At 68.8% G+C, this 56,445-nt stretch carries 49 protein-coding genes and 6 pseudogenes (1 of these 55 only partly in view); 22 read left to right on the forward strand and 33 right to left on the reverse strand.

What is annotated here, in order from left to right; translation table 11 throughout:
* Positions 1–736 precede the first annotated feature (736 nt).
* Both ACGFZW_RS33610 and ACGFZW_RS33615 read right to left on the reverse strand, forming a co-directional pair.
* Positions 737–2,125, reverse strand: a complete 1,389-nt coding sequence (locus ACGFZW_RS33610; RefSeq protein WP_393897094.1) for a CoA transferase — start codon at positions 2,123–2,125, stop codon at positions 737–739.
* A 148-nt stretch (positions 2,126–2,273) separates the two neighbouring features.
* Complete coding sequence (locus ACGFZW_RS33615; RefSeq protein ID WP_393897095.1) at positions 2,274–2,414, reverse strand: hypothetical protein; 141 nt, start codon at positions 2,412–2,414, stop codon at positions 2,274–2,276.
* 106 nt (positions 2,415–2,520) lie between these two features.
* Here ACGFZW_RS33615 and ACGFZW_RS33620 point away from each other — a divergent pair.
* The 3 pseudogenes from ACGFZW_RS33620 to ACGFZW_RS33630 form a co-directional block, all read left to right on the forward strand.
* Positions 2,521–3,129, forward strand: a pseudogene (locus ACGFZW_RS33620) (alpha/beta fold hydrolase); the annotation flags it as partial.
* A 32-nt stretch (positions 3,130–3,161) separates the two neighbouring features.
* Positions 3,162–3,867, forward strand: a pseudogene (locus ACGFZW_RS33625) (helix-turn-helix domain-containing protein).
* Positions 3,868–3,985: 118 nt separating this feature from the next.
* A pseudogene (locus ACGFZW_RS33630) lies at positions 3,986–4,748 on the forward strand (transposase).
* A gap of 270 nt (positions 4,749–5,018) precedes the next feature.
* On the opposite strand, the gene ACGFZW_RS33635 reads toward ACGFZW_RS33630, so the two are convergent.
* The gene (locus ACGFZW_RS33635) at positions 5,019–5,282 is read right to left on the reverse strand and encodes a hypothetical protein (RefSeq protein WP_393897096.1); all 264 of its coding nucleotides are present in this window, start codon (positions 5,280–5,282) and stop codon (positions 5,019–5,021) included.
* A 416-nt stretch (positions 5,283–5,698) separates the two neighbouring features.
* Between ACGFZW_RS33635 and ACGFZW_RS33640 the strand changes: the two genes are divergently transcribed.
* Positions 5,699–6,931 carry a PP2C family protein-serine/threonine phosphatase gene (locus ACGFZW_RS33640; protein WP_393897097.1) on the forward strand — a complete coding sequence of 411 codons (1,233 nt, stop codon included), beginning with the start codon at positions 5,699–5,701 and terminating at the stop codon, positions 6,929–6,931.
* Positions 6,932–7,273: 342 nt separating this feature from the next.
* On the opposite strand, the pseudogene ACGFZW_RS33645 reads toward ACGFZW_RS33640, so the two are convergent.
* Positions 7,274–8,372: pseudogene (locus ACGFZW_RS33645) on the reverse strand (IS701 family transposase); the annotation flags it as partial.
* Between the two features lie 230 nt (positions 8,373–8,602).
* On the opposite strand from ACGFZW_RS33645, the gene ACGFZW_RS33650 reads away from it, so the two are divergent.
* A complete protein-coding gene (locus tag ACGFZW_RS33650) occupies positions 8,603–9,208 on the forward strand; it encodes a dihydrofolate reductase family protein (RefSeq protein WP_393897098.1) in 606 nt (201 codons plus the stop codon).
* 912 nt (positions 9,209–10,120) lie between these two features.
* Positions 10,121–10,606, forward strand: coding sequence for a MarR family winged helix-turn-helix transcriptional regulator (locus ACGFZW_RS33655; RefSeq protein ID WP_393897099.1), 486 nt, complete (start codon positions 10,121–10,123; stop codon positions 10,604–10,606).
* 282 nt (positions 10,607–10,888) lie between these two features.
* Here ACGFZW_RS33655 and ACGFZW_RS33660 read toward each other — a convergent pair whose 3' ends face one another.
* The gene (locus ACGFZW_RS33660) at positions 10,889–11,818 is read right to left on the reverse strand and encodes a LysR family transcriptional regulator (RefSeq protein WP_393897100.1); all 930 of its coding nucleotides are present in this window, start codon (positions 11,816–11,818) and stop codon (positions 10,889–10,891) included.
* A gap of 114 nt (positions 11,819–11,932) precedes the next feature.
* Between ACGFZW_RS33660 and ACGFZW_RS33665 the strand changes: the two genes are divergently transcribed.
* The 3 genes and pseudogenes from ACGFZW_RS33665 (at position 11,933) to ACGFZW_RS33675 (ending at position 13,594) form a co-directional block, all read left to right on the forward strand.
* Positions 11,933–12,460 (forward strand): DapH/DapD/GlmU-related protein, encoded by a 528-nt coding sequence (locus ACGFZW_RS33665; RefSeq protein ID WP_393897169.1) that lies wholly within the window; start codon positions 11,933–11,935, stop codon positions 12,458–12,460.
* A 71-nt stretch (positions 12,461–12,531) separates the two neighbouring features.
* A pseudogene (locus ACGFZW_RS33670) lies at positions 12,532–13,055 on the forward strand (transposase).
* 92 nt (positions 13,056–13,147) lie between these two features.
* Positions 13,148–13,594, forward strand: a complete 447-nt coding sequence (locus ACGFZW_RS33675) for a GNAT family N-acetyltransferase (protein WP_393897101.1) — start codon at positions 13,148–13,150, stop codon at positions 13,592–13,594.
* Positions 13,595–13,690: 96 nt separating this feature from the next.
* Here the strand turns inward: ACGFZW_RS33675 and ACGFZW_RS33680 are convergent, their stop codons facing one another.
* From ACGFZW_RS33680 to ACGFZW_RS33695, 4 genes are all read right to left on the reverse strand, one after another.
* Entirely contained in the window at positions 13,691–14,104 is a 414-nt protein-coding gene (locus ACGFZW_RS33680; RefSeq protein WP_393897102.1) for a hypothetical protein, read from the reverse strand.
* Positions 14,002–14,646, reverse strand: a complete 645-nt coding sequence (locus ACGFZW_RS33685) for a phosphotransferase (RefSeq protein ID WP_393897170.1) — start codon at positions 14,644–14,646, stop codon at positions 14,002–14,004. Before ACGFZW_RS33685 ends, ACGFZW_RS33680 begins: the two co-directional genes overlap by 103 nt.
* Positions 14,647–14,661: 15 nt before the next feature.
* On the reverse strand, positions 14,662–14,841 hold the full coding sequence (locus ACGFZW_RS33690; RefSeq protein ID WP_393897103.1) for a hypothetical protein: 180 nt from the start codon (positions 14,839–14,841) through the stop codon (positions 14,662–14,664).
* 194 nt (positions 14,842–15,035) lie between these two features.
* Complete coding sequence (locus ACGFZW_RS33695) at positions 15,036–15,461, reverse strand: winged helix-turn-helix transcriptional regulator (RefSeq protein WP_393897104.1); 426 nt, start codon at positions 15,459–15,461, stop codon at positions 15,036–15,038.
* A 105-nt stretch (positions 15,462–15,566) separates the two neighbouring features.
* Between ACGFZW_RS33695 and ACGFZW_RS33700 the strand changes: the two genes are divergently transcribed.
* Positions 15,567–16,439 carry an alpha/beta fold hydrolase gene (locus tag ACGFZW_RS33700; protein WP_393897105.1) on the forward strand — a complete coding sequence of 291 codons (873 nt, stop codon included), beginning with the start codon at positions 15,567–15,569 and terminating at the stop codon, positions 16,437–16,439.
* Positions 16,440–16,920: 481 nt separating this feature from the next.
* On the opposite strand, the gene ACGFZW_RS33705 is transcribed toward ACGFZW_RS33700, so the two are convergent.
* The 7 genes from ACGFZW_RS33705 to ACGFZW_RS33735 form a co-directional block, all read right to left on the reverse strand.
* Positions 16,921–17,532, reverse strand: coding sequence for a hypothetical protein (locus tag ACGFZW_RS33705; RefSeq protein ID WP_393897106.1), 612 nt, complete (start codon positions 17,530–17,532; stop codon positions 16,921–16,923).
* A 570-nt stretch (positions 17,533–18,102) separates the two neighbouring features.
* A complete protein-coding gene (locus ACGFZW_RS33710) occupies positions 18,103–18,945 on the reverse strand; it encodes a sugar phosphate isomerase/epimerase family protein (protein ID WP_393897107.1) in 843 nt (280 codons plus the stop codon).
* A gap of 1 nt (position 18,946) precedes the next feature.
* Entirely contained in the window at positions 18,947–20,596 is a 1,650-nt protein-coding gene (locus ACGFZW_RS33715) for an FAD-dependent monooxygenase (RefSeq protein ID WP_393897108.1), read from the reverse strand.
* Between the two features lie 29 nt (positions 20,597–20,625).
* Complete coding sequence (locus tag ACGFZW_RS33720) at positions 20,626–21,855, reverse strand: MFS transporter (RefSeq protein WP_393897109.1); 1,230 nt, start codon at positions 21,853–21,855, stop codon at positions 20,626–20,628.
* Between the two features lie 97 nt (positions 21,856–21,952).
* Positions 21,953–22,756: an SDR family NAD(P)-dependent oxidoreductase gene (locus ACGFZW_RS33725; protein WP_393897110.1), complete on the reverse strand. Its 804-nt coding sequence runs from the start codon at positions 22,754–22,756 to the stop codon at positions 21,953–21,955.
* Entirely contained in the window at positions 22,753–23,952 is a 1,200-nt protein-coding gene (locus ACGFZW_RS33730) for a 2-deoxy-scyllo-inosose synthase (RefSeq protein ID WP_393897111.1), read from the reverse strand. Before ACGFZW_RS33730 ends, ACGFZW_RS33725 begins: the two co-directional genes overlap by 4 nt.
* Positions 23,953–24,172: 220 nt before the next feature.
* Positions 24,173–25,012 (reverse strand): TIM barrel protein, encoded by an 840-nt coding sequence (locus ACGFZW_RS33735; protein WP_393897112.1) that lies wholly within the window; start codon positions 25,010–25,012, stop codon positions 24,173–24,175.
* Positions 25,013–25,672: 660 nt separating this feature from the next.
* Here ACGFZW_RS33735 and pdhA point away from each other — a divergent pair.
* The 4 genes from pdhA to ACGFZW_RS33755 are packed head-to-tail and all read left to right on the forward strand — an operon-like array spanning position 25,673 to position 30,158.
* The gene (pdhA, locus tag ACGFZW_RS33740) at positions 25,673–26,797 is read left to right on the forward strand and encodes a pyruvate dehydrogenase (acetyl-transferring) E1 component subunit alpha (protein WP_393897113.1); all 1,125 of its coding nucleotides are present in this window, start codon (positions 25,673–25,675) and stop codon (positions 26,795–26,797) included.
* Between the two features lie 8 nt (positions 26,798–26,805).
* Complete coding sequence (locus ACGFZW_RS33745) at positions 26,806–27,771, forward strand: alpha-ketoacid dehydrogenase subunit beta (protein WP_393897171.1); 966 nt, start codon at positions 26,806–26,808, stop codon at positions 27,769–27,771.
* A 50-nt stretch (positions 27,772–27,821) separates the two neighbouring features.
* Complete coding sequence (locus tag ACGFZW_RS33750; RefSeq protein WP_393897172.1) at positions 27,822–29,087, forward strand: dihydrolipoamide acetyltransferase family protein; 1,266 nt, start codon at positions 27,822–27,824, stop codon at positions 29,085–29,087.
* A gap of 48 nt (positions 29,088–29,135) precedes the next feature.
* Complete coding sequence (locus ACGFZW_RS33755) at positions 29,136–30,158, forward strand: ketoacyl-ACP synthase III family protein (RefSeq protein WP_393897114.1); 1,023 nt, start codon at positions 29,136–29,138, stop codon at positions 30,156–30,158.
* Between the two features lie 354 nt (positions 30,159–30,512).
* Here ACGFZW_RS33755 and ACGFZW_RS33760 read toward each other — a convergent pair whose 3' ends face one another.
* From ACGFZW_RS33760 to iolC, 10 genes are read right to left on the reverse strand one after another with little or no spacing between them, the layout of a single operon-like run.
* Positions 30,513–31,520 (reverse strand): sugar phosphate isomerase/epimerase family protein, encoded by a 1,008-nt coding sequence (locus ACGFZW_RS33760; RefSeq protein WP_393897115.1) that lies wholly within the window; start codon positions 31,518–31,520, stop codon positions 30,513–30,515.
* Entirely contained in the window at positions 31,517–32,383 is an 867-nt protein-coding gene (locus ACGFZW_RS33765; RefSeq protein ID WP_393897116.1) for a sugar phosphate isomerase/epimerase family protein, read from the reverse strand. Before ACGFZW_RS33765 ends, ACGFZW_RS33760 begins: the two co-directional genes overlap by 4 nt.
* The gene (locus ACGFZW_RS33770) at positions 32,380–33,402 is read right to left on the reverse strand and encodes a Gfo/Idh/MocA family oxidoreductase (protein WP_393897117.1); all 1,023 of its coding nucleotides are present in this window, start codon (positions 33,400–33,402) and stop codon (positions 32,380–32,382) included. Before ACGFZW_RS33770 ends, ACGFZW_RS33765 begins: the two co-directional genes overlap by 4 nt.
* A gap of 47 nt (positions 33,403–33,449) precedes the next feature.
* Complete coding sequence (locus ACGFZW_RS33775; RefSeq protein WP_393897118.1) at positions 33,450–34,880, reverse strand: sugar porter family MFS transporter; 1,431 nt, start codon at positions 34,878–34,880, stop codon at positions 33,450–33,452.
* A gap of 9 nt (positions 34,881–34,889) precedes the next feature.
* A complete protein-coding gene (locus ACGFZW_RS33780) occupies positions 34,890–35,837 on the reverse strand; it encodes a TIM barrel protein (RefSeq protein WP_393897119.1) in 948 nt (315 codons plus the stop codon).
* A 35-nt stretch (positions 35,838–35,872) separates the two neighbouring features.
* Positions 35,873–37,369: a CoA-acylating methylmalonate-semialdehyde dehydrogenase gene (locus ACGFZW_RS33785; RefSeq protein WP_393897120.1), complete on the reverse strand. Its 1,497-nt coding sequence runs from the start codon at positions 37,367–37,369 to the stop codon at positions 35,873–35,875.
* A 33-nt stretch (positions 37,370–37,402) separates the two neighbouring features.
* Positions 37,403–39,283: a 3D-(3,5/4)-trihydroxycyclohexane-1,2-dione acylhydrolase (decyclizing) gene (gene iolD / locus ACGFZW_RS33790; protein ID WP_393897121.1), complete on the reverse strand. Its 1,881-nt coding sequence runs from the start codon at positions 39,281–39,283 to the stop codon at positions 37,403–37,405.
* A complete protein-coding gene (iolB, locus tag ACGFZW_RS33795) occupies positions 39,280–40,155 on the reverse strand; it encodes a 5-deoxy-glucuronate isomerase (protein ID WP_393897122.1) in 876 nt (291 codons plus the stop codon). Before iolB ends, iolD begins: the two co-directional genes overlap by 4 nt.
* On the reverse strand, positions 40,152–41,024 hold the full coding sequence (locus ACGFZW_RS33800; protein ID WP_393897123.1) for an aldolase: 873 nt from the start codon (positions 41,022–41,024) through the stop codon (positions 40,152–40,154). The genes iolB and ACGFZW_RS33800 overlap by 4 nt, the downstream gene beginning before the upstream one ends.
* Positions 41,014–41,967 (reverse strand): 5-dehydro-2-deoxygluconokinase, encoded by a 954-nt coding sequence (gene iolC / locus ACGFZW_RS33805; protein ID WP_393897124.1) that lies wholly within the window; start codon positions 41,965–41,967, stop codon positions 41,014–41,016. Before iolC ends, ACGFZW_RS33800 begins: the two co-directional genes overlap by 11 nt.
* 212 nt (positions 41,968–42,179) lie before the next feature.
* Between iolC and ACGFZW_RS33810 the strand changes: the two genes are divergently transcribed.
* Positions 42,180–43,223 (forward strand): LacI family DNA-binding transcriptional regulator, encoded by a 1,044-nt coding sequence (locus ACGFZW_RS33810; protein WP_393897125.1) that lies wholly within the window; start codon positions 42,180–42,182, stop codon positions 43,221–43,223.
* A 370-nt stretch (positions 43,224–43,593) separates the two neighbouring features.
* Here ACGFZW_RS33810 and ACGFZW_RS33815 read toward each other — a convergent pair whose 3' ends face one another.
* Complete coding sequence (locus tag ACGFZW_RS33815) at positions 43,594–44,241, reverse strand: TetR/AcrR family transcriptional regulator (RefSeq protein WP_393897126.1); 648 nt, start codon at positions 44,239–44,241, stop codon at positions 43,594–43,596.
* 166 nt (positions 44,242–44,407) lie between these two features.
* Here ACGFZW_RS33815 and ACGFZW_RS33820 point away from each other — a divergent pair, with 166 nt between their 5' ends.
* The 7 genes from ACGFZW_RS33820 to ACGFZW_RS33850 all read left to right on the forward strand — a co-directional run bounded on the left by ACGFZW_RS33820 (position 44,408) and on the right by ACGFZW_RS33850 (position 49,506).
* Positions 44,408–44,602 (forward strand): ferredoxin, encoded by a 195-nt coding sequence (locus ACGFZW_RS33820; protein WP_393897127.1) that lies wholly within the window; start codon positions 44,408–44,410, stop codon positions 44,600–44,602.
* Positions 44,599–44,796: an FAD-dependent oxidoreductase gene (locus tag ACGFZW_RS33825; RefSeq protein ID WP_393897128.1), complete on the forward strand. Its 198-nt coding sequence runs from the start codon at positions 44,599–44,601 to the stop codon at positions 44,794–44,796. Before ACGFZW_RS33820 ends, ACGFZW_RS33825 begins: the two co-directional genes overlap by 4 nt.
* 18 nt (positions 44,797–44,814) lie before the next feature.
* Positions 44,815–46,026, forward strand: coding sequence for a cytochrome P450 (locus ACGFZW_RS33830; RefSeq protein ID WP_393897129.1), 1,212 nt, complete (start codon positions 44,815–44,817; stop codon positions 46,024–46,026).
* Positions 46,027–46,103: 77 nt separating this feature from the next.
* Complete coding sequence (locus ACGFZW_RS33835) at positions 46,104–46,511, forward strand: carboxymuconolactone decarboxylase family protein (RefSeq protein WP_393897130.1); 408 nt, start codon at positions 46,104–46,106, stop codon at positions 46,509–46,511.
* A complete protein-coding gene (locus ACGFZW_RS33840) occupies positions 46,508–47,311 on the forward strand; it encodes an SDR family NAD(P)-dependent oxidoreductase (protein WP_393897131.1) in 804 nt (267 codons plus the stop codon). The genes ACGFZW_RS33835 and ACGFZW_RS33840 overlap by 4 nt, the downstream gene beginning before the upstream one ends.
* A 102-nt stretch (positions 47,312–47,413) precedes the next feature.
* Positions 47,414–48,310: an NAD(P)-dependent oxidoreductase gene (locus ACGFZW_RS33845; protein ID WP_393897132.1), complete on the forward strand. Its 897-nt coding sequence runs from the start codon at positions 47,414–47,416 to the stop codon at positions 48,308–48,310.
* The gene (locus ACGFZW_RS33850; protein WP_393897133.1) at positions 48,307–49,506 is read left to right on the forward strand and encodes a cytochrome P450; all 1,200 of its coding nucleotides are present in this window, start codon (positions 48,307–48,309) and stop codon (positions 49,504–49,506) included. The genes ACGFZW_RS33845 and ACGFZW_RS33850 overlap by 4 nt, the downstream gene beginning before the upstream one ends.
* 494 nt (positions 49,507–50,000) lie before the next feature.
* On the opposite strand, the pseudogene ACGFZW_RS33855 reads toward ACGFZW_RS33850, so the two are convergent.
* The 6 genes and pseudogenes from ACGFZW_RS33855 to ACGFZW_RS33880 form a co-directional block, all read right to left on the reverse strand.
* Positions 50,001–50,959, reverse strand: a pseudogene (locus ACGFZW_RS33855) (sugar kinase).
* Positions 50,956–52,317 carry an MFS transporter gene (locus ACGFZW_RS33860; protein WP_393897134.1) on the reverse strand — a complete coding sequence of 454 codons (1,362 nt, stop codon included), beginning with the start codon at positions 52,315–52,317 and terminating at the stop codon, positions 50,956–50,958. The pseudogene ACGFZW_RS33855 and the gene ACGFZW_RS33860 overlap by 4 nt, the downstream one beginning before the upstream one ends.
* Before the next feature lie 55 nt (positions 52,318–52,372).
* Positions 52,373–53,419 carry an NAD(P)-dependent alcohol dehydrogenase gene (locus ACGFZW_RS33865; RefSeq protein WP_393897135.1) on the reverse strand — a complete coding sequence of 349 codons (1,047 nt, stop codon included), beginning with the start codon at positions 53,417–53,419 and terminating at the stop codon, positions 52,373–52,375.
* A gap of 49 nt (positions 53,420–53,468) precedes the next feature.
* Positions 53,469–54,983, reverse strand: a complete 1,515-nt coding sequence (locus tag ACGFZW_RS33870) for a mannitol dehydrogenase family protein (protein WP_393897136.1) — start codon at positions 54,981–54,983, stop codon at positions 53,469–53,471.
* A 30-nt stretch (positions 54,984–55,013) separates the two neighbouring features.
* Positions 55,014–56,237 carry a D-mannonate dehydratase ManD gene (gene manD / locus ACGFZW_RS33875; protein ID WP_393897137.1) on the reverse strand — a complete coding sequence of 408 codons (1,224 nt, stop codon included), beginning with the start codon at positions 56,235–56,237 and terminating at the stop codon, positions 55,014–55,016.
* Positions 56,237–56,445: the end of a 2-hydroxyacid dehydrogenase gene (locus ACGFZW_RS33880; RefSeq protein WP_393897138.1), read on the reverse strand. It continues 793 nt past the right edge of the window; the window shows 209 of its 1,002 coding nt (coding positions 794–1,002); the start codon falls outside the window, past its right edge — the gene reads right to left on this strand; it ends in the stop codon at positions 56,237–56,239. Before ACGFZW_RS33880 ends, manD begins: the two co-directional genes overlap by 1 nt.

Genomic DNA, 56,445 nt, shown 5'->3' on the forward strand with positions numbered 1-56,445 from the left:
CGTGCGGTGAAGCGTAGACACCTCCACCACACCGGAGGTCTTCGCCATGATCAAGACCCACGACTGTTAACAACGCTCGTGATCAATACACCTAGCTCGCGGCTCACCTCCGCCTGCGCGGAGAGGTCAGTTCCTAGGGCTTGTCCCGTAACGGTCAGGAAGTCGGTTGGGATCAGAGCCCGCACGCGGGTGTCCGAGTCTTGATGACAGGATTGTCGCCCCGACGATCCCCGTGGGGCCACGTCCGTGCACACGCCTGCCGACTACCTCGAACTGGCGCGTGCTGAGACCGACAGCGCCGTTCTGCCTCGACTCGCGCGTTGTCCATACCCGTTCGTCTGGCAGGCGCTGGCCGACAATCCCTCCACGCCTCCTGGCACTTTGCTGGAGCTGAGCACCACCCAAGACAGTGCCTGGAACGACAACAGGGTGCTTTGCCTGCTGGCAGAGGACCCGAGCGCAATCAACACAGTGCTGCGAGCCGTCCGTGACGCCGTGGCTGCGCAGCTCGCCGAGGGTGGACGGCCCTTTGCCGCCGTACTCGCACTGGCAGGACGGACGGCACTCGCGGCGGCAGAATGCGACTACTCGGGGCTCTTCGCGGAGCTTCTGCGCGTCTGCGCAGTCGGCTGGGGACATCGGGCAGCCCTGTGCTTCTACAGCTTGAAGTCGTCGCTCACAACGCCAGACCGTTTCGTGAGGGTGTTTCAGACGTCCAGCCGTTTGCAGCAACTTTTCAGGCGCCGCCCCAGACCGCGGCGTCCGTGCCCCACAGACCCGGCGGGTGTGCCCAGTTCACCGGGCCTCCCTCGTACGACACCGGCTGCAGCGCGTGCCGCAGCCGACCCATGGGGCTGTCGGTCTCGGTCAGCCAGCGCCCGGCGTCGAAGCCGTCATCCTCGCCCGGAGCGGGGGCCAGGTCGTGGACCAGCCAGTGCGCGGTCTGCGTCAGGGCCAGGCGGACCAGCCGGGTGCCGCCCGTGCGGTGCTGCTCGGTGAGCGCGCGCAGCACCCCGGCCGCCAGCAGATAGCCGGTGCCGTGGTCGAGCGCCTGGGCGGGCAGCGCGCCGGGCGAGTCCGGCGCGCCCTCGAGTTCGGCGATGCCGGTGACCACTTGGACCAGGCTGTCGAAGCCGCGCCGCTCGTGCCACGGCCCGTAACGGCCCCACGCGGACAGCTGGGCGATCACGAGACCCGGACGGCGCTCGGCGAGCGCCTTGGGCGTCAGCCCGAACCGGTCCAGCGCGCCCGGCCGATAACCGGTAACCACCACGTGCGCCTCGTCGAGCAGCTCCTCGAAGACCCGGCGGCCGGTGGCGTCATCCAGGTCCAGGGTGGTCGAGCGTTTCCCCATCCCCGTGTCGTTGTGGGCTTCCTGACTCTCCGGCAGCTGTGGGGCGTCGATCCGCAGAACGTCGGCCCCGAGCAGCGCCAGCGTTCGGGTGGCGACCGGCCCGGCCAGTACCCGGGTCAGATCCAGGACGCGCAGCCCTGCGCACGGCAGCGCGGCGTCACCGAGCACCCGGTTCGGGGCGTCGTCGACCCGCGCCGTCGTCAGCAGCGGCTGCCCCGCGACGAGGACCCCCTGCTCGCTCTTGGCCCACTCCTCGGGGCCGCGTGCCGCGACGGCCAGACCGCCCGCCGCGTACACGGTCTCCTCCACCTCCAACGCGGTACGCCCCGCGATCGCCCGGGCCACCGCCTCCACCGCCTCCTCGCCGGCGTCCACCGGCACCCCGAGAGCGGCGAGCAACCGGGACCGATGGTGCGGGTAATTGGCGTGCGTACGGACCCATCCATCAGCCGCCCGCCAGAACCGGGACAGCGGCGCGAAGGTCGACCACGCTTGCCCGTTGACCCGCACCAGCCGGTCGCTGAGGAACGCCGTCGCGACCGACTCGTCGTCGACCCGCGCCCGGGGCACGGGCCGCCCCGTGCGGACGGAAGTGAGCTCGGCGGCCGCGAGTGAGCACACCGCGACGGTGGCCCTCGCCAGCTCCATAACGGGCAGCCGCGCTGGCAGTCCTCCGGACGGACCGCCGTAGGACACCCGGTCGAGCAGGGAAGAATCGGCACCCAGTGCCGCCCAAGCCTGCGACGTACCTGCGAAGATGGGAGAGTTCACACCCACACTATGGCGCTGAGTGCCATCTACGGGAAGGGTCCCGGGGGCCACGCACCGGGGGCCCTGGCCGACGTACTACTGAGGTTTTCGGTTCGGGGTCAAGCCATGTGGCAATGATCTTGAAGCAGCGTGAGGTCGAGCTGGTTGTTCATGTCCAGCTCGAAGCGGCCGTAAGGATCGACGTGGGTCCAGAACAGCGGGGATAGGGCACGTCGTCGGCGTCGGTGAGCTTCTCGGCCCACTTCGGCTCGGCCAGCACCCCCTGGAGCAGCAGCGTGTTGACGTGCACCAGACGGCTCTGGACCGGTGGAGCGCGAGCATGGAGATCTTCTGACTCTCCTTGTCGTCGCCGGTTAGGTCGCCGTCCTTGCCGAAGAGCAGGTCGTGGTTGGCGATACGACGTGTCCGTGCAGGCAGGTCGGGTAGCGGCGCTCCTCGACGAACTCGGCCTTCGTCCCGTCACCGTGGTCGGACACTCCAGTGGCGGATATGTCGCCACCGCGCTTGCCGAACAGCGCCCCGACCTGGTGAGGTCGATCGCGCTGATCAGCAGCGGGCCGAGCCTTGATGCGCTCCTTCCGCAGCCGCTCCTTCTTCGGGTCCTGCTGGGCCCGCCTCTCGGCCCGCTCCTGTGGTCGAGGCGCTCGGACGCGCTGATCCGCAAGGGGGTCAGCGCGACGGCTGCTCGCCCGGTGGATGTCCCGGACGACATGGTCGCCGAGATACGGGGCACCACGTACCGCACGTTCAGGACGGTGCTGCGTCGGAACACGGAGTACATCACCGAACGGAGCGTGCCCGAGCGTTTGGCTGCCCTCGGCGTTCCCGTACTGGTGATCTTCGGCGCGGCCGATCCCCGTTGGGAGCCGTCGTCGGTGCACCAGTACAACGCGGTGCCGGACGCAAGGGTCGAGCAATTGCCCGACGTCAGGCACATGCCCATGCTCGAAGCGCCCGACGCGACCAGCAAGCTGCTCCTTGACTTCACGGCAACAGACCGCTGACGCCCGCTCTTGATGACGTCTAGGCTGGTCATATGCTGTCGACAGGGGCACCACCCGACTGGTCGCTCGCGGACATTGCCGTCCCGCGCCCGTCAGATCGGCTGCCGGGCATCAGCATGGCCGGGTTCCGCCATCGTGCCTCCGCATTCGTGGACATCGCTATGGTCGCGCACCCGTCCGTCAGCTTGTTCATCGATCTGAGCGAGGGAGAAGGACTCGTCCACCACACCTGTGGCCGACACAGGCGCGGCAGTGTCGTCATCGGGCTCCTCCCCGGCGATCTCCGGACAGGTGGCCGGGCGGGCGAGTGCCTTCAGATCCGGCTGGATCCGACCGCAGCGGCTGCAGTGCTCGGCACCGCGACCGAGCTCACCGGGGCCGTGGTCTCCCTCGCGGATGTCTGGGGCCCTGACGCCGGACGAGCCGAGGACAGGCTGCGCGCTGCCGCGTCGTGGGACGAACGGTTCACGATCGCGGGGGAAGTGCTTCCGGGCCCAGCTCGGTATCACGCCCAAACGCGCCGCCCGACTGGTGCGGTTCGACCACGCTGCCCGCCTTCTCGCGGCGGGTCACGCCGCGGCTGGCGTTGCCGCCGAGAGCGGCTACGTCGACCAGTCCCACCTTCACCGCGAGGTCAAGTCGTTCGCTGGGCATACTCCCACGGCCCTGGCAGTCGCTCCGTGGCTCGCGATTGACGACGTTGCGTGGCCTGGTTCATCGCCGACGCGGGCCCTGTGACCGGTGGGCGAACACATCCCTGAGCTTCGTGGCGGCCGGCTGGCCCGGCCTGCCGGCGGCCCCGCCGCCCCCCAAGGGTTGTCCCGTAACTGCTGGTCAAGGGTGAGATGATCTTGCTGTGTCTGGTGTGATCACGGCGTCGGAGCCCTCCTGGATAGCCCCGTTGAGTGGGCTGAGCCCGCGTCAGTTCGGCAAGCTCATCACCGCGCTTCGCCGCGAGGGGGCGGATCCGGTGCGCAAGGGCCGGCCGTGGAGCCTGCCGCTGGAGGACCGCGTGCGGGTCGCCGCCTACTGTCGGACGGACCTGACCCTGCGCCAACTAGCGACGCTGTTTGGGGTGTCCAAGTCCGCCGCCGACCGCATCATCGACCACCTCGGGCCGTCGCTCGCGCTCCAGCCCCGCAAGCGGTTCCGCAAGGACACCGTGCTGATCGTGGAGGGCACCCTGGTCCCCACTCGCGACCACACCATCGCCGCACAGTCGAAGAACTGCCGGTACTCCACCAACCACCAGGTCCTCATCGACGCCGACACCCGGCTGGCGTCGCGGTCGGCCGCCCGTGCCCGGCAACCGCAACGACTGCAAGGCATGGGAACTGTCCGGTGCGAAGGCCGCCGTCGGCCGGACGACGGTGATCGCGGACGGCGGCTACAGGCACCGGCCTGGTTATCCCGCACCGTCGCGAACCCGGCCCGAGCGAACTTGAGGCCTGGAAGGAGGAACACAATGCCTCTCACCGAAAGGTCCGTGCTCGCGTCGAGCACGCCTTCGCCCGGATGAAGACCTGGAAGATCCTCCGCGACTGCCGCCTCAAAGGCGAGGGCGTCCACCACGCCATCTCGGCATCGCCCGCCTGCACAAGCTCACCCTCGCCGGGTGACGAAGAAACAGGCAGGTCAACGAACGCGTCGTAGATCAATTACGAGACAACGCTTAGGCACGCCTAAGGAACCTGTGGGCGAAGACCGGCACACCGGCCCGTGCACCGAAACCGAGCCGACCCGGACCTGGCCGCCCGCTCGGCTCGCAGATCCGGCAACCGGCCATCCGCTACGACGTCGGTCGCGTCCTCGCCACTGGCGAGTCCTACACCCGACCCACACACCGCAAGGTCGGCACCAAACCTCGACGAACTGTATAAGCGGCAAGCTCAGCCGAGCCGGATACTCTTGGGTTTCGTCTCCCCGAAGACGAGAGAAGTCCCCTTGCGGATGGTAGTGAAGAACTGCCCACACCATTCATGCGTGAAGAGCGCTCCGTCCGTGCCCGTGAAATGGTCGACGCCGGTCGCCGCTGCGTCGAAGGAGCAGCGCACGCCGTCGGTCGGATTGATCGCCTCGTGTTTGAGCCCTGCCTGGTCCGTATAGCTCAGGGTGCCGGTGGCTGCCTGAGCCGCGGTGGACAGCCCAGTCACTAGTGTGAGTGCTCCGTCGAAGGGCAGGGCCAGCCGTGCCGTTCGTCCGAATAGGCGCCTGGGTGCGAGGCCGACTCCGGCATCGCGCGGGGTTACGGCGGACGAGAAGCTCCGCATGGGTGACTACAAATCTCTGAGCAGCAAACAGCACGGCCGCACCCTGGACAGGAGGGCCCGGCATGCCGACATCCGGCACCGCCGGGATGCCGCGAGCAGCGTGCTCAGCAGTGGGGCAGTCGTCGGCCTTCGTGGCCAGGGCAGCCGCGAAGGCCCTCGTGCCCGTCGGCGGGGCGTCGAGCCCTACTCACTTCTGCGAACGCATAGCGTGACCACCTTGACCTACCGTGACCGCCACTTGACGCTCACCGTGGCGGTTCCCAAGCTGGTAGGTGGGGTCGGTGAAAGGGACCGTTGCTGTGAGTGAAGGACAGAGTGAACTTCCCCGGCTGCTGACGGCAGCGGAGACGGCGGCCCCGGTGGACACCGTCGACGTGGTCGCCGAGCACCTGCGGCAGCGTTTCGCGGCCACGGCAGTCTCCTTCCTCATCGTGGACCTGACGGGCAAGGCCGTGGCACGGCTGTCCACCGCTCCGGCCGTGGAGGGCGGGCGGGAGGCAGAGCGGATTCCCCTGTTCGGCAGCGTCTACGAGCAGGTGATCCGTACCCAGCGGCGCTATCAGGAGGCGACCGGCCAGGGACTGCGGCTGATCGTTCCGGTCACCAACCGGGGAGACGCCATCGGGCTACTGGAACTGTTCCTGCCCGCCGACCCCGGCGAGGACGTCCTCGACGCGGTCGGGGAAGCCGCCCACATCCTGGCCTACATCGTGATCGCAAACGGGCGCTTCACGGACCTCTACACCTGGGGCAAGCGCTCCAGGCCCCCCACCCTGGCAGCAGAAATCCAGTACCAGCTGCTGCCCTCGTCGCTGTCGTGCGAGGCGGCTCAGTTCGCACTGTGCGGGAGCCTGGAGCCCTCCGAAGACCTCAGCGGCGACACCTTCGACTACACCCTGGACCGCGACACCCTCCACCTGTCCGTGACCGACCCCATGGGCCACGACATAGATGCCGCCCTGGCCGCCACGGTCCTGGTGGGCGCCCTCCGCGGCGCCCGCCGCGCCGGAGCGGGCCTGACCGACCAGGCCCACCGTGCCGACCAGGCACTGGCCGACCACGACCACGGCCACGCCACCGGACAGTTGCTGCGCATCAACCTGCACACCGGGCAGGCCCAGATCGTCAATGCCGGCCACCCCTGGCCGCTGCGCATGCGCGGGGGAGCTGTGGAGGTGATCCCCTGCGAGGTGGACCCCCCCTTCGGGCTGTCCGCGGTCGCGCCCCACCTTTACCGGGCTCAGGACATCGACCTGCGCCCCGGTGACCGTCTGCTCATGCTCACCGACGGCATGCTCGAACGTCATGGGGAGAGGGTCGATCTGCCCGCCCTGCTGAAGAGGACCCGGGACCTGCACCCGAGGGAGGCCACGCTGATGCTGACGTCCGCGGTCCGGGACGCCGCCGGCGGCCGACTCGAAGACGACGCCACGGTGATGTGCCTGGACTGGCACGGCCCCCAGCAGACCCAGCGACACGTCAGCTCCGGAGCAGACACGCAGCAAGCCTCCGCCGGCCGAACCAAGCAGTAGCCACCACCAGAGGTCTCAGCCAGCTCCACTGTCGGGGGACAGGGTGAGGTAGAGCCGGCGGAGGACGGCGAAGAAGCGTGGCATCGTCCATGGCAAGCCACCCTTCGGGTGCGTGAACAACGCTGCAGGTCAGTACACCAGTACTCCAGTTAGAAATCGTTGCCTGAGCTGGTCCTTCTTTGGTAGTGGCAGCGGCGGGCGGTGGCTTGGTGGCGTCTGCGCCAGAGGGACCAGTTCAGGGCGTGGGTGACTGGCCCGGGGTGGTGTGTGGGACGGGGCAGGAGAGTGTCCAGGAGTTTGCGGATCTCTGCCACGGTGAAGCGGATGGTGCTGGTGGTGTCGTTTCTGCTGCCCCCTTTGGGTGGTCTGGGCTGCGACGACGGCCAGGAAGGCGTGAGTGAGCATGGCCAGAGTGATGTGCCGATACCAGCCGGGATGGCGGCGGACTTCGTACTGGTCGAGGCCGCATTCGTTCTTGGCGGCCTGGAAGGCTTCCTCGATCGCCCAGCGCGGGCCGGCGATTCGCACCAGATCGGCGATCGTCGTGCCGTTGGGCGCGTAAGCGAGGTAGTAGGCGATCTCGTCTGGTCGGGCCAAGCTGCGGCGAGCCAGCACCCATCGCTGATGGGTGGGCCGGTCGCCGTCGAAGACATCGATGACTGGCAGTCGGGCGGCAACCCAGTCATAGAGGCGCGGGCCCTTGGCGCCGTCACCGTTAGGAGTGGCGTTCCCATGCCTCCTCGGGAGCATCGGCGATGGCCTGGTCGATGCGGCCGAAGGGAGCGTGTAGTTGCTGCGACTTCGGCACGGCCAGGACGTAGCCGAGCCTGGCCTCTTCCAGGGTGCGGCGCATGCGCCATTCCTGGCCGTAGGCGCAGTCACCGGTCACCCAGGCGATCGGAAGGGGGGAAGCCAGGGCTCGCAGGATCATCGCGCGGGCCAGCTCGCCCTTGGTCGTGAACCCGCGGCTGCCGGGGACCTTCGCAGCCCAGCAGCGGTCCGCATCCGCGGTCCATGGCTTCGGCAGATACAGCTCCCGGTCCACCAGTGCCCTGCCCTTGGCCGATGCGTAGGCGGCGAAGACTCCGATCTGGCAGTTCTCGGTGCGGCCGGCGGTGCCGGAGTACTGCCTGTGCACCCCGGCAGACGCGGTGCCCTTCTTGAGGAAGCCGGTGTCGTCCACGATCAGGACCCCGTCCGGGGCGCCGAGGCGCTCGGCAACGTAGTGCTGGAGGTCGTCCCGGACCTCGTCAGCGTCCCAGGACGCACCGTTCAGCAGGTGCTGGAAGCCGGCGGGTCCGCGGTGACCTGCGTACTCAGCGAGCTGCCAGCCGTTTTTCCGTTCCACCGGTGCCAGCAGTCCACGCACGTAGTCCCGCATCCGCCACCGCAGATCCACCCTTGAGAACCGGACCGCAACCTGCGCGAACACCGACTCCAGGAGCTGGGGCTCTGATAGAACTCAAACCGCCGTTCCAAATCGCGCGGAGATCATTCCCAACTGCATGCATAGGGCAATCATATAGGCCTCCGGGCTCTCCGAAGCAGTGCCGCTCTGCCGACCTGATCGGCTGCAGCGTCATGGGTTTTCTCGCTACTCCACAGCGCGGCCGATGAGTTTGTGGCTCCCGGCCGGTCCAAGCTCGTGACACCCCAGGAAAGGACACCGCCATGTCGGAGCTTCTCGTCGACTTCATCACCTCCCTCGACGGCCACGCATCGGGAGAGGGATGGCCCGGGTTCTGGGGCCTCGAGGGCCCGGAGTACCTTGCATGGCTCGGCGAGCAGCCCGAGGCCACCCACCTGATGGGAGCGAACACCTATCGCCAGATGTCGGGCTTCGCCGCAGGCAAGGTCCCGGATGGCCAAGACGAGTTCAGGCCCGAGGAAGAGGCGTCCGTCGACGAGCTCACGCAAGCGTCCAAGGTGGTGTTCTCCTCCTCACTCGAGGAGCCACTGACGTGGGCCAACTCCACGCTCGTCCGCGACGACGCCGTCGAGGCGGTTCGCGCCATGAAGTCGAGTGGCTCTGGGCTCCTCAGCACGATCGGCAGCCTCAGCCTGTGCCGGTCCCTGCTACGAGCCGGACTCGTCGACCGCTTCCGGGTCGTGATGTTCCCGGTGATCACCGGGGCCACGGGCGAAGAACGCATCTACGACGGCTATCCGGACGTTGCCCTCGAGATGATCGAGCACCGCACCTTCGACGGCCGCATCCAGCTGGTCGAGTACAAGCCCCGCGTGCTCGAGCACCCGCCGCTCGGCATCCCTGCGTGACGTCGCCCCGTCCGCCGGTCTGGACGGCCGCCAGGTCGGCGCCGGAGGGCGCGGAGCAAGACCTAATAGGGGGCGAACGGCCAACGTCAGGACGCCCGATCCAGGTCTTCTTGAGGAGCAGGGGTTTTGTTCCCCAGACACGGCGGCAGCACGACGGTGCTGTCAAAACTCATGAACATCTCCCACCGGATTGATCACCAACTGCCTCCGGAACTCATGCACAAGTGCTGTCGCTCAACGTGAACGAAGCCAGTTGAGCCAGAACCCGAGAACGGGCGTCGGATGTTCATGACTTCGGAAGCCACGGAGAGGGGCCGTCGTTCGAATTGAGTGATGGAGTCTGGCCGCATGCCATGGCATGGGGCTGCGACCGAGTGGGCGCGTGGTGGTACGAGCTGGAGATCGAGATACCCGACTGCGACGAAAGCGGCCGCAATGGGGCCGCCCTCACCTCCCGGGTCGCCTCTTTCAGCGCCCCGGATGTCCTCGCTGAGCAACTCGGCTTAGCCCTCGGCGACGCGACCCTCGACCGAGTCGACGACGTCGTCCGCCGACTTCTGCAAAGTCCGCGGCCCGGAGAGATCGGCAGACCTCATCACCGTCCTCGGCGGCCTCATGACCGGGCTCCTCGCCACCGTCGCAGGGCCAGACGGCGACCAGGAAGCCCTCTTCGACTCGCTGATCCGCGCCCACGTCGACGAAGTCCGCAATGCCATCCATAGGCAACGCTGACGGTCAGGACTCATCCGGTCGATCCTGTCTCATGTCGTTGATGTTGGAAGGGGGAGATCTGAATGATGCCGAGCGGGAACCACTGCGCCGGTCCTCGCACGTTCGCCCGTCGGCCTCCGGTCCGGCCCGTCACCCCAGGGCACTTGACCTCAAGTCAAGTTGAGTTTCTACGGTCTTCCCATGACCACTTCGAGCAGCACCTCAGCCCCCTTCGTTCCCTCCCACGACGACGCCGGCCTCATCGCTCAGCCCATCGGGTTCTGGGCCAACGCGGCCGGTCAGGCCGTCGTCCAGAACATCCGGGCCGCGCTCGGCGCGCTTGGCCTGACCCAGCCCGCCTGGTGGGTCCTGCACCACCTCAGCGAGCGCCCGATGGGCTGGGGTCGCGCGGAACTGACCGAGTTCCTCAGCTACTACCCGGGCCCCGGTGATGATCTGCCCGGTGACATCGACGGCCTCGTCGCCCGGGGCCTGGTCTCCCAGGACGAGGATGGGCACCTGCTGCGGACCGAGTCGGGTGCGGAGCTGTATTCGCGTGCGGCGGCACGGCAGTTGGAGCTGCGCCGCCAGGTGCACGAGGGTATTCCGGACGAAGAGTACGCCCGTGCCCTCAAGGTCCTTCAGCGTATGATCCACAACGTGAAGGGCGATGCGTGGCACCACTGATCCGGGCGGCCTGCCCCGCCTCACCGCTCGCGCCTCCTGGCTCCCCGGACCGGTGCCTGTCCAGCACGATCCTCCGGACAGGCCTAGCCGGCGGCGGTGGCCAACCTGCAAGAACCCGTGCCCGGTGGATGTGTCCACGTCGATGCGCACGGGCGGGCGCTGGAGCGCCGTAAGTGCTGCGAGGGGGCCCATCGGGCAGGCCCTGGACGCTGGCAAGCTGGTCAAATGGCAGTCACATGACCGGCCGGGCCGCTGAGGACGGCACGTAATTCGGTCGTCTGGTCAGCTGTGTACCCAGTCCGGCGCCCACACGTCGTGCGGGGTTCGCGGACCTGCGGTGTGCAGATGGGCGCGTAGCGCGGTCAGCACGGGGTGCTGGTCTCCGCTGCGGGACAGCAGCACGTGCGGGTAGACCGGGGTCGGGTCGTGCAACGGGATGCGCCGTAGGTCGTGGTTTTGGGGCCACAGGTACCGGTCCCCACTGCCGACGAGGGTGGCCAGCGAGGCCGAGTCGGCTAGCGCGTCCATCAGGGCCTCGTCACCGAAGTTGGGGCCGAGCGCGTCGATAATCAGGCCGAAGGCCTCGGACAGTGCCCGGTAGAACGCCGCCCACTCCGTGCCTGGCCTGATCCCGGGGATCCAGATGCGGTGGCCGGCCAGGTCCGCAGGACTGACCCAGGGCGCATCAGCCAGCGGGTGGCCGGGTCCGACCAGGAGCTCCAGGGGTGCGTCCAGGAGTCGTTCGGCGCTGATCCCGTTGGGGACCTGGTCTGCTGGCAGGGCACGGAAGGACGCGTCGACGGTCCCTTCGAGCACCGCCTGGGCGGCCTGGGCGGCGTTCTCCATGCTCAGCGTGACCACGTCCAGGTCCGTTTCGGGGTGGGAGCGGTAAAACCGGTAGACGGCCTGGGCAGGAGCGATGCGCCGATTGAGGACATCGACACGCAAGGCCCGGCTGCCGGGGCGCACAGCCTGCTCGGCCTGCTCGATGGCCGCCACGACCTTCTTGGCGTGCGGCAGGAAGACCTGCCCGTCCAGGCTCAGCCGGGAGCCTCGGGGAGTCCGCACCAGGAGCGTGACCTCGATATGCCTCTCCAGGGCCGCGATCCGTTTGGAGACCGCCTGCTGACTGATCCCCAGCTCGTCGGCCGCAGCCTGGAACTGGCCGGTATCGGCGACGGTCACGAAGGTCCGCAGCACTTCAACATCCACGCTGCCACCCTATCTCCACAACCATTGGTTGTGGCCTCTGTGGTGCAGGGTTGTTTGATCCGGTGTTCTGCGCGGTGGTGAGATCAGCGCATGTCTACCCGCACAGAGCAGGTTATGTATGTCCAAACGCCTAAGTTCGCGCGTCACGTGGAACGGATCGTGGAGGTGACCGATGCGACGTCTCGCCTGAACGTCCTTCCGTTCAGCGACAGCAAAGGCCGCGCCGAACTACTTTCTGTTGTATTCGGTGGCCCGCTGCCGGAATCTGTGATGATCTACCCGCCGTTCTTTACCGAGCACGGGCTGAACACGACGTTCGGGGAGAACGTCTTCGTCAACCAGGGATGCACCTTCATGGACAAGGGAGGTATTCGTATCGGAAACGGTGTCATGATCGCCCCGAAGGTGAGCCTCATCACCGGAGGCCATCCACTGCCACCGACCGAGCGCCGCGAGTACCTCTCCTTCGCCCCGATCCTCATCGAGGACGACGTCTGGATCGGGACGGCTGCCGTGATCACGCAGGGGGTGACCATCGGTGCCGGTGCGGTGGTCGCTGCCGGGGCGGTGGTCACTCGTGATGTTCCTGCCGGCACCGTGGTCGCGGGAGTGCCCGCCCGGGTGATCAAGAAGATCGACTGAGCCCGGCCGGGCTGCTGGACCGGGGTGCGCAGCACCTCTGCGGTCTGATCCTGATACCTCGTCATGCCCGGCTGATCGACCGGCAGTGCGAACGCAGTCGACCTCTGCTGCCCGCCAGTACCGGTCGTCGTGGCAGGCATGGGCCGATCACCGCCGCATTGCGGAAGCGGTCGTCAACCGGTACCGCACCGGTATTCCTTGGCGGACATCCCAGCGGGGTTCGGATCTGGAAGACCGTGCGGTCCCGCCATCGCCGCTGGGCCGCCGATCGGACCTGGGGCCGCGTGCTCGGCGTGCTACTGGCCTGCGCGGACGATGATGGGTTGATCGACTGGCGGGTGGTGGACTCCACCACCGCCCGGGCCCATCAGCACGCCAGCAACACCCGCCGCCTCGAGAGGTGCCGAGCCGCAGCCATAGGGCAGGGCCTCGACGCCCACCGAGAGCCCGCCGGGCGCGCGATCGGCCGGTGCCGCGGCGGGTTGACCACAAGGATTCACCACGCCGGGCGGTGGCCACGAGATACGACAAGCGCGCCTACGTCTTCCACGGCACCGTCACCGTCGCCTCAACCCGACTCTGGCTTCGCCCATGACCAGCTCCGGCCGATCCTCCACAGCCCTGACCCGTGCATCCCCCACGGCATCGTCGGTTGACGCGCACGCCAGACACCGATTTGCTGCCCTGATGAACGATCTCCATATCCGCGCGGTAGACGATGATGCCTCGATTCGCGATTGGCAGTACGCCCACAACCTGATCGTCCCCGGCGCCGTGCTGTCGCTCGACGACGTCCGGGCCCGTACCGGCCGCAACCGCATGGAGGTTGCCTACGTCGGTGACGTCCTGATCGGCTGCACCACTGTGCGCCCGCCCACGAAGGACAACGGCGCCACCTCGACGGTCATCGTCCGTGTGCTGCCCGAGCACCGCTGCCGAGGATTCGGCACACGACTCTATGAGCGTGCCTTGGACCAGGCCCGCGCGCTGGACGCTCAGGTAATCGAGACGGTAGTGCTGGCGTCCAATCCGGATGGGCTGCGCTTCGCCGAGCAGCACGGCTTCGTCGAGATCGAACGCTATCTGCTGCGCGAGGGCGACACCGTGCACTGGATCGACCTACGTCTGACCTGATTCGCCGACAGGCATGCGCGATCGGAAGCGGCGAAACGCGGGGCGGCTCACTGCGGTGCCCGGGAGTTCGCTCAGTGGAGCCCGGGGGCTGCCGGGTCAGGTCACCTGCAAGCGCGCGGTGTAACGGTCCTGACGCCACACCTCAGCGGCCAGGACTTCGCGTAGAACCTGCACGGCGTCCCACACGTCGACGGATCGCAGGGAGAGCGGAGTGAAGCCGAAGCGCAGCAGGTCCGGTGCGCGGAAGTCGCCGATGACACCGCGGTCGATGAGCGCCTGCATCACGGGGTATCCGTCGATGTGCCGGACGGCGACCTGGCTGTCGCGAGTGTCCGGGTTCCGCGACGACGCGATCTCAAGGCCGAACTCCCCGCATTCCTGTTCGACGAGGTCGATGAAGAGGTCGGTCATGGCCCGGCTCTTGGCCCGGAGCTGTTCCAGGTCGACGCGCTCCCAGATGTCGAGACTCGCCTCCAGGGGCGCGTACGACAGCAGTTGGGGGTGCTGCACTGGAACCGCTTGATTCCGGTGGCCGGCCGGTAGTCGGTGGTGAACGCGAAGGGGTCGGCGTGTCCGTGCCAGCCGGACAGCGGTTGGTGGGCCGCTTCCTGGTGCCGCTGTGCGACGTAGACGAACGCGGGGGATCCCGGCCCGCCGTTGAGGTAGTTCGATGAGTTCGGGGGGGGGCGTGGCGGGAGGCGGATTGGAGGAGGCCGGCTGCGACGACGAGGAGTGCGGTGTGGCTGGTGGGGTGTCCTGGATGGGAATGCTGTGCGGATGCGGTTGGTGGTCTGGGGCGCGAGGAGGGAGTAGGCATACAGCAGCGCGGGGTCGTAGCCGACTGGTGCCAGGCCGAAGCCTCCGAAATCCAGCACGGTCGGGCCGCTGGTTATGAAGTTGGCGAAGTGGCAGTCGCTGTGAGCGATGGCCCAGTCGATATCGGCCGGCGCGGGAACTCCCGCGTATTGGGGGAGGGCGCGGTCGATCCACTGCCGGCGTATCGCGACCCGCTCGGTGGGGGTGGTGGCGATGGTCTCCAGATCGGCGGACAGGGACTTCCACCATGTCTACGGCAGCTGCAGCTCACCGGTCAGCATCGGTTCGGGTGTGCAGGTGGGGGAGTCGTTGAAGGCGGTGAGTTCGGCCCGGTAGGCGATGCTGTCGCGCTGTGCGCCGTCGTGGATGCCGTACAGGGGGGCTTGCGCACTCCGGGGAAGGCGGCGGCTGCTTCCCGGTTGCCCTCCCACAGCTTCCCGTTCGCGTGCTCGACGGGCGCGGAGTTCGCACTCCTGCACTGGTTTCGCTGCCTGCGCACCTGCTGGCAAATTCGTGACGACCTCCACGAAGCCGTCCGCACCCTCGGCTGCGCCATCATCTGTTGGCGCAGCCCGCAGACCTCTTGTTGCTTGGAGCCCCGAAGTCGGTGACGTCCTCCGCTCGGTCAATCCCGCCGTTCCTGCTCCGGCTCCTGGCATAGGTGTTCGCGCTCTTGCGGGAGTCCGTCGGCGCGGTGGTTGTTGCGCTTGATTTCTGCCATGTGCTGCTCCGCCCACGTACGCAGGGCGTCCAGCGGGCCGTCCAGGGAGCGGCCCAGCGCGGTGAGCTGGTAGTGCACGCGGGGTGGCACGGTTGGTTCGACCCGGCGGGCAACGAGGCCGTCGCGGACAAGGCCCTGGAGGGTGGTGGAGAGCATCTTTTGCGAGATGCCCGGTATACGGCGCCGCAGTTCCGCGAAGCGCACCTCGTCCGGGGCTGATTCGGCCAGGACCTTCACCGTCATTGAGGTCCATTTGGTGCCGATCCGGTCGAGCAGCTGCCGGGTCGGGCACAGCGGGTTGAGCAGATCGCCGCGCTTCGACGTGGTCACCTGGAGCTCACCACCTGAAGGGAAAGTGCCGTCTTGGAACGTCCAGGTTAGTTCCCTAGCGTTTGCTGGTCACCATTGGTTACCCGCGACCTCCTGGAGTTCTTCATGCCTGACCTGTGCCGGATTCCTGTCAACGGCATAGAGGTGAACGTGGCCGTGGCCGGCTCGGGGCCGGACGCCCTGCTGCTGCACGGCTTCCCCCACACCTGGGAGCTGTGGAGCCACGTCATGGCGGATCTGTCCGACCGTTACCGAGTCATCGCACCGGACCTGCGCGGCTTCGGTGCGAGCACCCCGGCCCGGACGGGATACGACGCGATGACCCTGGCCGAGGACGCCAGGGCCCTGCTGCAGGCGTTGGGGGTGCGCTCGGCCGCCGTTGTGGGGATCGACGCGGGCACCCCGCCGGCCTTCCTCCTCGCTATGCGCCATCCCAAGCTGGTCCGGCAGCTCGTCGTCATGGAGGCCCTGGTCGGCCACCTGCCCGGCGCAGAGGACTTCCTCGCCGGCGGCCCTCCGTGGTGGTTCGGCTTCCACTCCGTTCCGGGCTTCGCCGAAACCGTGCTGGAAGGCAACGAGACCGCCTACATCGACTGGTTCCTCAATGAGGGCACCCTTGGGTCCGGCCTGCCTACGCAGGCGCGGGATGCGTTCGTCGCCGCCTACACCGGACGTGAAGCCCTGCGCTGCGCGTTCTCGTACTACCGGGCCCTACCCGAATCCGCCACACAGATCGAGGAGACCGTCGCTGCCAGACGGCTGACCATGCCCACGATGGCCATCGGCTCGCATCCCGTCGGCACGGCACTGGAACGCCAGCTCCGTCCGATCGCTGACGACCTCACCGGTCATCTCCTTGAAGACTGTGGCCACATCATCCCGCTGCATCGCCCCGACGCCCTTCTCGGCCTTCTTCGCCCCTTCCTGGCCGGTCACCAGAGTGAGCAGACGCTCGTGCCTAGGCGAACCGGAGCATGACCTCATGAAGGCTGCGAGCAAACCGGCCACGGCATGGTGCGTGGGCCAACAGAAGTCAACGGGCTGAGGAGCCTTCCCGGCTCGTAGCGGTGTCAGGTCCTGTACAGCACGAACAGGATCCCGTTGAGCCCTCGCCGGTCATCCAGCCGTGTGCGTCCCAGGGGCCGGGTGCGCCGCCAATCCCCGGCAGCAGCGGAGCGATCCGCGCCCCAGGCCCATCCTCGACTTCCCGCGGTCAGCCCTTCGTCCAAACGAAGCGACGGCGGCCCCGACTTTGGTGACGATGGCTCAGCTCGGCTTCGTGCGTGGGAGATGCCCTCAGCGTGATCGCCGTCGACGCCTTTGGTCAACCGGACCGAGGGGCCGGTCGAGTCGATCGGTTCTGACCCGGAGATCCTGGCTTCGGTCGGTCAAAGTCACCTGGCTGGAACTATTCAAGCCTCGCAGGCGGGTTCTGCTTGCGGAGGTTGTGTCAGCCTCCCTACGACATCTTCGGCTCGCGCTCGAGCAGCTTGGCGATGCCTGCCTGTTGCGCCCTCGCGATCCGTGCGGGATCGGCCTCCGCACGCTCCTGGTCGAGCTTCTTCCACTTCGCGGGTTGCATGAACAGCATGTCGTGGCTGTCGGGGACGACCATGACGCCGCCGAAGAGGGGGTCACCGGCGAACCACGCGCCGCCGTCCTCCGCACCCTCGGGCCAGCGGCGTACCGCCGAGGCGTTGACGGCTCGCATGTGGGGAGCGCCGTGCTGGCCGCGCTGGGAGAGCTTGACCGTGTACACCGTGCCCAGGAGCAGCCACTCGGCCTGCTTCCTGTCCACGCGCGTGCGGTATTCGAGCGGGTAGGTGTGCAGCACCTTCTTGCACACCTTCATGCGCAGTCCGTTGGCGAGCCGGATCGACAGGAAGAGGAGCACCCACATGCCGACGGGGATGCTCAGGGCCACCAAGTTCGTAGCACCCAGTGCATGCAACACCGACGGCAGTGCGAGCAGAGGGACGCCGATGGCCAGACGCTTGGCGACATCCCGTTTGAGCAGGGTGGAGTTGTGTTGCAAGACCCGTTCGATGTCGGGTGGCACCAGCTCAGTCATCGGCTTCCTGAAACCTTCATCGTGAAAACGTTCCTTACGGCCCGCAGTCGCGTCTCGGGCTCCGACTCCATGTCCCTGGACCGGCCTCGTCCGTGGAGTGGTGCCGAGCAGGATATCCCGGTAGGTATAGGCACTTTGCACGGCAGTTGGGGAGAGCCGCCAGCTCCACCGGGCGCTCACCCTCGCCCGACGTGTCGTTGGCCGCTCGCCGTTTCAGCAGCGACCAGCCTGTTGCCACCCGTACCTCCAGGTAGCAGAAGGCGCCGCGCCTCCCATTCCACTCAATGCCATCGACGTTCTGTCCGGCCGACGCTGTGAGGTCGCTGCGGCCGGCTGGAAGGCGCATCTCAACAGACTCACGTCACGGATGGGCACAGCTCTCGCTGTGCCCATCCGCTTGTCGTGCCACCCGACAGATCGTCATAAGCTCCGTGATGCCCGGGCCGTCACAACAGGTAAACGGATCGGGAGCCGGTGCCTGCGAACGTGGACGGCAGGGTGTCGGGCGGGCTGCGGCCGCCGTCGAACGGCCACAGCAGTCCCGCGGACCGGGCTCGGGGCAGTGAGCGGTCAGGCGAGCGCCTTGGCGGCCGACGCGTAGGCAGTGGTGGCGGCTTCGGCCACCGGCATCCGCCGTAGCTCGTCGGAGAGGATCTCCACCCCCCAGGGGCCCGTCCAGCCGGTGGCTCGCACCGCTTTGATGAATCCGGACACGTCAAACGCGCCCTCCCCACAAGGCCGGCGTCGGCGGACGGTGTCCTCGAAGTGTGTGCCCACCAGGGTGGCGCTGCCGTCGTTCAGTTCGACGGCGGTGATGTGGTGCGGCGGGAGGGCGGCGATGGCCGACAAGGGAGTGTGCGTGCGTTCGGTGTGCCAGATGTCGACCATGAGGCCGCCGGCCGGTGCGCCGGCTGCCTGGATCAGGCTTGCTGCCAGGTCCAGGCAGTGGATGTTCGTCCATGGGAGGAACTCGAAGGCGATGCGCGTTCCGGCATCTGCCGCTTGGGCGGAGAGTGTGGCGAATTCGGCGGCCCAGTGATCCATGTCCCAGGGTCTGTTCGCCAGATCCGGCCCGACCTTGATGTGGCGGGCGTTGAGCGCCTCGGCGGCGGTGAGCAGCGTGCGCCGCCGGAGGTCTGATTCCTGGCGTTCGGTGCCGTCGGCCCACCAGCCGTGGAGCATCTCAAGTTCGAGATTGGTCATGCCGTTGTCGTCGAGGAGCGCTCGAATGCCGGGCATGCCGAGGTCGTCCGCCGCGGTCAGGAGGTCCTCGTAGAGCAGACCGAAGCCGGTGAATCCCGCGGCGGCCGCGGCTTCCACACGGGTGCGCAGCGGCCAGGGGCTGCGCTGGTCGGCTCGATGTGGCCCGGTGTCCCCGGCCGTTGTCCAGCAGCTCGCGAGGAGTCCGTCCACGTCACACCGTCCCGGTCAGCGGGTGCGGAAGTCCGGCGTCGAGTTCGGCCCGCAGGCGGGACAGGTCCGCCGTGTGGCCGTGAGCGGCCACATGTCCGTCCGGGCGGATGAGGTGGTACCCGTTGTCCGCGCAGCCGGTGAGGTGGCTGGTCTGCCGTGTGCCGGGCAGGTCGACGAGGCGCAGCCGGCGGCCCGCGATGAGTTCGGTGAGGGAGCGGGCGTGTCGTGCCCTGAAGCCGCGGGTGACCGCCAGGTGCCAGGCGGCGGGGTCGATGTCGGGGCCGGTGATGCCCAGGTCCCGGGCGAGTTGACGGGGAAAGACACCACCCACGGTGGTACGGCCGGGCAAGCGGCTTCGCAGCCGGCACGTCGTGGTCCGGTCGGCGGGATGCTGGGTCTCGCGCAGCGGCTGGTAGGCGAGCCGGCGGCCCGCCATGACGGGGGCGTAGTACTTGGCGGCCGTGCCGGTGCGCTCCATCAGGCGGAAGGCGGCGTTGCGGGCCGTGATCTGCGCGGGGTGCTTGACCATCCAGGCGCGGGTCTGGATCTCGGTGTCGCGTACCACACGTGCGGCAGCCGCGACGCGTTCCTCGTCGTAGCTGTGGAGAAGGTCCGGGCGGGTCTCGCCGTTGAGGACCGCGGCGAGCTTCCAAGCAAGGTTGTGGGCGTCGTGGAGTCCGGTGTTCATGCCTTGCCCGCCGGCCGGGCTGTTGACGTGGGCGGCGTCACCGACGAGGAACACCCGGCCGAGCTGAAATTCGGTGGCGCGTCTGCCATGGACCCGGAAGGTGCTTTGCCACACGGGTTCGAGGAGACGGACGCCGCGCGGCCCTCGCTCGTCCACGATGCGCTGCATGGTGGCGAGGTCGAACCCTGCCGTGTTGGTCGGCAGGCTGGTGAAGAAGCGGAAGACGCCCTTGGGCATGGGGACGACCGCCAGGCCGCCCGACGGCGACTGGAAGTACAGCACCTGGTCGGAGGGGAGGCTTCCCTCGATCGGTGCGTCGACGAGCCCGAAGGCGGTCTCGAAGGTGGATCCGACGAAACCCACGCCCATCTGGCCGCGGACAGTGCTCCCGGCCCCGTCCGCACCGATGACGAAGGCCGCGCGGGCCCGCTCGATGCGGCCGTCCTTGTGTTCGAGGATGGTGGTGACGCCGTCAGTCGCGGTGATGTCGCCGGAGAAGTCGAGGCCGTCGAAACCGAGCAGCCGGACTTCCCGCTCGATGTGACCACCGAGCCGGTGCAGGCAGTCGCTGAGGATCCGCTCGATCTCGTACTGAGGCACCGAGAACGGTCCCATGCACCCCTGTGCGTCCGTGAGGAAGGTATAGGTGGCGAGCGGCTGCTGTCCGGTGAAGTAGCTGAAGGCGTTGATCTGGGGCCCGGCCAGTTCGACGTCCTCGACCAGGCCAAGGTCCTCGAAGAGGTCACGTGTCCGGGGCCAGACGAGCAGCGCCTTCGAGTAGGGAGAGGGCTGCGCGGCACGGTCGATGAGCCGGACGGATATGCCACGGCGCAGCAGTTCACATGCCGACAGCAGACCGGCGGGGCCTGCTCCGACGATTATCACCTTCGCGTCCGGGGCGTGGGGGTTGCCGGAGGCGGCGTGCTGGCCGCCGTCCCGTCGGGTTTCAGGGGTGTGAGGCATCGAGGGGGACCTTTCTGTGCGGGGCGGCCCTAGCGTGCGAGGCGACCGACGGTCAGCCGCAGTGCCAGGACCACAGCTCCCAGGCCGGCTCCGAGTACCGAGACGCCGGACCAGCCGTGCTGGGTGTAGAGCAGCGAAGCCAGGGACGAGCCCACCACTCCGCCGAAGAAGTACATGGACATGTATGCCGACGTAATCCGGCTGCGCGCCTGGCTGCTGAGGCGGTAGATCTCGCTCTGGTTGGTGATGTGCATCGCCACCACGGCGAGGTCGAGGACGACGATTCCGGCGAGGAGGGCGGTCAGCGACCGTTGGCCGAGGGCAAGCGGGATCCACGAGAGCACCAGCAGGACGGCACATGCGGTGGTGAGCTGGGAAGTGTGTCCGCGGTCGGCGAAGCGGCCCGCCACTCTGGCCGCCATCGCTCCGGCCACGCCGGCCAGGCCGAACAGGCCGATGACACCGGCGGAGTAGTGGAAGGGGCGTGCGGCGAGCATCAGCGCGAGCGGTGTCCACAGCACGCTGTAGATCGCGAACGCCAGACCTCCGTATGCGGCGCGCAGGCGCAGGACCGGTTCCCGGCGGAGCAGTGTGAACGCGGAGGTCAGCACCTGGCCGTAGCGCATGGTGGTGGTGCTTGGACTGGCCGGCAGTGCGGCACGCAATGTGGGAGCCAGGATCAGCATGAGCCCGGCCGCGACCCAGAACACCAGGCGCCACCCTCCCAGCGAGGCGAGGGCTCCGGCGGCGGTACGGGCGAGCAGTACTCCGATGATGAGTCCGCTCATGACGGTGCCGACGACCTGGCCGCGCTGGTGGGCGGGGGCGAGTGTCGCGGTGAAGGCCACCTGCATCTGTGCAGTGACCGACAGGATGCCCACGACAAGGGCCGCCACCGTCAGGAGGAGGGCGGACGTCGCGGTGGCCATGAGCACCAGGGCGCCCGCGCTTGCCAGAGTCATGGTGACGCTGAGCCGTCGGCGTTCGACCAGGTCACCCAAGGGAACCAGGAACAGCAGGCCCACCACGTAGCCTGCCTGGGAGATCGCCACGATCGCGCTGGCCCCGGCGGGCCCCATGTGCAGGGTGTGGCGGATCGCGTCGAGCAGGGGTTGCGCGTAGTACAGGCTCGCCGCCGACAGGCCGGTGGAGATCGACAGCAGCAGGACCACTGCGCGGGGCATCGGTCTGCCCGGGACGTTGGCGGTGCCCGTCGGGGCGTGGGTCGGTGTCTGAGGAGTGGATTCGACCTCGCTCATAGGACCTGCTTTCTCAGGGTGGGGCGGTTGGGTGGGCAGGTGTGCGGGCCGGACGGCTTTCCCGGTGAGCCGGCCACCGGGCAAGCCGTCCAGCCGGTCAGAGGAGTCCGCGGATCGATCCGCCGTCGACGCCCCACACGCTGCCGGTGACGAAGGAGGCAGCGTCGGAGGCCATGAACGTGATCACGTCCGCGACTTCCTCAGGGGTGCCCATGCGGCCGAGCGGAAGTTGACGGCCACTCAGTTCGTGCTCGACCGCGGCTTTGGCGTCGCGGCCGTGGACGAGGCCCAGCGTGTCGGCGAAGCCTCCCGGGCGGGTCCACAACGGGGTCCAAACGGGTCCGGGAGCGACGGCGTTGACCCTGATGTGCGGACCTTCCGACAGGGCGAGGCTCTTGGTGAGGCTGACCAGCCCCACTTTGGAGACCTGGTAGTCGGCCGGATTCGCCTCCGGCTGGCGAGCCAGGTCGGAGGCGTTGGTGACGATGCAGCCGCTGCGCCGCTCCCGCATTCCGGGTAGGACCTGCCGTACGGCCCGGACAGCACTGAGGAAGTTGGTCTCGAAGGTGTGCAGCCAGTCGGCGTCGTCGAGTTCATCGAAGGTACGCGCCAGGCACTGGCCGACGTTGTTGACCAGGACGTCGACCACACCGTTGTGCCTGTCGAGCACCTCCGTGAACGCGCCGGCCACTCCGTGGGCACTGCCGAGGTCGGCGACGACCGTGGTCACGGCTGCGCCCTTCTCGTGCAGCGTCTTGGCGGTCAGCTGCAGCGCTTCGGCGTCCCGGTCCAGCAGTGCGAGCGTGGCACCTTCGGCAGCCATGGCTTCGGCGGTCGCCCGCCCGATCCCGCTGGCGGCGCCTGTGATGACGACGGTCTTGCTGTCGAGTCCCAGCCTCATGCGCGCACCTGCGAGGGGACCTGCCGCTGGCCGGGGATGGGAAGGGAGGGGCGGCCCACACCCGGCAGATAGGCGTTGACACCAACCCGGACGAGGTCCTCGTCGACCTGGGTGATGACGTTGTCGCCGACCCAGTGCGGACAGCCGAGGCCCTCCAGCAGCACCATGTCCACCGCACCGGGTCGCGCGGGGACGTAGCCGCGCTTGTTGTCGAGCCTGACGGTCTCGATGATCTGGTCCGCCGTCAGTCCGGCCGGCAGCGCGGTGGGGGAGCCGTTGCGCTCCAGCAGGATCTGGTGGGCCTTGAGTTCGTCATCGGACAGCAGCCCAAGCTCCGTGCCGATCCGGCCGGCGACCAGCATGCCCACACCGATGGCGAAGCCGTGGCGCAGCGCTCCGCCGGTGAGCAGTTCGGCTGCGTGGCCGACGGTGTGGCCGTATTCGAGGACGAGCGCTTCGCGCTTCTCCCGCTTGTCGTCGCGCATGACGCGGGTCTTGGCGTCGACGCACAGCTCGATGAAGTCGGCGAATGTCTCGTAGGAGTACTGGGCGTCGATCCTGAGCCGTGCCGCGACCTCGTCGTAGCGATCGGGGCAGATGCCCAGCACGTTCTTGATCATCTCGCACAGGGCGGACTGGATCTCTTCGCGCGGCAGGGTGTCGAGGAAGTCCAGATGGTTCCAGACGAAGGCCGGCGCGTAGAAGGTTCCCAAGTGGTTCTTCCCGACTCGGGAGTTGACGGCCTGCTTCAGGGACAGGACCGAGTCGGACATGCCCAGAAGGGTGGTGGGCAGGTGGACCAGCCGCAGGCCGCGGAAGACGAGAGCGGCCAGGAGCCCCGCGACGTTCCCGGCCAGCCCGCCGCCGAGCGCGACGACGACAGAGTTGCGGGTCACGCCGCTGAGAATGGTGCGTTCTGCCAGGTCGTCCAGCGTCGAGAGCGTCTTGGCCTTCTCGCTGGCAGGGAGGCGCAGGACGTGCGTGGGCACGAGTGCGGACAGGTTCGCCCGCACCTGGTCGGCCAGCGCATCCGGCACGCCGTCGTCGGTGATCACGATGAGTCGGTCCGGTTCGAGTGCCGCAAGACGGGCCGTCAGGCCGTTCCAGGACTCCGGTCCACTGCGCACGTGGAAGGGATAGGTGACGTCACCGAACCGCACCTCGCGGTCGACCGCGATGGTTTCCTGATGAGACAATGCAATTCCTTTGGGTCAACGCCGTGCCGAAATTACCCCGTCAACGGGATTCGGCATCGGAATATCAAGCGCCCATTAACGGACTGAATCGGCGATGAAACGCGATCGTGCGAGACGGTCGCGCTCATTTTCTCCTGCTTCACGGGCAGGGAAACGCTCTCCCCAAACCCCCCGTGGAATACCGGAACGCCTTACAGGCAGGCGCGCCGGATGTGTTGCGTCAGACTCGCTTCGATGCGCCCCGGTTGAGCGGGAGCCAGTCGAAGCTCTGTGCGCTCGGCCCGCTGGGCTTGTATTCGAGGCCGATCCACCCGTCGTATCCGGTGGCGGCGATGCCATCGAACAGGGCTGGGAAATCCAGATTTCCGGTACCGGGCTGGCTGCGGCCGGGATTGTCCGCGATCTGGATGTGGCCGATCTTGTCCGCGTACGTCTGCAATACGTCGCCGAGGTCCTCGTCCATGCGCGACAGGTGGTACAGGTCGCAGAGGAACCGCGCGTTGCCCAGGCCGGTGGCCTCGTTGAGCCGGTCGACCACGTCGACGGCGGCGCGTGAGGACACCAGGGGGTAGTCCGGGCTCTCGTACGCGTTGGACGCTTCGATGAGCACCGTTGCGCCGACCCGGTGGGCTGCCTGAGCGGCCCGAGCCAGGTTTTCCATCGCCAGGCGGTCCTGTTGCTCAGGAGTCGCCTCGCCGACCCGGTTGCCGTAGAGCGCGTTGAGCGCCGTGCAGCCGACCGAGCCAGCGAACTCCGCGGCGATGTCCAGGTTCGCCCGGAAGTCGGTGGACCAGGCCGGAATCGAGGCGGCTCCGCGGTCCGGTCCCGGCAGTTGGCCGGCGTAGAAGTTCAGCCCCACGAGCTGGGTGCCGGCTTCCTTCAGGGCTTCGCGCAGTGCGTCGAGTTCCGTGGCGGGCGCGACCGGCAGGTCGGGCCAGGGCCACCACAACTCGACCGCGTCGAAGCCCGCGGCGGCGGCAGCGGCCGGTCGGTCGAGCAGGGGCAGTTCGGTGAAAAGGATGGACAGGTTGGCTGCGAAACGCAGACCCGATGTCTCCATCAAGGTTCCTTCTTTCGTATTGCGGAATCTCTCATCCGCATGACGGAACGATGGCAGTCGGTCGAGTGCTTGATCAAGCCGATTCGGGAGGCCGGGCCATCCTGGTGGCGGCGTCACTTTGCCTTCTCTTGACCAAGCGGCCCCCTGGTTTGCCAACCCATTGCCTTCGCGTGCCCGGAATCCGACCCTCCGGGCCCGCCTTTCTCGCCACGCGAGGAACCCGGTACCTCGTTCGGTGCATTGCTAAAGCTTTGGCAATGGCGTGAATGGCCGCGCGTGCGTACGCATTCCTTCCGGGAATTCCTTCGGATGCTCCGCTTCCGCTTCTCCCATCGGAATACGGAAGAGCTCCTTCCGTATTCCGCATTGCGGAGTTGTCCAGAATTTGGAACGGCTTGACTCCGCTCGAAAAATCGATCTAGCCTGCGCAAGCTCGCCTTCCGCCGGTCCAACGAGCATCGGAAACGCCACGCCGGTCGAAAGGCCGCTCATTCGATGCCGGGGAATCTTCCGTGCACGCACCGGAATTCTTCGCAAACGTCCCCCGCCGACATGAATCCGGACTCCGCAGCAAGAAGCCGCAGCCTTCCGGTGCCCGGAACCTCGACACCAAACGGGTCCCGGCCGCCGGCCTCCGGCCACCAGATGAAAAGGAAAACGATGACGACACTTCCTCGGCAGGTCCCCCCTGCTGCGGGGGCCACGCCCGGACCGGAACTCGTCCAGCTGCTGACCCCTGAGGGCGAACGCGTCGACCACCCGGACCACGCCGTCGACCTCGGTGCCGAGCAACTGCGCGGCCTGTACCGGGACATGGTCCTCACCCGCCGTTTCGACGGGGAGGCGATCGCACTACAGCGCCAGGGCGAACTGGGCCTGTGGCCCTCGCTCCTGGGCCAGGAGGCCGCACAGGTCGGCTCCGCCAGAGCACTCCGCGACGACGACTACGCCTTCCCCAGCTACCGCGAGCACGGCGTCGCCTGGTGCCGAGGGGTGGACCCCCTCAACCTGCTCGGCATGTTCCGCGGAGTCAACCACGGCGGCTGGGACCCCACCAGCAACAACTTCCACCTCTACACACTCGTCATCGGCGCGCACGTACCGCACGCCACCGGCTACGCGATGGGCCTGGCCAAGGACGGCGCGGATGCCGCCGCCGTCGCCTACTTCGGCGACGGCGCCACCAGCCAGGGTGACGTCGCCGAGGCGTTCAACTTCGCCGCCGTCTTCGACGCCCCTGTGGTGTTCTTCTGCCAGAACAACCAGTGGGCCATCTCCGAACCCAACGAGAAGCAGACCCGGGTGCCGATCTACCGGCGCGCCGCCGGCTTCGGTTTCCCCGGTGTGCGGGTGGACGGCAACGATGTGCTGGCGGTACTCGCGGTTACCCAGACGGCCCTGGAACGTGCCCGCAGCGGCAACGGACCGACGCTCATCGAGGCGTACACCTACCGGATGGGCGCGCACACCACCTCCGACGACGCCAGCCGCTACCGGCTGGACGCCGAGCGCGAGGAATGGGAGGCGAAGGACCCGATAGCCCGCCTCAAGACCTACCTGAGTGCCGAGGGCTTCGCCGACGACGCGTTCTACGCCGAGGTCGAAACAGCAAGTGACGCCCTGGCCCGCCGGGTTCGTGAAGGCGTCCGGTCGATGCCCGACCCTCAACCGATGGCCATCTTCGACAACGCCCACGCCGATGGTCACGCGTTGGTCGATGAGGAGCGGGCACAGTTTGCCGCCTATCAGGCTTCGTTCGCCGGTTCGCAGGAAGGCGCCGCCTGATGACCACGATGACGCTCGCGAAGGCGGTCAATGCTTCGTTGCGGTCAGTCATGGAGGCCGATCCGAAGGTGTTGCTGATGGGTGAGGACATCGGCAAGCTCGGTGGCGTCTTCCGGGTGACCGATGGTCTGCAGAAGGACTTCGGCGAGAGCCGGGTGATCGACACCCCGCTGGCGGAGTCTGGGATCGTGGGAACCGCGATCGGTCTGGCGTTGCGGGGCTACCGACCGGTGGTGGAAATCCAGTTCGACGGTTTCGTCTTCCCCGCGTACGACCAGATCGTCACGCAGTTGGCGAAGATGCACGCACGCGCGCTGGGGAAGGTGAAGCTGCCGGTCGTCATCCGCATTCCCTACGGTGGTGGCATCGGCGCGGTGGAGCATCACAGCGAGTCGCCGGAGGCGCTGTTCGCGCATGTGGCGGGCTTGAAGGTGGTGTCCCCGGCGAATGCGGCGGATGCCTACTGGATGATGCGGCAGGCAATCGAGAGTGACGATCCCGTCATCTACTTCGAGCCCAAGCGGCGGTACTGGGACAAGGGTGAGGTCGATGAGATCACCCTTCCGGCGCCATTGCACTCCGCCCGGGTGGCTCGGGAGGGGAGCGATGTGACGCTGGCGGCCTACGGGCCGACGGTGAAGCTCTGCCTGGAGGCCGCCACGGCCGCTGAGGAGGAGGGGCGCAGCCTGGAGGTGGTCGACCTGCGGTCGATGTCGCCGATCGACTTCGACACCGTGCGGCAATCGGTGGAGAAGACCCAGCGGCTGATCGTGGTCCACGAAGCCCCGGTGTTCCTGGGCGCCGGCGCGGAGATCGCCGCCCGGATCACCGAGCGGTGCTTCTACCGCCTCGAAGCCCCGGTGCTGCGGGTGGGCGGCTTCCACACCCCGTATCCGCCGGCCCGGCTGGAGGAGGAGTACCTGCCCGGCCTGGACCGAGTACTCGACGCCGTCGACCGCGCGCTGGCGTACTGAGGAGGGGCAACGTGACAGATACCGCTACTCGTTCCCTCCGGGAGTTCACGATGCCCGACGTGGGCGAGGGACTCATCGAGGCGGAGATCCTCAAGTGGCACGTCCAACCCGGTGACACCGTCACCGACGGGCAGGTCGTGTGCGAGGTGGAGACAGCCAAGGCAGCCGTCGAACTACCCATCCCGTTCGACGGGGTCGTCGGCGACCTGGTGTATCCCGAAGGTGCCACCGTCAGCGTCGGCGAGGTCATCATCACGGTGGACGTGTCGCCCGGATGCGCACGGGGCGCGCCCCAACCGGGAGGCCGACAGCCCGTATTGGTCGGCTACGGGGTGGCGGAAGGGACGTCGAGACGGGCGGCCCGCCGCAACAAGCCCGCTGCGCTCGCGACGGGAGCACCACCGCGCCTGGAATCCGGCACCCCCGTCCGTCAGGTCGCCGGCGCGGCCGGCCACACACCACTGGCAAAGCCGCCCGTCCGGAAGCTGGCCAAGGACCTGGGCATCCACCTGGCCTCGGTGGTGCCCAGCGGACCGGGAGGTCTTGTCACCCGCGACGACGTGCACGCCGCAGCAGTGGCGGCGGCCGCGCCCCAGCGGGCCGACCGTCCTGACGCCCGCGAGAGCCGCATCCCCATCAAGGGAGTCCGCAAGGACGTCGCACGGGCGATGGTCAGTTCCGCGTTCACCGCGCCGCACGTCACCGAGTTCGTCACCATCGACATGACGCGCATGCGCACGTTCCTCAGGAAGCTCAACGAGGACACCGAACCGGTCGGCTCGCGGGTCAGCCCACTCCTGGTCATCGCCAAGGCCCTGCTCCTCGCCGTCAAACGCAACCCCGACATCAACGCCACGTGGGACGAGGCCAACCAGGAGATCGTGCAGAAGCACTACGTGAACCTGGGTATCGCCGTGGCTACCGCGCGTGGACTGGTCGTTCCGAACATCAAGGACGCGGGCGCGATGACTCTGCCGGAACTGGGCGAGGCGCTGGGCGATCTCGTCTCCACCGCCCGCGCGGGCAAAACCCCGCCCGGCGCGATGCGGAACGGGACCATCACCATCACCAACATCGGAATCTTCGGAGTCGACACCGGCACGCCGATCCTCAACCCCGGCGAGTCCGCGGTCCTCGCGGTGGGAGCGATCAAGCTCAGGCCCTGGGTGCACAAGGGCAAGGTCAAGCCGCGTCACATCGCGACTCTTGCGCTCTCCTTCGACCATCGGCTCGTCGATGGGGAGCTGGGGTCGAAGGTCCTGACGGACGTCGCCGCGATCCTCGAACGGCCCGAGCGGCTGATCGCGTGGAGCTGACCCCCTCTCGCGCCCTCTCGTTCACACAGCACAGGGAGATACCCATCCATGATTTTCCACGATGACCTTGCCATCGAAGGCGTCGCCACCTGGCTCCCGGACCGGCGACAGACGGCCGAGGAGGTCGTTACGACAGGCCTGATCGATCCGGAAGCCGCGGCCGCGACAGGCGCGCTCGAAGTTCCCGTGTCCGAGGGCATATCCGCGCCGGAGATGGCGGCGAAGGCCGGCAAGCTGGCCCTTGAGCGGGCCGACATCGACCCGGTTGATGTGACGCTGCTGGTCCATGGGCACGTGTACCACCAGGGGCACGACCTGTGGTCTCCGGGGCACTACATCGCCCATCAGGTCGGTGCGTCCAGCGCGGTACCGTTCAGCCTGCTGCAGATGTCCCACGGTGGGGCCATGGCGATTCACATGGCGGCCGACCACCTGAGGGCCCATCCACAAGCGCGTGCGGCGATGGTGACGACAGCGGACCGGTTCACTGAGCCGGGCTTCGACCGCTGGCGCTGCGAATCCAACATCGTGTTCGGCGATGGAGCGACCGCCGCCGTGCTCGGCAGGTCCGGGCGCGGTCTGCGGCTGGTGTCGCACGCGGTAATCGGCGTCCCCGAGTTGGAGGGCATGTACCGGGGAAGCGACGCATTCAGCCTCGCGCCCCTCGCGCACAGCATCCCCATCGACGGCAAGCGCCCGAAGAAGGCGTTCCTCGCAGCGGGCGGCGGAGAGAGGTTCGCGCATCTTGCTCCCATCAAGATCCGTGAGGTTGTCACCACCGCGCTGGCCGATGCGAACCTCGATCCCCACGATCCGGCCATCCGGAGTATCACGCTGTCCCGGATGGGGCCCAAGCCACTGGAGATGCAGTACTTGCCCGTCGTGAAGGACCTCCTCAAGGCTGACGTGCTGCATCTGGGCACACAAACCGGTCACCTGGGGTGCGGCGACGTCCTCGCCAACCTCGCCGACATCACCGAACAACGGCTGTTGGAACCCGGCGAATACACTCTCGCGCTCAGCGGAGGCTCCGGACACACCTGGTCCTGCCTCATCGTTCAGCAACTGTGAGGCTGCCTGCCCAACGTACGCACCACCTACGGAAAACTACGTTCGGCTACCGCCCCTGGTAGGAAGTCTGATGCTTCTTGAAGCGGCCCCGCATCCGTTTCGGGGCGCGGGGTGACGTCTTGCTCTCCCGCGGGCGATGGGGGTTCCGCTACCTGTTCACGAGCGGCGGCAGCCCCCGATGGGTGCTGCCGCCGCTCGCGTCGCGCCTACGTGTAGTTCCGCGGGCTCAGTCGGCGGATTGCTACCCACCTTGGTCCCGAAGGTGGGGCTGGCTGCCTGCCCCACCTTCCTGCAAGACCACGGTGCTGTCCGGGCTTCGTGTAGCTGGCGTCAGCAAGGTGCGACCGCTGCTGGTCAGGGGCGGTCGCCGGGCGCTGTCGCCCCTGACGCGTGGAGCAGGGTCCGCGCCGCCACCTCCAAGCCCTCCATCTGGCCCAGCTCGGTGTCCTCGTGCTCGATGTTCACCGCCATGTCGGGGTCGATCCGGTGCAGTGCGTCCAGGAAGCGGCCCCAGAATGCCTCGTCGTGGCCGCGGCCCACCGCGACGAAGTCCCAGGTCGAGTCCTGTGGCCAGCGGTTGAGGGTGTGGTGACCGCCGAGCTGGACCGGGTCGTCGGTGACCTTGGTGAAGCGGTCGTCGAGGACGCCGTTGACCCGGCACCGTTCCGCGTTGATCCGGGTGTCCTTGGCTGCGGCGTGGAAGACGAGGGGGCCCAGGTCCTCGATAGCGGCAACGGGGTCGATGCCCTGCCAGAAGAGGTGGCTGGGATCGAGTTCGGCGCCGATGTGCGTCGCGTCGGTGCGCTCGACCAGCCGCTTCAACGTCGCCGGGTTGAACACCAGGTTTTGCGGGTGCATCTCGATGCAGACCTTCACCCCGTGGGCGGCGGCCAGCTGCTCGATGTCCCGCCAGAAGGGGACGGCGATGGTGTCCCACTGGTAGGTGAGGGAGTCGAGGAAGGCGCTGTGCCAGGGGTTGACGTTCCAGGCCGGGACGGCGCCGCCCGGTTCGGCGGCCGGCAGCCCGGACATCGTCACGACGCGGCGGATGCCGAGCAGTCCCGCGACCTGGATGGCGCGCCGCAGGTCGGCGGCGTGCGCGGGGCCGGCCACCGGGTCGGGGTCCAGTGGATTGCCGTTGACGTTGAGCCCGGTGAGCTCGATGCCGGCCTCGGCGAACGGCTTCAGATATGCCTCGGGGGACAGCGCACCGGACAGCAGCTTTTCGACCGGCAGGTGCGGGGTCGGCAGGAAGCCGCCCGCATTGATCTCGGCGCCCGTCAGCCCGAGCGAGGCGATGGCCGACAGCGCCCCTTCGAGAGAGAGGTCGTGCAGGACAGCGGTGTAGATGCCCAGTTTCATCGCGTCAGCTCCTTGGTGATCCGGTCGAGCATGAAGGCGGATGACTCGCAGGCGCGTTCCTCCCAGGCGAAGACGCAGGCCGTCGCGACGCCGTCGAAGTCCAGCTCGCGCAGCGTGCCGAAGAAGGCGTCCCAGTCGACCTCGCCCTGTCCGATGTCCAGGTGCTGATGGATACGGGCGGCCGTGCCGGGCGGGTTGAGGATGTAGCGCAGGCCGGACGAGCCCTTGTGGTTGAAGGAGTCCGCGATGTGTACGTGCTGGAGCTTGTCCCCGGCGTAGCGCATCATCGCCGCGATGTCCGCCGTCGGGTCCGCGCCCGAGAGGTGGAAGGAGTGCGGGGCGCAGTAGAGGTAGTTCACCCAGGGCCTGTTGATCGCGCGGACCAGGTCGACCGCCGGGCGGTTCTCCTCGCAGAAGTCGTCGGGGTGCGCTTCGAGGTTGAGGGCGATGCCCTCGCGTTCGAAGAGGGGGAGGAGCTCCTCCATGGAGCGCCAGAACGCGGCCTCGCTCGCCGCCGCCTGGTCCGGGCGTCCGTTGAACTCCGAGTTCATCAGCGGGCAGCCGAGGTCCGCGGTGATCTCGATCATCCGCTTCCAGTACCGGACGGCGGCCTGCCGCTCGGTCTCGTCAGGCGAGGACCACTTGTAGAGGGGTAGCACGCTCGACAGCTGCACATCGTGCGTCCGCAGTGCCGTCTTCAGCTCCCCGATCCGAGCGTCGTCCGCGCGCGGGTGCAGGAAGAAGGGCATGAAGTCGTTGCGCGGCGACAACTCGATGTAGGAGTAGCCGAGTTCGGCGACGGTGCGCACCATCTCGTCGATCGGCAGCGCACGGAACATGTACGGGTCGAGGGCGATTTTCATCGGGCGTCTCCGGTGGTGTAGAAGGCGGGCCGGTCCTTCAGGTGGACGTCGACGATCCGGCCCGATTCCAGCGCCTCGACGGTCGTGTTGGTGATGACGGTGGCGGCGTAGCCGTCCCACGCGGACGGGCCGGTGGGCCCGGTTCCCGCCTGCACGGCGGCGATCCACTCCCGGAACTCCTCGTCGAAGGCGTCCGTGAAGCGGCCCTGCCAGTCCTGGAGTACCGCGGTGCTGTGCCGGGCGGCGCTGCGCACACCGACCGCGGCCGGGTCGGGCAGCCGCACCACGCCGGTCTCGCCGACCGTCGCGCACTGGATGTCGTAGCCGTACCGGCAGTTGACGAAGACCTCCAGGTCGATGCGCACACCGGCCGCGGTCTCGAAGAGCATGATCTGTGGGTCCTTCAGGTGCGGGTGCCGGTTGCCGGTGGCACGCGGGGTGAGCACCTGGACGGAGACGATCTCGTCGTCCAGCAGCCAGCGCAGCACGTCGATCTCGTGCACCGCGGTGTCCAGCGCGGCCATCCGGGAGGTGTAGGACTCGGGGACGGTCGGGTTGCGGTGGGCGCAGTGCACCATGAGCGGGGCGCCGATTTCCCCGGTGCCGAGGACCTGCTTCATCTGGCGGTAGCCCGCGTCGTAGCGGCGCATGAAGCCGACCTGAACGAGCTGGCGGCCGTGCGCCATCTCGGCCTCGACGATCTCCAGACAGTCCTCGGCGCTGGTGGCCAGCGGCTTCTCGCAGAAGACAGGCTTGCCCGCGGCGACGGCGCCCAGCACGTGCTCGGCGTGCGTCGGCCCCCACGAGGTCACCAGGACCGCGTCGACCTCGGGCAACGCGATCAGCTCGGCTCCGGTGGGCACGGCGCGGGCGCCGACACCGGCCGCCGCCTCCTCGGCGCGGGCGGTGTCGATGTCGGTGACCGCGACGACTTCGGCGCCCGTGATGACGTGGGTGAGGCGGCGGATGTGGTCCTGGCCTATCCATCCGGCGCCGATGACCCCTACACGCACAGTCATGGGATTCCTTTCTGCGGTTCTTCGAGCCCATGGGCCCGGGAGGAAATTCAGGAAAAGCGGCTGCGGAGTTCCGCTTCGAGGGCTTCCAGGGAGCGGCCCCTGGTCTCGGGCACGTACCGCTTCACGAAGGCGATGGCCAGGAGGCCGAGTGCCACGAAGACGAAGAAGGTGTTGGAGATGCCGACTCCGGAGACCAGCGAGGGGAAGGCGAGGCCGATCGCGAAGTTGGTCAGCCAGAGCACCACGGCTGCGATGCCCATGCCGAAGGCTCGCATCCGGGTCGGGAAGATCTCCGAGAGCATGAGCCAGGTGACCGGCGAGATCGCGCCCTGCTGGAAGGCGAGGAAGGTGACGGTCATGGCGAGCACGGCGAAGGCGCGTCCGTCGCCGGCCGGCATCACGTACGAGAAGACGCCGATCAGCAACAGGGCGCAGGTCGTGCCAATCTGGCCGATCATCAGCATCGGGCGGCGGTTGACGCGGCCGAGCAGCCAGATGCCGGCGAAGGTGGCCAGTACGGAGATCACGCCGTTGGCGATGTTCGCGGTCAGCGCGCCTTCCGAGGCGAACCCGGCGTCGGTGAGGATCTGGGTGCCGTAGTACATGATCGTGTTGACACCGGTGATCTGCTGGACGACGGCGATGCCGAAGCCCACCCACATCAGCCGGCGGAGCCACGGGGTGGCCCTGAGGTCCTTCCAGCCCCCCAGCTTCTCCTGCTCGTCCTTGACGGCGAGCGCGGAGACCTCGCTCAGTTCGGCCTCTGCCCGCTGCGTGGACCTGACCTGCTTCAGCACCTCGAAGGCGTCGCTGAAGCGGCCCTGCGCGGCCAGCCAGCGCGGGCTCTCCGGCATCACCAGCATGCCGAACCACAGCACCACGGCGGGCACCGTCGCGATCACCAGCATCCAGCGCCAGACGCCGCCGGACTCGCCGCCGAGATGGGCGATGACCGCGTTCGACGTGAACGCCAGCAACTGCCCGCTGACGATCATGAGTTCGTTGCGGGTGACGAGTGCGCCACGGCGCTCCGCCGGTGAGATCTCGGCGAGATACACCGGCACGGTCACCGACGCGCCGCCCACCGCGAGACCGAGCACGAAGCGCGCCACGATCATCACCGCGGTGCCGGGCGCGAGCGTGGCGCCCAGCGCACCCAGGAAGAACAGCACGGCCAGGAGCAGGATGTTCCGGCGCCGGCCGCGGGCGTCCGAAAGCTTTCCGCCGACGACCGCCCCCAGGGCGGCCCCCAGTAGGAGGGAGCTGGTGACCATGCCCTCCGTGAGGGGGCTGAGGCCGAGGTCATCCCTCATGTACGGCAGCGCGCCGTTGATGACCCCAGTGTCATAGCCGAAGAGCAGTCCGCCGAAGGTGGCGATGAGAGTGATCACCCGCAGACGGTGCGTCACCTGGCGGGGCGCGTCTCCTGGGTGGACGGGTGGTGCGGTGTGTGCCATCGCGTCGTCCCTGACGTCCATGGCCACCTCCTACCGATTGTTCGGGCGTCGGGTGGCGGAAAGGCCGCAGTCGGCCAGGTGGGTGCGGGTACGGACGGCGATGGGCAGCGGCACGTCCGGGGCGCACGGGTACAGGTCCTGCTCGACGATGACGAACAGTTCGGCATCCAGCCGGGAGAGCTCGGCGATGACCGACGCAGGGTCAGGGACGCCCGCGGGCGGCGTCACGCACACCCCGCGCTTGACGGCCTCGCCGAAGGACAGTTCCTCGGCGGCCACCTGCGTCAGTACGTCGGGGTCCATCTGCTTGATGTGCACGTACCCGACGCGCTCGCCGAAGCGGCGGATCAGGTCGAGGTTGTCACCGCCGCCGTAGGCGACATGGCCGGTGTCGAGGCAGAGGTTGGTGTAGCGGCTGTCCGATTCGTTGAGCAGCCGCTCGATCTCCGGCTGTGTCTGGATGTGGCTGTCGGCGTGCGGGTGCAGGACCAGACGGATGTCGTACTCGTCGAGCAGCAGCTTGCCGAGCCGGTCGGCGTTCCGTCCGAAGCCGGCCCACTGAGCGGCGGTCAGCTCGGGGGTCTCGGTGAAGTGGCCGGTCTTCTCGTCGCGGTACATGGGTGGGATGAACACCAGGTGGTGGGCGCCCGCCGCCGCGGTGAGCGCGGCGACCTGTCGGACATGGGCGAGCATGCCGTCCCATGCCTCGGGCCGGTGCAGGGCCCCGAAGGCAGTTCCGCCCGAGACCTTCAGGCGGCGGACGGCGAGCTCCTCGGCGAGGACCTCGGGGCGGGTCGGGAGGTAGCCGTAGGGGCCCAGCTCGAGCCATGTGTAGCCGGCCTGCACCAGCTCGTCGAGGAATCGGCTGTACGGGACCTGGTGTTCGTCCTCGGGGAACCAGATGCCCCACGAGTCGGGCGCGGAGCCCAGGCAGAGGTTGCCCGCGACGGTACGGAGCGGGGACGGCGCCGCTGTCATGGTGAGTCCTTAGGGAGACGGGAAAGGGAGGTGGATCAGTGGGAGGTGGGGAAGCTGAAGCCTGCGGCGACCTGCTGCCGGGACTCCGGCCAGCGGCTGGTGACGACCTTGGGGCGGGTGTAGAAGCGGATGCCTTCGGCGCCGTGGATCGGGGAGTCGCCGATGAGGGAGTCCTTCCAGCCGCCGAAGGAGTAGTACGACATGGGCACCGGAACCGGCACATTCACGCCGATCATGCCGACCCTGACCCGGCGCTGGAAGCGACGCGCCGCCTCACCGCTGCCGGTGAAAACCGCGGTGCCGTTGCCGTACGGGTTGGCGTTGATCAGGGCGATCGCCTCGTCGAGGGTGTCGACGCGGACCACCGCCAGGACCGGGCCGAACAGCTCCTCCCGGTACGCGTCCATCTCGGTGGTGACGTGGTCGAGCAGCGAGGGGCCGGTGAAGAAGCCGTTCTCGTGTCCCTCGACCTTCAGCCCGCGGCCGTCGATGACGACGGTGGCGCCCTGACCGGGGGCCCGCGCGACGGCGTTCTCGACCCGCTCCTGAGCGGCCTTGGTGACGAGCGGGCCCATGTCGGTGTCCCACGCGTCACCGGGCCCGACCTTGACCTCACCGGCCTTGCGTGCAAGGAGGGGCACCAGCCGGTCCGCGGCGTCACCGACCGCGACGGCGACCGACAAGGCCATGCAGCGTTCGCCGGCCGAACCGTACGCGCCCGCCGTGATGTGGTTGGCGGCGAACTCCAGGTCCGCGTCGGGTAGCACCACGGCGTGGTTCTTGGCGCCGCCGAGAGCCTGGGCCCGCTTGCCGGCCGAAGTCGCTCGCTCGTGCACGTACTTGGCGATGGGTGTCGAGCCGACGAAGGACACGGCTTCGATGCCCGGGTGGGTGAGGATCGCGTCGACCGCGGTCTTGTCGCCGTGCACGACGTTGAAGACCCCGTCGGGCAACCCGGCCTCGCGGTACAGCTCGGCCACGAAGTTCGCGGCGGACGGATCGCGCTCGCTCGGCTTGAGGACGAAGGTGTTGCCGGTGGCGATGGCGATGGGGTGCATCCACAGCGGCACCATGGCGGGGAAGTTGAACGGAGTGATGCCCGCGACGACGCCCAGCGGCTGGCGGAAGTCGTGGACGTCCACGCCGCGGGAGACCTGGTCGGAGAAGCTGCCCTTGAGGATGTCACCGAGCCCGCAGGCGAACTCGACGACCTCGCGGCCGCGTGCGATCTCGCCGCGCGCGTCGTCGACGGTTTTGCCGTGCTCGGCCGAGATGATCCGGCCGAGCTCCTCCTCGTGCTTCAACAGAAGCTGGCGGAAGGCGAACATGACCTGGGTGCGCTGGGTGAGCGACGACTCCGACCAGGTCTCGAAGGCCGTGGCGGCGGCGGAGACCGCGGCGTCCACGTCGGAGCTTTCTGCGAGCAGGACGCGGGCCTGTTCCTCGCCGGTGGCCGGGTTGAAGACGGGGGAGGTGCGGGTGGCGGCGCCGGAGGTGGCGCTGCCGTTGATCCAGTGCTTGATGGTGTTCATGCAGCTTCCTTTGCGGGGCTTGCCTTGCGGGGGCTACAGGTAGTGGCGCTGGGTCTGCTTGGCGGCGGCATACGTGGCGTACGCCTCCTTGGTGGAGTCCAGGGCTGAGGTATCGCTGACGGGCACGTCCCACCAGCCGTGACCAGGTGGGTTCGGGCCGTAGAGATCGGTCTCGATGTGCACGACGGTGGCGCGGTCGGCGGCCTTGGCCTTTTCCATCGCGATACGGAACTCGTCGACGCTGGTGGCGTGCAGGACGTCCGCGCCGAGGCTCGCGGCGTTCGCGGCGAGATCCACGGGGAGTACGCCGCCGTCGAGCTGCCGTGTTTCCTCGTCCCGGAAGCGGTACTGCGTGCCGAAGCGCTGCGAGCCGAGGGACTCGGACAGCGCGCCGATGGAGGCGAAGCCGTGGTTCTGGACGAGGACGATGATCACCTTCAGGCCCTCGGACACCATCGTCACGATCTCCTGGGCCATCATCAGGTAGGAGCCGTCACCGACGAGGACGACGACCTCGCGCGAGGGGTCGGCCATCTTCGCGCCGACACCGGCAGCCACCTCGTATCCCATGCAGGAGTACGCGTACTCGACGTGGTACGCCTTCGGGTCGCGGGCTCGCCACAGCTGCTGGAGGTCGCCCGGCATGGACCCGGCGGCGTTGATGACGACGGCGTGGTCGTCCAGGGCATCGTTGAGCGCGCCCAGGATCTCCGTCTGCGAGGGCAGCGGACCATGTCCTCGGCTGAAGCACGCTTCCTCGATCTCCCGTGTATGGGAGATGAGTTGATGGGTGTGGCGGCGGTAGCCTTCGTCGACGTGCCAGCCGGCGAGTGCCCCTGCGAGCGCCTCGATGCCGAGCTTGGCATCGGCGACCAGCGGCTCCGCGGAGTGCTTGACGGCGTCGAGCCGGGCCACGTTGAGATTGATGAAGGCGACGTCCGGGTTGCCGAAGACGGTGTGGCTGCCGGTGGTGAAGTCGCTGTAGCGGGTGCCGATGCCGAGCACCACGTCTGCCTCCGCCGCCAGTGCGTTGGCCGCATGGCTGCCGGTGGAGCCGATGCCGCCCACCGCGCACGGGTGGTCCCATGCCACCGCGCCCTTGCCGGCGTGCGTGTCCGCGACCGGGAGGCCCGTCGCCTCGGCGAGGGCGCGCAACTGGGTGGCCGCGCCGGAGTAGACCACGCCGCCGCCCGCGACGATCAGCGGCTTCTTCGCGGAGCGGAGCAGGGCGACGGCCCGTGCGAGCGCGGCTTCCTCCGGCACCGGGCGGCCCACGTGCCAGACCCGGCGCCGGAAGAATTCCACCGGCCAGTCGTACGACTCCGCCTGCACGTCCTGCGGTAGGGCGAGCGTCACCGCACCGGTCTCCACCGGGTCGGTCAGCACTCGCATCGCGGCGAGCGCGGCCGGAATCAGCTGCTCGGGCCGGGATATCCGGTCGAAGTACTTCGACACCGCGCGGAACGCGTCGTTGACCGAGGTGTCGCCGGCCCGCGAGTCCTCCAGCTGCTGGAGCACCGGCTCCGCCACCCGGGTCGCGAACATATCGCTGGGCAGCAGCAGCACGGGCAGCCGGTTGGTGGTGGCCAGCGCGGCGCCGGTGAGCATGTTCGTCGAGCCGGGCCCGGTGGACGCGCTGCAGGCGAACGCCGCGAGCCGGTCACGCATCTTCGCGTAGGCGACGGCGGCGTGCACCATGCCCTGCTCATTGCGGGCCAGTAGGTAGGGGAGGTCGGCCTCCTCGGTGACGGCGGCCTGCAGGAGGGCCTGCCCCAGCCCCGCGACGTTGCCGTGCCCGAAGATGCCCCAGGCACCCGGGATCAGCCGCTGCTCCTGGCCGTCGCGTTCGCTGTACTGGGCGGCCAGGAAACGGACCAGGGCCTGCGCGGTGGTCAGTCGTACGGTCGTGCTCATCGCTGCTGGTCCTCTCCGAAGGGGAGCCGGTCGTCGATGTCCTGGTTCGTCCAGGCGGTGCGGACCCAGCCGTGGGCGGGGTCGTCGCAGATCAGCCAGGCGCGATCCTGGCCGGGGCCCGCCATGACGTTGAGGTAGTAGAGGTCGTAGCCGGGTGCGGCGATCGACGGGCCGTGCCAGCCGTGCGGGATCAGCACGGTGTCGCCGGAGCGGACCTCGGCCAGCACGTCGATGGGCCGCTCCTGGGTGCCGTACACCCGCTGGTAGGCGAAGCCGTTGCGGCCTGAGACCTCGAAGTAGTAGATCTCCTCCAGCTCGCTCTCGCCCGCGCGCGCTTCGTCGTGCTTGTGCGGCGGGTAGGAGGACCAGTTGCCGCCCGGTGTCAGCACCTCGCAGACCAGGAGCTGGTCGGCGTCGAAGGTTCCCGGCAGGCAGTAGTTGTTGACCTGGCGCGAGCAGGCGCCGGCTCCGCGCAGCTCGACGGGCACGTCCTCCTTGCGCCCGTACCGGGGGGCCAGGACCACCTCGGTACGCGCGGAGGGCAGCGCGAACCTTCCGCCGGATGCGCTGCTGATCAGGGCCGTGGAGCTCCGGGGGACGTAGGCGAAGTCAGTCGCCGAGGCGAACACCCCGGTGCGCCCTGCGAGGCCGAAGGTCTGCCCGCCGACGGTGACCGTGCAGCCACCAGACAGCGGCAGGACCAGGAACTCGCTGTCATCGGTGTCCAGGGCATGGGCCTCGCCGGGTGCCAGTTCCAGGATGCGCAGCCCGGAAAAGCCCCAGCCCGCGGACTCGGGCGTGATGACGAGGTCGTACGGTCCGTCCTTGGTGCTCCCCTTGGGCAGGTGGAGCTTGTCGTCGTGGATGCTCACAGCAGGCTCACCGCCCGGTCCACGGCCCCGGCGACATCGCCGTCAGAGGGGTAGAGCAGGGACCGGCCGACTGTCAGACCCTGCGCGGTGGGCAGCTTGAGGGCCTTGCCCCAGGAGGCGAAGGCGGCCTCGGGGTCCTTGACCTCGCCGCCCAGCAGCACCGCCGGCAACGTCGAGGCCGCCAGGACGCGCTCCATGTCCTCGACGACCGGAAGCTTCAGCCACGTATAGGCGCTGCGCCGGCCCAGGCCCGAGGCGATGGTGACCGACTTGATGACGGCGTCGGTGGAGAGGTCGTTGCGGATACGGCCGCCGTCCCAGACCGAAAGGAACGGCTCGACCATCGCCACCAGATGATGGTCATTGAGCTCGTCCACGGCACGGGCAGTGTTCTCCAGCGCGGACGGGGTCGCCGGGTCCTCCAGCGCGATGCGCGTGAGCATCTTGCCGCCGTCGAAGCCCATCGTGGCGATGGTGGCGGCGTCGTACCCGGTGAACCGGTCGTCGATCTCGAAGACCGAACCGGCCAGCCCGCCGCGGTTCATCGACCCGAAGACGCTCTTGCCGTCCAGCACCCCGAGCAGCAGCAGGTCATCGAGGATGTCCGCGGTGGCGAGCACCCCCGTCACACCTGGCCGCTCCAGGGCGGTGCACATCCGGTCGAGCAGCTCGAACCGGTCGGCCATCGCGGACGGGTCGGAACCCACGGCGTTGGCGCCACGGGCCGGGTGGTCGGCGGCGATGATCATCGCTTTGCCGTGCTCACCGAACGGCGACGTGGCTTTCACGCGGCGCGCGGCCGCGGCCGCGATGGCACCCGGGTCCTTGACCCGGGCGTCCACGATCCGGCTCACCTTGTCAGACAGCACTGTTCACCTCTTGGAGCTTGTTGTTGACCTCGGACTCGGTCGGCATGGCGTCGGAGCAGGCCAACTCGCCGGCGACCAGCGCGCCGGCGGCATTGGCGAAGGACACCGCGCGATGGGTGTCCCAGCCCGACAGCAGTCCGTGGCACAGCGCGCCCCCGAACGCGTCACCCGCGCCGAGGCCGTTGACGACATCGACGGGCACCGGCGGGATCTCGGCCGCCGTGCCGTCGCGGTCCATGGCAATCACGCCCTTCGGCCCCTGCTTCACCACCGCTAGTTCGACACCGGCGGCCAACAGGGCCTCGGCGGCGGCGTACGGTTCACGCTCGCCCGTGGCCACCTCGCACTCGTCGAGATTGCCCACGGCGACGGTGGCGTGGCGCAGCGCGAGGGCGTAGCCCTTGCGGGCTTCGGCGGGATCGGACCAGAACATCGGCCGCCAGTCGAGGTCGAAGACGGTGATACCGGCCTTGGCCCTGTGCTCCAGGGCCGCGAGCGTCGCCGTACGGCTCGGCTCCTCGCTCAGACCGGTGCCCGTCATCCACAGGACGCGGGCGTCACGGACGGCGTCCCAGTCCAGCTCTTCGCGGCGTATCTCCAGGTCAGGAGCTTTTGGCTGCCGATAGAAGTAGAGGGGGAAATCGTCCGGCGGGAAGATCTCGCAGAAGGTGACGGGGGTCGGCGCGATGTCCGACGTGCCGACGAAGCGGCTGTCGACGCCGTAGTCGCCGAGCGCCCGGCGCACGAACGCCCCGAACGGATCGGCGCCGGTCTTGGTGATGACCGCGGTGCTGCGCCCGTGCCGGGCGGCGGCCACCGCGACATTCGTAGGGCTGCCGCCCAGGTACTTGCCGAACGACGTGACGTCCGCAAGCCCCACCCCCGTCTGGAGCGGATACACATCCACTCCGACTCGGCCCATGGTCAGCACATCGAACGACATCTTGGTCCCTTCGCCTTTCGGGTCCCCGTGGTTTCGGTTGGGAATCCGTGGGGATGACGGTGACTGTCGCGCTCTACTAGCGCGCTCTAGTGGCTGTATGATTGCCCTCGTTCAAATGTCATGTCAATGGGTTGTTGCGCAGAGATTTCCTGCGTGTACGGCTCGCGAGAAAGGGGGCGTAGGTGGATGTATCGGGCGAACGGCGCCCCACAATGTCCGACGTCGCGGAGAAGGCAGGGGTATCCAGAGCACTGGTCTCCATCGTCTTCCGAGACCGGCCAGGCGCGAGCAAGGAAACCCGCGAGCGCGTGCTGCGCATCGCGGACGAGCTCGGCTACCACCCCGACAACGCCGCCCGGTTGCTCGCCCGCGGCCGCAGCCGGACACTCGGCGTGCTGCTCACCGTGCACCAGCCCTTCGACGCCGACCTCGTCGAGGCCATCTACCCGGAAGCCGAACGGCTCGGCTATGAGGTGCTGCTGTCCGCCAACGCGCCCGGCCGATCCGAGCAGAAGGCAGTCGAGGCGCTGCTCAGCCACCGCTGCGAGGCACTGATCCTGCTCGGCCCCGCCTCGGACGCCGCCTACCTCGATGCACTCGGGCAGCGCACGGTCGCCGCGTCGATCGGCCGTCGCGTCGTCGGCGCCCGCATCGACAACGTGCACACCGCAGAGGGCAAAGGGGTGCGCGAGGCCATGGCTCACCTCGTCGGACTCGGCCATCGCCGGATCGTCCATGTCGACGGCGGCCGCGACCCGGGCTCGGCCGAACGCCGCCGCGCCTACCGCGCCGCGATGCGCCGACACGGTCTCACCGACGAAACCCGCGTCCTGCCCGGTCGGCACACCGAGGATGCGGGCGTCGCGGCGGCCCGTCTGCTACTGGGGGAGGGCAGCTTGCCCACGGCCGTCCTGGCCGGCAACGATCGTTGCGCACTGGGCCTGTTGATGGCGTTCACCCGAGCCGGAATCGATGTACCGGGCGACATCTCGGTCGTCGGCTACGACGACAGTCATCTGTCCCATCTCATGCCCGTCGGCCTCACGACGGTCCGTCAGGACCCGGCTCTGCTCGCCGAGCGCGCGGTGCGCTTCGTCGTCGAAAGGCTGGAGGGGCAGGGGGTGGAGCCGCAGGAGGCGGTGCTGGACCCCCACTTGGTGGTACGCGCCTCCACTGCGGTGCCGCGGGACGGCGAGCCGTCGACCGGCGCGGGGTCGCGTCGCGGTCGCGTCGAGTTGCCGCAGGAGTCCCGATAGATTCTGTCCGGCATTGCTCGCCTGGACAGATGCAAGACCAACCATATGAGTCGTGGGCACTGCGGCCCGTTATGTGATGTCTCGCGGCACCAGTAGACCCTCGATTGACGAGTGCCGTCGACCTCGAGATCCCGAAACCCTGTGGCAGAAGTGCGTTAGTGGTCTCGGCCGCGAGCCGGTTGACCACCTACGCGCTCGGGGTGGCCCGGTCGACCGGGCGGTGCTCGCCGCCCCGGAGCGCGGAGCCCGGGTGCGTAGCCCTTCGTCGTAGGAACCGGCCACAAAGCGGGGTCCCGCTGCCCTGGGGCAGGCTGCCTGAGGGCACGCTCGCCTCGCAGGGCCCTCATGGCAGCGAAGCGTCCGGCGCAGGCTAGCGCGGGGCCTCGACCGTGGCCAGGGACCGCGTGAGTTCCTCGACGAAGTCGTGCACGTCACCGAGGTCCCACATCCCGGCGCTGCCGTCCAATAGAAGCCGGCCGTGCACGGCCGACCACACTGCCACGGCGGCCGCCTCCGGTGCCTGCGTCATGCGCATGCCTGATTCCGCCAGCCGTGCCACAGCGCCACGCCAGCGCTCCGCCAGGCGCGTCGTCTCGTCCCGGTGCCGGTCACGGTCGGCGAACATCACGCGGAAGCTCGTCCGGTTGCTTTCAGCGAACCGGCAGTAGGCGTGGGCCAGTTCGGCCAGCCGCCGGGCGGGGGGCAGGCCGTCCGAGGTCTCCTCTGCCCGGTCCATCTCGTCCAGGAGCTGTTCGAAGAGGGTCCGCACCGCTGTGCGTGAGAGGTCTTCCTTGTCCGCGAAGTGCAAATAGATGGCCGGCGCAGTGACTCCCGCCTCGCGGGCCACCTCCCGTAGGGACAGCGGCACGGTACCCATCCGGGTCTCGTCGGCGATGAGTCGCAGCATCGCCTGCAGGATTTCCTCGCGGAGCTTGTCCCCCTTCCCGCGGGCGTTGCGGGGTCTGCGTCCGGAGGCTGAGTCCTCGGGTGACGTGGGAGTTCGGGGGAGATCGGCCATGCCTCCAGCCTTGCACAACCTCTGGCCCGAAGCCCTGGCCGAGTCCGCCACCTCGCGGGCGGCCCTCTTGAACCGAAGACTGAACGGGTGTAAATATACAGTCGTTAAGTTATTGCGCGGCGGCCTCGCCCGGATGCTCCCGCGCCGCGTCCCCGATGGGAGTTCCATGCGCATCACGATCGACGAGGACAAGTGCTGTGGCGCGGGCCAATGTGTGTTGGTAGCCCCGAAGGTTTTCGACCAGCGGGACGAAGACGGCGTCGTGATCCTGTTGGACGCCGAGCCGCCGCTTGGTCAGCACGATGCCGCACGCGAGGCCGCAGGCGTCTGTCCGGCCGCCGCCATCGAGATCCACGCGTGACCAGGTCGTCTCGCGGAATCGTCGTGGTCGGCGCTTCCGCGGCGGGTCTGGCCACCGTCGAGGGGCTGCGCCGAGGTGGCTACGGCGGTCCTTTGACGCTGGTCGGCAGCGAGCCGCATCTCCCTTATGACCGGCCGCCGATGTCCCGCACACCCTGGGACCAGGCTCGCAAGAGCTTCCCCGTCTCCGTCTGACAGCTCACAGGAGGTCCCATGACCACCGCCAGCACAGCCGACGCACCGGCGTTTCCCCTGACCCGCGGCTGCCCGTTCGCCCCACCGGAGACCGCCACCGCCTTCCGAGAGGCCGGCGTACCTCGCCGGGTGACGATCTGGGACGGTAGCCGGCCCTGGCTGATCACCCGGCACGACCAGGTCCAGCAGGTCCTCGGCACCGGCGGCCGGTTCGGCGCAGATGTCACGGACCCCGGTTTCCCCAACACCTCCAGCGCTCAGCCCGCAGTCGAAGGCAACATCTTCTTCCGCAAGGACGGCGACGAGCACCTGCCGATCCGCCGCATCCTCAACCCGGACTTCACCGCCAAGCGCTCCGAAGCACTGCGCCCACGCATCGCCGAGCTGACCGAGCAGCTATTGGAGGAGCTGACGGCCAGGGGCAGGCCCGTTGACCTCATCGAGGAGTTCGCCCTCGCCTTGCCCACCGTTGTCATCTGCGAGGTTCTCGGCGTCCCCTACGACGAGCGGCACACCGTGCACGAGTCCTCGAAGAAGATGGTGCAGCTGAGCCTCCCCAAGGAGGAGAAGCTCGCCGCACACCGGACGCTGCACGAAAACCTCAGCCGCAACATGGCCAAGAAGCGCACCGAACCCGACGACGGGCTGCTCTCCCGCCTGGTCAACACCTGGGTCGATGACAAGAGCGTCCTCTCTTTCGAAGGCGCCGTCGGACTCGGCACCCTCGTGATCGGCGCCGGGCACGAGACGACCGCCAACATGATCGGCCTGGGCATCCTCGCCCTTCTGCGCGAGCCTGAGCAGCGGGACATCCTGCTCTCGGCTCCGGAGAAGTACGCGGGCCCCGCGACCGAGGAGATGATGCGCTACTGGAGCATGGTGCAGACGGAGCCGCGGCGCGTGTGCCTTGAGGACACAGAGATCGGTGGCGTCCTGATCAAGGCCGGCGAGGGCGTCATCTGCAGCCTGCCCGCCGCGAACCGCGACTCCGAGGTCTTCGCGGCCCCCGAGAAGCTCGATCTCACTCGCACCGAGCGCAAACACATGGGCTTCGGCTTCGGCATCCACCAGTGCCTGGGCCAGAACCTCTCCCGAGTCGAGATGCAGGAAGCCTGGCCACGCCTCTTTCAGCGATTCCCCACACTGCGGCTGGCGGTGGCCGAGAGCGAGCTCCACTTCCACGACGACTCCCTCACCTACGGTCTCGAAGAACTGCCGGTGACCTGGTGAACGCCCGGGAGGAAGCCGGCTCGGGCGTGAGGGGCGAGGAGACGTCGGCCGAACGCTCCGCACGCGGGCGGGCGGTCATGAGTGAGGTCATGCAGTGCCCGGTGCCGGAGTTCATCGGCGAGCCTGACTCGCTCGGCGACCTCGCTGCCCAGCACATCTTCGGCGACCTCTGGGACCGCCCGGGACTGTCCCGGCGCGAGCGACGGCTGGTGACCCTGGCCGTCCTGGCGGCTCTCGGCCAAGACCGCCCGCACGCACCCCTGCACATCAAGGCCGCCCTGGAGAGTGGCGACCTGTCCGAGACCGAACTGCGGGAGACCGCCGTCCAGATCGCCTACTACGCCGGCTGGCCGCTCGCCACCTCCTTCGACGCCGCCGTGGACAGAGCCACCGGCCGCAGCACCGGCTACGACGAGGTGAACGACCGCGCGTCCGGCCCTGCGCACAGCGCAACACCCCGTACGGAAGGAGAGGAGCAGCCGTGACCACACGCCTGCAAGGAAGGACCGCCGTGGTCGTCGGCGGTGGACAGACGCCAGGCGCCGCCATGGGCAACGGACGCGCCGCGGCGCTCACCTACGCTCGCGCGGGGGCGCGCGTCCTGGTCGTCGACCGGGACGAGAAGTCGGCGGAGGAGACCGTCCTCCTGGTGCGCGAGATTGGCGGCACCGCCACAGCCCACCGCGCCGACATCACCATCGAGGAGGACTGCGCAGCCCTGGCGCAGACCGCCCTGGAGATCTTCGGGCAGATCGACGTGCTGCACAACAACGTCGGGATCGTGGCAAGTGGCCGGACCGAGGACCTCTCCTCGGCCAACTGGCGCCGAGGCTTCGAGGTGAACCTCACCGGGATGTGGATGACCTGCAAGTACGTGCTGCCGCACATGCGGGCGCGAGGACGCGGGGCCATCGTCAACATCTCCTCGATGGCGGGACTCCTCGCGGGCGGTGAGACCATCGCCTACACCACCTCCAAGTCGGCGGTGCACGCGATGACCCGCAGCCTGGCACTGGAATACGCACCGCACGGAGTCCGTGTCAACGCCGTCGCGCCCGGGATGATGGATACCCCCATGGGCGTGGATTCCGTTGCCCGGTCGACCGGCGCTCGGCGGGACGACGTAGCCGCCCAACGGGCGAGCCTCGTCCCCATGGGGCATCAGGGAACCGGCCAGGACGTCGCCGACGCGGCGCTCTTCCTCGCCTCGGACGAATCCGCGTTCATCACCGGTGTCGTCCTGCCCGTCGACGGCGGCTTCACCCTCAAGACCGGCACGCACTGACACCGACCACCACCGCAGGCACGCGGAGCACACGCTGCCGTGCCCAACGCCAGGCCGGCCTCGCACCCTGCGCCGGCCCAAGGCCGGCACCCGAGGAGATCCATGGCAGACACGGAGAACAACGCCCGGCCACCGCTGCGCGCGGGCGTCATCGGGCTGGGCATGATCGGTGGCGGCGTCGCCGTCAGCCTGTCCCGCAGAGGCCGCGTCCCCGTCATCCACGACATCCGGCCCGACGCCGCTGACGGTCTCGCCGGAGTTCCCTGCCCGGTGGCCTCGCCCGCCGCGGTGGCACAGGCCAGCGACGTGATCATGGTCGCCGTCGTCGACGCCGACCAGGCACGGTCCGTGCTGACCGGCGAGGGCGGTGTGCTCTCGACGGCCCGCGCCGGGAGCACCGTCGTCCTGCTCAGCACGGTGGCCCTCGCCGTCGTGCACGAGCTGTCCGCCGCGTGCGCTCGCGCCGGAGTGCGCTTCCTGGACTGCGGCGTCACCCCCGGCGACAAGGCCGCCGAGCACGGAATGGTGGCGATCGTCGGGGGCGCCCCTGAGGACCTCGCCCACGCACGTCCGGTTCTTGAGGACTGGGCCCGCACGGTGGTCCACTGCGGCCCCACTGGGACCGGGATGGCGGCCAAAATCGCCCGGAACGTCGTCACCTACGGCAGCTGGCGCGTGGTCAGCGAAGCGGTCGCGCTCAGCAGGGCGGCGGGAGTGGAGCCCGCCACGCTGGCGAAGGTCCTCGAGACCGCAGACCCGGCCGGCGCCACGCTCCTCCAACTGCTGCTACTGCAGAGCACCGACGCCCTCACGCCGGACCTGCGGCGGCAGATCGCCGATCTCATGTCCAAGGACCTGGACGCAGCCCTAGCCCTGGGCGGCGACCTCGACGTGTCCCTCCCCTCCACCACCACCGTGCGGGCAACCGTGACGGACACACTCGCCCCCGCACGGGCCCGACCCCACCAACCGGAAGCTTCCGCGAAGCAGGAGAAATGAACGAGACGCTGCCCTGCATGCCCGTCCACCGCGACAGCCTGCTGGACCCACCCGCCGAGTATCACCAGCTGCGCGAGGAGCAGCCCCTCACCCGGGTCCGCTTCCCCAATGGCACCACTGGCTGGCTGGTGACCCGCTTCGAGGAGGGGTCCCAGGTCTTCTCCGACCCCCGAATGAGCGCCCGCCGCCCCCGCCACGACGTCCCGGCGGAGGAGGGAGCGGAAGAGGCGCCGTTCGACCCGACGTTCGTGATGATGGACGAGCCCGACCACAGCCTCTACCGGCGTCTGATCGCCGGACGCTTTACCCCAAAGGCCGTAGCCCAGCGTCTCCAGCCCTACCTAGATCGCATTGTCGACGAGCACCTCGCCGCCATCGCCGCCGGCCCTGATACCTTCGACCTCGTGGAGGCCCTGGCCCTGCCGGTCCCTTGCCTGGTCATCTGCGAGCTGTTGGGCGTGCCGGCCGCCGACCGCGAGGGTTTCCACCACGCGACCGAGCGGATGATGGATACCGGCCTCAGCCGCGAGGAACGCGGCGCCGGAGCGAAGTGGCTCATCGACTACATCACCACCCTGGTCGCCGCCAAGCGCTCGAGCGGGGACACCGAGGGCTTGCTCGCCGACCTCATCGCCATCGCCGATGAGAAGGACCCGATACTGACCGAGGCGCAACTGGTCGGCATGGGCGTCCTGCTCCTGTTCGCAGGGCACGACACCACCGCCGCCATGCTGGGCCTGTCCGCCCTCACCCTGCTCACCCACCCGCAGCAGCGCCGGCAGTTCCTCGACCAGCCGGAGAAGACCCGGCCCGCAGTCGAAGAACTTCTGCGCTACCTCACGATCGTGCAGTTCGGTCTTGGTCGCGTCGCCCTGGAGGACCTTGAGATCGGCGGAGAGCGCATCCGCCGGGGCGAGCTCGTTGTCGTCGCCATGCCCACCGCTAACCGCGACCCCCGGGCGTTCGACAACCCCGATACCCCGGACTTCGACCGCCGTATGACCCGCCACCTCGCCTTCGGCTACGGCGTTCACCAGTGCCTGGGACAGAACATCGCCCGCGCGGAACTGAGCACCGTCCTTCCCCGCCTGTTCCGCAGGTTCCCCGGCCTCCGCCTAGCCGTCCCAGCAGATCAGGTGCCCATGGACACCTACGGCACCAACTACGCGGTCAAGAAACTCATGGTCACGCGCTGACGGGCCGAACGTCCCCGTGCTCCGACGCCGAAGCGAACGCTCGCCTCCGGAAGGCCCCAACGAGACTCATGGCAGCGTGATGACGATTGTCCGGGGCGCACTGCCGGACGCCGGGCAGGGCGGACCAGGCCCAGGTCAGGCTGCAGGTCGGTGAAGGTAGGCGAGCCGCTGCTCGGTGACCCGGCCGGGGCGGGCGCGACGATGCGGTGGCCCCGTCCGGTTCCCGCGTACCCGCCGGCGGCGCAGCCCCGGCCCTCGCCCTCGTCTCGGACCTCGATGCCCAACTCGCCGCCCAACGGCCTGCTCCCGGCGCAGCTCATTGGGCACCTACGCCTGCAAGGCGGGCGTTCAGTCGGTATCGCGGCTTGAGTTTCCGCCGTGGAGGCCACCTCAGGTAATGCGGGGCGTCGCCCTGCCTTCAGTCGTGGGTGTGACTGAAGGCAGGGCGACGCTCCTGATTGGTCGGGATGAGCCGGGCTCGACGCTCGATCCCCTCAGCGTTGTACGTCGCCTACGGTCTGCCGTGTTTCCAGCACGGCACGCGTCGGCATCCCTTCCCAGTCGCCGCGCACGGTACAGAGCAGCGCGCCGGCCAGTGCGGCAGTGGCCAGAGCGGACTTGGGGTCTGCCCCCGCCAGATGCTCGGCCAGGTAGGCGCCGACGAAGGCGTCTCCCGCGCCGACCGGGTCGACCACATCGACGGGGAAGGCTGGCTGCCGGTGCAGTGTGCCATCGGTCCAGGCGACCGCGCCGTCCGCGCCGAGTTTCACCACGGCGGTCGTGGGACCGAGCGACGCGAGCTCACGGGCCAGTGCGTCCGGGCTGCCGAGCTCGCGGTCGAGGACCATGGCGGCTTCGTCGTCACCGGCGAAGACGATGTCGGCCTGGGCGGTCAGCTCCCGCAGCGCCGGGCGAGCACTCTCCGAACCCCACAATGTGGAACGGTAGTTGACATCCACGGAGACTGTGGTGCGGTGGCTCCGCGCAGTCTGCACAGCGTGGCGGACGGCCTGGGCCGCGTCGGCGCTGAGGGCGGGGGTGATGCCGGTGACGTGCAGCAGTTGCGCCCCGGCGATCAGGTCCGTGTCGATGTCCGCCGGGCACAGTCGGGAGCCCGCGCTGTGGGAACGGTAGTACCAGACTTTGACGGCCCCACCGGGCAGCCGCTCCTTGAGCATCAGCCCGGTGGGGCGTCGCTGTCACGGGTCGCGCGTACGTCGATGCCCTCGCCGCGCAGTTCGCGGACCACCCGGTCGCCGACGGAGTCCGCGCCGAGCCGGCCGGTCCAGACGACCGGGGTGTCCAGGCGGGCCAGGGCCACGGCGACATTGCTCTCCGCGCCCCCGATGCCCAGGGCCATGTGGGAGATGTGCGGCAGGTAGCCGGTGTCCGTGGCGGCGAGCAGGCCCATGGTCTCGCCGAGCGTGACGGCGTAACTCCGTGCGGCGGTCATGCGTGCACGTGCGCGGTGGCGTCGGCCGGGTCGTTCAGGTCGCGGTCGAGCGTCTCCGGCGACAGCCGTACGGCGATCAGGCTGATGAGGCCCATGAGCATCATGTACGCGGCGACAGGTATCCAGGAACCGGAGAACGCGGTGACGAGCCCGGCGCAGATCAGGGGTGCGACGCCACCGCCGAGCACGGAGGAGAACTCGCGGCCCAGGGTCACCCCGGCGTAGCGGTAGCGGGCGCCGAACATCTCGGGGAAGTAGCTCATCTGGACGCCCACCGCGCCGTGTGCGGCGAACACGAAGCCGAGGACGATCACGACGACGACGGCGGTGGTGGATCCGGTGTTGAGGGCGATGAAGCTGGGGGCGGGCAGGACGATCAGCGCGCTCATGATGGCGGTGGAGACCGGGCGGCGGCCGAAGCGGTCGGAGAGCCGGCCGGTGCACAGGGCTGCGACACCGCCGCACAGTGCGCCGATGACCAGTACCTGGGGCACCAGGCCGGAGTCCACACCGACGGTGGTGATCAGGTAGGAGGCCATGAACACCTGGTAGGTGTACGACTGGGCGCTGACACCGAGGCTCATGAACATCACCAACAGCAGCGGTCGGCGCCCGCCACGCAGCACCTCCCTGACGGGGGAGGCGGGCTTGGCCTGCTGCGCCTTGAGTTCCTCGAAGACCGGGCTCTCGTTGAGCTTGCGCCGGATGATCAGGGCGCCGATGGTGACCAGCAGGCTGCTGGCGAAGACCAGGCGCCAGCCCCACGTCATCAGGTCGTCGTCAGGCAGGAGTTGGACCAGCGCCCAGGCGGCGGCGCCGAGTGCGGTGCCGATGGCGGCCCCGGTCATGACCATCGAGGCGAGGACACCGCGATGGCCCTTCCGGGCGGTCTCGGTGAGCAGGGTGGAGCCTCCGGACTGCTCGGCGCCGGCGCCGAAGCCCTGTGCCATCCGGCACAGCACCAACAGGGCGGGGGCGAACGCGCCTGCCTGGGCGTAGGTGGGCAGCAGTCCGATGGCGAGGGTGGAGCCGCCCATCAGGAGGAGTGTGGCGACCAGTACCCATTTGCGTCCGAGGCGGTCGCCGTAGCGGGAGAAGAAGAGACCGCCGAGCGGGCGCGCGGCGAAACCCACGGCGTAGGTGCCGAAGCTGGCGAGGACGCCGACGGCCGGGGAAGATCCCGCGAAGAACAGCTCGCTGAAGATGAGGGCCGACGCGGTGCCGTAGATGACGAAGTCGTACTGCTCCAGGGCGGTGCCGACCAGGCCGGCGAGAGCGGCTCGGCGGACCGTGCGGGGGTCTGGGGCGGGCTGCTCGGCCGGGGCGGCCGCTGGTGCTGTGGGCGCGGTGGAGTCCATCGTCCATGCCTCCTTGGATGGATGGGGCGCTGCGGAATGGGGACGTGGGGAGCGGTCACCTGGAGGTGTCGCCGGGCCGGATGACGACCTTGAGGTGAGTGGGGTCGGTGGTGGGTGCACGGAGGGCTTCGGCGGCGCGGTCCAGGGGGAAGCGGCCGGTCAGAACGGCGGCAAGGTCGACACTGCCGTCGGCGGCAAGGGCGATCGCGGTGGGGAAGGCGTGGGCGTACCGGAAAGCGCAGACGAGGTCGATCTCGAAGCGCTGGAGATGGGCCAGGGGGAGGCCGTCGACCGCGGGGGGCGCCTGGCCCACGACCGTGGCGCGGCCGCCGGGGCGCAGCGTGTGCAGGCCCTGCCGGAGCGCCGCGGGATGGGCCGAGCACTCCAAAAGCCGGTCCATCCCCGTGAGGTCGAGGTCGTCGCGGGCGGTGTTCACGGTGCGGGTGGCGCCCAGCTTGCGGGCTTGGGCGAGGCGGGCGTCGTTGACGTCGGTGACGACGACCTCGACCGCTCCGGCGGCGCGGGCCACCTGGGTGCACAGGATGCCGATGGGGCCGGCGCCGGTGATCAGCACACGGTCGCCGAAAGCCACCTCGGCGCGGCGCACCGCCCATACGGCGACGGCCAACGGCTCGATGAGCGCGCCGAGTTCGAGAGGTATCGCGTCCGGGAGCGGGTGCACGGCGCGGCTCGGGGCGACCAGGTGGGTCGTGAGGGTGCCGTGGGTGGGCGGCGAACCGAAGCACGCACCGGTCGGACAGAGGTTGTACCGGCCGGAACGGCACGTGGTGCACACCCCGCAGCCGACGGCTGGTTCGACGGCCGCGCGGGTGCCGGGTGCCACCGTGGCGGAGGCGCCGGCTGCGACGACGGTGCCGGACGCCTCGTGGCCGAGGGCGGTGGGCTGTCGCAGGACGTTGCGGCCGTTGCGGCCGTGGGCGAAGTAGTGCATGTCGGAGCCGCAGACACCTACCGCGTCGACGGCGACGAGTACGTCGTCGGCGCCGAGCGGTGGCAGCGGCAGATCCTCGACGCGCAGATCCTCGGCGCCGTGCAGGACGGCGGCGCGCGCCGTGGTGGGCAGGGAGAGAACTGATGTCATGAGCTCACGTCCTTGTGAGGGGGGCAGACATGCGGGGGAGAGGCGGGGCTCAGGCGGAGCGGGCGGCCTCAAGGGCGGCTGCGTGCGGTCCGCGGGATTGGATGATGTCCACGAACTCGCCGATCCTGGACGGGAATTCGGGGTGTTCGCGCAGCTCGTCGCCGAGTAGGCCGTCATCCAGGACCGCGGCGGCGAACGACGGTCCGTCCTCGGTCCGGGCGCGCAGCGCGGTGAGGCGCTCGCGCGACGGGTCGATCATGGCGGCGGCATGCTCGCCGGGGTCGGATCCGGAGGCGGGGGCCAGGCAGCTCAGATAGGCGGCGATGGTGAGTGCGAGGTGGTGGGGCATGCGTCCGGCCCGCAGATGGAGGAGCGCGGGGTCGGGGACGCGCTGGCGCAGTTTGACGGAGCCGTCCGAGCCGACCTGCCGGGTGCGGTGCCCGAGCGCCGAGTTGGACCAGCGGGTGAAGAGCTGCGCGACGTAGGCGTCGAGATCGACGTCGTCGGGGACGGTGAGGCTCGGCAGGTACTCGTTGTGCAGGACCGCGCGGGCCGCCTCGGTGACAAAGGGCTGCGCGGTGGACTGCGGGATGGTGTCGCAGCCCGCCAGGGCGCCCAGGTAGGCGATGAGTGAGTGCGTGCCGTTGAGGAGGCGGACCTTGAGGAGCTCGTAAGGCTCGACGTCGTCGGTGAACAGTGCGCCGCCGGCCTCCCAGGCCGGACGGGACGCGGCGAACCGGTCCTCCAGGACCCACATGGTGAACGGCTCCGCCGGTACGGGGACTTCGTCGTGCAGGCCGAGCGCGTCGGCGACGGCGGTGCGCTCGGCGTCCGTGGTCGCCGGGACGATCCGATCGACCATGGTGTTGGGGAAGCTGACGTTCCCGGCCGCGAGCCAGGCGGTGACTTCTTCGCATTCACCTGCCGGCAGGTGGGCGATGAACTCCTCGACGAGGCGGCGCGTGTGGTCGCCGTTGCCGACGAGGTTGTCGCAGCTGAGGACGGTGAGCGGGGCGCCGTGGGTGGCGGCGCGTTCCTGAAGCGCGCGCACGATGCGACCGAGGGTGGTCTGCGGGGCGGCACGGTTGCCGCGCAGATCGGCTCGGATGCCGGGGTGGTCGAGGTCGAGGCCGCCCGTGCGGGGTGAATACGTGTAGCCGTTCTCGGTGACGGTCAGGGAGAGGATGCGGGTGCCGGGGGCGGCCAGGGCGCGCTGCACTTGCTTGGGTTCGCGTGTGGTGGCCAGCACTCCCGTGTGTATGGCGGGGATGGTGTAGCGCATGCCGTCCGGGGAAACCTCGGCGACGGTGTAGCGCAGATCCTGTGCACGCAGCGCGTCGGCGACGGCGGTTGAGCGTCCGGCGACACCGAGGGTGCCCCACGGGCCTTCTTCGTGTGCGAGTGCGGCGCCGGTGTACACGGCTTGGTGGGCGCGATGGAAGTTGCCGAGGCCAAGATGGACGATGCCGGTGTCGGCCGGGGTGAGGGTGCGGTGGTGGAGCAGCGTGCCGACCGGGGAAGTGGCGGCGGTCAGCCGGGCCGTTTGGGTGGGGGCGGTGTTCATGGGGGGAGTCCGTCCTTGCGGCGGGCGGGGTCACCAGTCGGTCATGGAGCCATCACGCCGGCGTGCCACCGGCAGATAGGCCGGCTGGTAGGCGTGGCGGGCGGCGAGTTCCTCGTCGACCTCGATGCCGAGGCCGGGCGCGTCGCCCGGGTGCAGATGACCGTCGTCGTACGACCAGGAGTGCCGGAACACCTCGTGCACCAGCGGGTCGTAGCCCATGTACTCCTGGATGGCGAAGTTGGGTGTGGCCAGGCCGACATGGAGCGAGGCGGCCAGCGCGACGGGGGATACGTCCGAGGGGCCGTGCGGGCCGAGCTTGATCTGCCAGATGTCGGCGAGAGCCGCGATCCGGCGCAGGTGACTGATGCCGCCGGCGTGGGTGACACAGCAGCGCACATAGTCGATGAGCTGCTCGGTGATCAGTGCCTGGGTTTCCCAGATGGTGTTGAAGACCTCGCCAATAGCGAGCGGAACGGTGGTCTTGGCGCGGATGGGGCGCAGGACCTCCTGGTTCTCGGCAGGTGTGACGTCCTCCAGCCAGAACAGGTCGAGGTCCTCTAGCGAACGGCCAAGCCGTGCCGCCTGGTTGGGGGTGAGGCGGTGGTGGGCGTCGTGGAGGAGCTTGATGTCCGGGCCGATGTGGGCGCGGGCGGCCTCCAGGGCCTTCGGCGCGTGGCGCAGATAGGCGTCGGTGTCCCAGACCTCCTCGACAGGGGCAAGGCCGCGCCCGGCGGGCTCGTATCCGGCGCCTTCCTTCGTGACGCCGTAGACCACGTCCAGGCCGGGGACTCCGGTCTGGGCCCGGACTGCCTGGAAGCCCTCGTCGAGCCGGGCGTCGATGGAGTCGAGGAGCTGCGGGACGTCCCAGCCGGTGGTGTGGGTGTAGGAGAGGATCCGATCGCGCACCGCGCCACCGAGCAGTTGGTAGACGGGCAGCCCCGCGGCCTTGCCCTTGATGTCCCACAGCGCCAGGTCCACCGCACCGATGGAGGTCATGGTGACCGGGCCACGGCGCCAGTACACACCCCGGTAGAGGTACTGCCACGTGTCCTCGATGCGGGCCGGGTCGCGGCCGATGAGCAGTGGGGCCAGATGGTCGCGGAGGTAGGAGGCGACGGCCAGTTCGCGGCCGTTGAGGGTGGCATCGCCCCAGCCGACGAGACCTTGCTCGGTGGTGATCTTGAGAGTGACGAAGTTTCGTGTGGGGCTGGTGACCAGGACGTCGACGTCCTCGATCCGATCGGGCTTGCTCATCAGGGCTGCTCCACGATGTTGGTGAGTTCCTCGCCCGCGGCGAGGCGCCGGATGTTGGCAGCGATGTCGGCCGCGCGGGCGGTGAAGGTCTGGCGCGTCAGGCCGCTGGAGTGCGGGGTCATCAGGACGTTGGCCAGCGTGTGGAAGGGGTGGCGACTGGGCTGCTGGTGCTCACCGGGCGCGGACGGGTAGGCGTACCAGACGTCGA

The organism is Streptomyces sp. NPDC048248, assembly GCF_043201875.1.
Classification (GTDB): Bacteria; Actinomycetota; Actinomycetes; order Streptomycetales; family Streptomycetaceae; genus Streptomyces.

Excerpts from the sequence above, each read along its gene's own strand:
- ACGFZW_RS33650 (WP_393897098.1), top strand. The coding sequence starts at position 8,603 with ATGTCGGAGCTTCTCGTCGACTTCATCACCTCCCTCGACGGCCACGCA.
- ACGFZW_RS33655 (WP_393897099.1), top strand. The coding sequence starts at position 10,121 with ATGACCACTTCGAGCAGCACCTCAGCCCCCTTCGTTCCCTCCCACGAC.
- ACGFZW_RS33665 (WP_393897169.1), top strand. The coding sequence starts at position 11,933 with ATGTATGTCCAAACGCCTAAGTTCGCGCGTCACGTGGAACGGATCGTG.
- ACGFZW_RS33675 (WP_393897101.1), top strand. The coding sequence starts at position 13,148 with ATGAACGATCTCCATATCCGCGCGGTAGACGATGATGCCTCGATTCGC.
- ACGFZW_RS33700 (WP_393897105.1), top strand. The coding sequence starts at position 15,567 with ATGCCTGACCTGTGCCGGATTCCTGTCAACGGCATAGAGGTGAACGTG.
- ACGFZW_RS33705 (WP_393897106.1), bottom strand. The coding sequence starts at position 17,532 with ATGACTGAGCTGGTGCCACCCGACATCGAACGGGTCTTGCAACACAAC.
- ACGFZW_RS33715 (WP_393897108.1), bottom strand. The coding sequence starts at position 20,596 with ATGCCTCACACCCCTGAAACCCGACGGGACGGCGGCCAGCACGCCGCC.
- ACGFZW_RS33720 (WP_393897109.1), bottom strand. The coding sequence starts at position 21,855 with ATGAGCGAGGTCGAATCCACTCCTCAGACACCGACCCACGCCCCGACG.
- ACGFZW_RS33725 (WP_393897110.1), bottom strand. The coding sequence starts at position 22,756 with ATGAGGCTGGGACTCGACAGCAAGACCGTCGTCATCACAGGCGCCGCC.
- ACGFZW_RS33735 (WP_393897112.1), bottom strand. The coding sequence starts at position 25,012 with ATGGAGACATCGGGTCTGCGTTTCGCAGCCAACCTGTCCATCCTTTTC.
- pdhA (WP_393897113.1), top strand. The coding sequence starts at position 25,673 with ATGACGACACTTCCTCGGCAGGTCCCCCCTGCTGCGGGGGCCACGCCC.
- ACGFZW_RS33745 (WP_393897171.1), top strand. The coding sequence starts at position 26,806 with ATGACGCTCGCGAAGGCGGTCAATGCTTCGTTGCGGTCAGTCATGGAG.
- ACGFZW_RS33750 (WP_393897172.1), top strand. The coding sequence starts at position 27,822 with ATGCCCGACGTGGGCGAGGGACTCATCGAGGCGGAGATCCTCAAGTGG.
- ACGFZW_RS33755 (WP_393897114.1), top strand. The coding sequence starts at position 29,136 with ATGATTTTCCACGATGACCTTGCCATCGAAGGCGTCGCCACCTGGCTC.
- ACGFZW_RS33760 (WP_393897115.1), bottom strand. The coding sequence starts at position 31,520 with ATGAAACTGGGCATCTACACCGCTGTCCTGCACGACCTCTCTCTCGAA.
- ACGFZW_RS33765 (WP_393897116.1), bottom strand. The coding sequence starts at position 32,383 with ATGAAAATCGCCCTCGACCCGTACATGTTCCGTGCGCTGCCGATCGAC.
- ACGFZW_RS33770 (WP_393897117.1), bottom strand. The coding sequence starts at position 33,402 with ATGACTGTGCGTGTAGGGGTCATCGGCGCCGGATGGATAGGCCAGGAC.
- ACGFZW_RS33775 (WP_393897118.1), bottom strand. The coding sequence starts at position 34,880 with ATGGACGTCAGGGACGACGCGATGGCACACACCGCACCACCCGTCCAC.
- ACGFZW_RS33780 (WP_393897119.1), bottom strand. The coding sequence starts at position 35,837 with ATGACAGCGGCGCCGTCCCCGCTCCGTACCGTCGCGGGCAACCTCTGC.
- ACGFZW_RS33785 (WP_393897120.1), bottom strand. The coding sequence starts at position 37,369 with ATGAACACCATCAAGCACTGGATCAACGGCAGCGCCACCTCCGGCGCC.
- iolD (WP_393897121.1), bottom strand. The coding sequence starts at position 39,283 with ATGAGCACGACCGTACGACTGACCACCGCGCAGGCCCTGGTCCGTTTC.
- iolC (WP_393897124.1), bottom strand. The coding sequence starts at position 41,967 with ATGTCGTTCGATGTGCTGACCATGGGCCGAGTCGGAGTGGATGTGTAT.
- ACGFZW_RS33810 (WP_393897125.1), top strand. The coding sequence starts at position 42,180 with ATGTCCGACGTCGCGGAGAAGGCAGGGGTATCCAGAGCACTGGTCTCC.
- ACGFZW_RS33815 (WP_393897126.1), bottom strand. The coding sequence starts at position 44,241 with ATGGCCGATCTCCCCCGAACTCCCACGTCACCCGAGGACTCAGCCTCC.
- ACGFZW_RS33820 (WP_393897127.1), top strand. The coding sequence starts at position 44,408 with ATGCGCATCACGATCGACGAGGACAAGTGCTGTGGCGCGGGCCAATGT.
- ACGFZW_RS33830 (WP_393897129.1), top strand. The coding sequence starts at position 44,815 with ATGACCACCGCCAGCACAGCCGACGCACCGGCGTTTCCCCTGACCCGC.
- ACGFZW_RS33835 (WP_393897130.1), top strand. The coding sequence starts at position 46,104 with ATGAGTGAGGTCATGCAGTGCCCGGTGCCGGAGTTCATCGGCGAGCCT.
- ACGFZW_RS33845 (WP_393897132.1), top strand. The coding sequence starts at position 47,414 with ATGGCAGACACGGAGAACAACGCCCGGCCACCGCTGCGCGCGGGCGTC.
- ACGFZW_RS33850 (WP_393897133.1), top strand. The coding sequence starts at position 48,307 with ATGAACGAGACGCTGCCCTGCATGCCCGTCCACCGCGACAGCCTGCTG.
- ACGFZW_RS33860 (WP_393897134.1), bottom strand. The coding sequence starts at position 52,317 with ATGGACTCCACCGCGCCCACAGCACCAGCGGCCGCCCCGGCCGAGCAG.
- ACGFZW_RS33865 (WP_393897135.1), bottom strand. The coding sequence starts at position 53,419 with ATGACATCAGTTCTCTCCCTGCCCACCACGGCGCGCGCCGCCGTCCTG.
- ACGFZW_RS33870 (WP_393897136.1), bottom strand. The coding sequence starts at position 54,983 with ATGAACACCGCCCCCACCCAAACGGCCCGGCTGACCGCCGCCACTTCC.
- manD (WP_393897137.1), bottom strand. The coding sequence starts at position 56,237 with ATGAGCAAGCCCGATCGGATCGAGGACGTCGACGTCCTGGTCACCAGC.